The organism is Streptomyces sp. GbtcB7 (assembly GCF_019091445.1).
GTDB classification, from domain to species: Bacteria; Actinomycetota; Actinomycetes; order Streptomycetales; family Streptomycetaceae; genus Streptomyces; species Streptomyces mirabilis.
In genome coordinates this window covers 1-56,537 of record NZ_JAGXJM010000055.1, presented here as the reverse complement: position 1 = coordinate 56,537, position 56,537 = coordinate 1, and the positions used below count along the sequence as shown (strand labels likewise).

Sequence of the window (56,537 nt, the reverse complement as noted above, 5' to 3'; positions counted from 1 at the left end):
ATGACCACATGATCCCGCCACCCGCCCAGCGGGTCATGTCCGAGCGGGCGGGGTCGACCGTCACCGAGACCCCGGGCAGCCACGCTGTCTACGTGTCCAACCCCGCGGCCGTGGCGGCCGTCATCAACCAGGCGGCCCACGCGGTCTCCGCCCGTTAGCGGAGGCGTCGCATCCCGCGTCGCCGCCCAGTTCGTCTCGCCCGGTGCCTCCGGCCGGGCGGGACTTCACTTCCCGCTCTCTCCCAAAGGAGTTTCGCCATGCACGTCCGCCGAATGATCACCCGCCGTCGGGCGCTCGTGAGCGGAGTCGCCGTCGCCGCGACGGCCGCGATGGTCGTCCCGGCCGGCTCCCCCGCCGCGGCCGCCGACCACACCAAGGCCCAGTCGAAGGCCAAGCCGACCATCGTTCTCGTGCACGGCGGATTCGCCGACGCCTCCGGCTGGAACGGCGTCATCGAACGGCTCCAGCACGACGGCTACAAGACCATCGCCCCCGCCAACCCGCTGCGCGGCATCCCCACCGACGCCACCTACATCGCGAGCGTCCTCGAATCGATCGAGGGACCGATCGTTGTGGTCGGCCACTCCTACGGCGGCGCCGTCATCACCAACGCCGCCGCGGGCAACCCCAACGTCAAGGCACTGGTCTACGTCGCGGCGTTCGCACCCGACAAGGGCGAGCAGCTCGGCGTCCTGCTCAACAAGTACCCCGGCAGCCTGATCGGCTCCTCCGTACAGGGAGTGCCCTACCCCAACCCGGACGGCACCACCGGCACCGACCTCTATCTGCAGGCCGACAAATTCCGGGCCGCCTTCGCAGCCGACCTGCCCGTCTCCACCACCCGGCTCATGCAGGCGACCCAGCGGCCCTTCGCCGCCTCGTCACTCACCGACGTCACCCAGGCCGCCGCCTGGCGCAGCATCCCCTCCTGGGCCATCGTCGCCACCGAGGACAAGGCCATCCCGCCCGCCCTGGAGCGCTGGTTCTACGAGCGCGCCAAGTCCCACGTCATCGAGATCGAGGGCGCTTCGCACGTCCCCATGATCAGCCACCCGATCACCACCGCCAAGCAGATCGAGGCCGCCGCCCGGGCCACCAGCTGACCGGCGTCACCAAGGAGAGCAGTTCGCTGAGCGCGGGCCATCCTCACGCTCAGCGGCTCCACACACGGGCAGCAGATGGGCTCACCGCGCGCTGCTCCCTCCTCTGCGGCATTCAGGACGGCAGAACCCTGAGCCGACACCGCCACGATGTCTGGGCTGTTGACCTGGTCGATCGACCAACCACGTCTTGGAGATCTTGTGACCTCGCCCCCCAGGTGCCGACCGTTCGTGGCCCGGTGGCCGTGGACGATCTGGGCACCGTCCTGATGCACGAACACGTCTTCGTCCTGAGCGAGGAACTGCGCCAGAGCATCCCGGAGAACTGGGACGAGCAGCCGCGCATGGACGACGCGGTCACCCGGCTGACCGCGCTGGCAGAGACGGGAGTGTCCACGATCGTCGATCCGACCGTCATCGGCCTCGGCCGTGACGTTCGACGCGTCGCAGCGGTCAACGAGCGCGTCGACCTCGACATCATGGTCGCGACCGGCCTCTACGCACTGGCGGATGTGCCGGACTACTTCCGCTACCACGGGCCCGGCACCCTGCTCGGCGGCCCCGAGAGCATGACCGACCTGTTCGTGCGTGAACTCACCGAGGGCATCGCCGGCACCGGCATCAAGGCGGCCTTCCTCAAGTGCGCGATCGAGGACGAGCTCACTCCCGGCGTCGAGCGGGTCATGCGCGCCGTGGCCCAGGCCCACCTCCGCACAGGAGCCCCGATCACCGTCCACACCAGCGCTCATGCCCAGACCGGCCTGACCGCTCAGGAGATCCTGCGCAGCGAGGGCGTCGACCTCGGCGCCGTAGTCATCGGGCACAGCGGTGACACCTCCGAGCCGGACTACCTGCACCGGCTCATCGACAACGGCTCCTACCTCGGCATGGACCGCTTTCGCGAACAGATCGCACCGAACTGGCACTACACGCACCTGCACGACCACGTCCTTCCAGCGCTGCTGCAAGCCGGGGTCACCCAGGCGTAACTGGACACCATGCTCGTCGACAACCCACGCCGCTACTTCAGCCCGGCCAAGTCCTAGCGGCACGCCACACGGCGCTGTCGACCAGAGCGTGTCCAGGCGGCGCGGTCCGCCCTCTGGCGGGTGTTGGCCTCCCATGGCCACCCCGGACACGATCACGATGTGCCCGACACGATCACGATGTGCCCGGCCGCGATCACGAAGTGGCTGTGCGGATCGTCCTGGCGGGCGGCTCACGCCCGGCGCTGCCCGGCTTCACACCGAGCCGAGTGCCGCTGTTCCTGCCCGTGGTGTGGCGGTAAGACCGCAGGTAGCGTGCGGGCCGTGACACCTGAGGATGGGGCTGTCGGCCCGAGACAGAGACCGCACGACGGCCAATTGCCAGCAACGGATGGCATGTTGGTCGGGCGGGAGCACGAGTTGAAGGTCGTTGAGGAGTTCGTGCTGCGTGCTGCGAGTGACGGGGATGCCCTGGTGCTCTACGGGGAAGCCGGCGTCGGTAAGACGGTCCTGCTGGACGCCGCCGAAGAGGCGGCTGCCGCGAGCGGGGTTCCCGCTGTTCGTACCGTCGGCGTCGAGGTTGAAACGGACCTGGCGTACGCCGCTCTGTACCGGCTGCTGACGCCGTTCCTGTCGCAGCTCGACGGGTTGAGCGGGCAGCAGCGTCGCACGCTGGCGACGGCGCTCGGGCTCGACGAGGGGCCGCCGCCCGACCGGCTGGCCGTGTCGAACGCGGTGCTGTCGCTCCTCGGGCTGGCCAGGGGGGACGGTCCGCTCCTGGTGATCGTGGACGATCTGCCGTGGCTGGACCGTATGAGCGCGGCGGTACTGGCGTTCGTCGCGCGGCGGCTCGCCGGCGCCCGGATCGGGTTTCTCGGCGCCTTCCGCACGGGCGAGTCGAGTTTCTTCGACGGCGGTGGGCTGGCGGCCGTCGAGGTGATGCCGCTTGGCCAGACCGCCGCCGGCAGCCTGATCGACCGGCGCTTCCCGGCCCTTGCGCCCAGAGTGCGCCAGCAAGTGCTTGCCGAGGCGGCCGGGAATCCACTGGCGCTGCTGGAACTGCCCGCGCGAGTGGCCGATCGCAGCCATGAACGGCAGACGGCTCCGGCACTGCCGTTGAGCCAGCGGTTGGAGCATCTGTTCGCCGCCAGGGTCGATCCGCTTCCGGCCGCGACCCGGCGCGCCCTGTTGCTCGCCGCGCTCGACGCCACCGGTGACCTCGGCATCCTCGTCGCGGCCTTCGGCGCGAACGCCATCGACGACCTCGCCCCGGCGGAGCGCGCACAGTTGATACGGGTCAATGGTGAGCGGCGTCGACTGGCGTTCCGTCACCCGCTGATGCGGTCCGCGGTCATCGCGATGTCCACCGATCAGCAGCGGCGCGACCTCCATGCGGCGATCGCCGCGCAGATGCCGGACCAGCCGGACCGCCGCGCCTGGCATCTGGCCGAGGCCGCCGAAGTCCCGGACGAGTCCATCGCGGTGCTCCTGGAGCAGACGGCGGACCGGATCCTCCGTCGAGGCGACGCGGTAGGCGCGCTCTCCGCCCTGCTGCGCGCGGCCGACCTCACTCCCCTCGGCCGGGACAGAGGCCGGCGGTTGGCACGCGCCGCGTACATCGGAGCAGAGGTGACGGGGGACATCGGCAGTGTGCCGCGGCTGTTGGCCGACGCGCAGCATGCCGACCCAGGCGGTGCCGACGCGCTGGCCGCGGCGGTCGCGACGTCCGCGTACCTGCTGAACGGTGAGGGCGACGTCAACGCGGCGCACCGCATGCTCTTCGGGGCCATCGCGGCTCGCGAGGTGCTGGACGGCGAGGACACCGGCCTGATCGAAGCCCTCTGGTTCCTCATCGCCATCTGCGTGTTCGGTGGCCGGGCGGAACTGTGGCAGCCCTTGGACGGCTTGATGGGACGTTTCCGACCGGCGCCACCGCGATATCTGACCGTCCTCACCAAGGCCTTCGGCGATCCCGCGCATCAGGCTCTGCCGGTACTGGACGAACTCGACGGCTTGATCGGTGGGTTGAGCCAGGAGCCCGATCCGGCATACGTGGCGCGTGTCGCCATCGCCGGTGCCTACGTGGATCGACAACGCGCGTGCCGAGGCCCCGTGCAGGCGGTCGTCGACCACGGCAGGGAGGGCGGTGCCGTCACCTCGCAGATCCAGACCGAGGTCATCCTGGCCAACGACGACTTCTTCGCCGGCCAATGGGATGAGGCGCTGGAGCTGTGCGACGAAGGGATACGCCTCTGCGAGCTGCACGGCTACCCGTTGCTGAGATGGCTGTACGTCCACCAGGACGCTGTGATCGCGGCGGCGCGGGGCCGGACCGAGCGCGCGCGGGCCGCAGCCGAGGCGATGACTCGCTGGGCGGCACCGCGCGGAGTCGGGCTGCTCCTCGCGTATGGGCACGGTATCGAGGCCCTCCTGTCGCTCGGACGCGGTAAGTATCAGGAGGCCTTCGTCCATGCGTCCTCGATCACTCCGCCGGGGAAGTTGCAGCCTTATGCCCCCTACGCCCTGTGGACCGCTCTGGATCTCGTCGAGGCAGCGGTACGCGCCGGCCTGCGCACCGAGGCCGCTCGGCACGTCGCCGCACTGAGGGACATGGACATCCCCGCGATCTCCCCCCGCCTGGCACTCGTCACAGCGGGAGCCGCCGGCATGGTGTCTCCCGACGGGCGGTTCGCGGACCACTTCGAAGCAGCGCTCGCCGTCGCCGGGGCGGAACGGTGGCCCTTCGACCGGGCCCGGATCCAGCTGTCCTACGGGCAACGCCTCCGTCACGGCCGAGCCATGGCCGAGGCGCGCAGACATCTCGGCGACGCCTTCGACACCTTCCAGCGGCTCGATGCCACACCGTGGTCCGCCTTCGCCGGCAAGGAACTGCGGGCCGCCGGCGGATCACGGGGGAAGCTTCAGGCGGGTGGCATCGCAGCACTGACGCCGCAACAGCGGGAGATAGCGATGCTGGCGGCAGAGGGTCTGACGAACAAGCAGATCGCCGAGCGCCTCTTTCTGTCGCCGCGCACAGTCAGCACGCACCTCTATCAGATCTATCCCAAGCTCGGCGTGACCACCAGGGCCGGACTACGTGACGCTCTGAGCAACGAGGAGCCCACCACGGAGTGAGCCGCCGCCCGCCGTCCGGTGTGGACTTCGCCCTCAGCCGCCGACCGGCGACAAGGTCGGGCAGGGTCTCCCCTCTGGCGATCCACGTCATTTGACTGAATCGGCGGGGCTGTTGACGGGCCTAGCGTGGCGGCAGCACTTGTGAGGAGGAAGCGAATGAATACCGGTGATCCCACCCGAAACGTGGTCTTAGTGCATGGAGGTTTCGTCGACGGTTCCGGCTGGCGGGCGGTGTACGACCTGCTCAGGGCGGACGGATACCACGTGAGCATCGTGCAGAATCCGACCCTGTCGCTGGATGGCGACGCCACCGTGACCCGGCAGGTGCTCGGGCTCCAGGACGGTCCCACCGTGCTGGTCGGCCACTCGTACGGCGGCGCCGTCATCAGCGAGGCCGGCACCCACGACAAGGTCGCGGCTCTCGTCTACGTCGCCGCGTTCGCGCCGGACAAGGGCGAGTCCGTCGGGTCTCTGACCGCCGACCCGCCGCCCGGTGTCCCGGTTCCGCCGGTCCTGCCGCCCAAGGACGGGTTCTTGTTCCTCGACCGCGAAGAGTTCTCGGCGTCGTTCGCCGGCGACCTCCCCGCCGACCGCGCGGCCTTCCTCGCGGACTCGCAGGTTCCGTGGGGCGTGGACGCGCTCGGCGGCAGGGTGACCGAGCCGGCCTGGCGGCACAAGCCGAGCTGGTACCTGGTCGCCGCCGACGACCGCATGATCCCGCCCCCGGCGCAGCGGGCGATGGCCGAGCGCACCGGAGCGTCCGTCGTCGAGGTGCCGGGCAGTCACGCATCTACGAATCGCGACCCGACGCCGTCGCCGACCTGATCAAGCGAGCCGCCACCGGCCGGTGAACCGACCGTACAACCGTCCCGGCCGTGCCACATTCGGCCGGGACCTCCCGCCGTGCAGCCGTATCACCCGCCGGTCCGACGGCGTATGTTCGGCCGAGAGACACTTGCGAGGCACGTCATGAGGACCGGCGTCATCTCACCAGCCGACCCACGTCGGATGCTCTATGGCCGCGACCACGATCTCGCCGTCATCGCCGCCTTCGTCGACGGCGCCGCCGACAAAGGCGGCGGCTCCCTACTCGTCACCGGAGACGCGGGTGTCGGCAAGAGCGCGCTCCTGCATGCCGCAGCGGCGCGAGCCGTCGACGGAGGCGTCCGCGTACTGCGAGCGGCCGGCGCGGAGTTCGAGGGTGACCTGCGCTTCGCCGGGCTCCACCAGATTCTGCATCCGCTGCTCGACGGACTGGTCGACCTTTCCGACCAGCACCGGAACGCACTCACGGTGGCCCTCGGCTTCACATCCGGACAGGCCCCTGCGCAACACGCCGTCACGGGCGCCACCATGGCCCTGCTCCGACACGCCTCGCAAGCCCGCCCCCTCCTGCTGGCGATCGACGATCTTCCGTGGCTGGATCGGGGGAGCGCCACGGTGCTGCGCTCACTCGACCTCGCCGCGACCCGGATCGGGATGCTGGCCGTCACCCGCAACAATCACGGCGCGCATCGCGGATCCGGCGCCACGCGCGTCCACGAACTCGCGCCGCTGGACGATCAGTCGGCGGCCGCGCTGCTGACGGATCGGTTTCCCGCCCTGCCCCCGGAGGTACGTCGGCGGCTCCTGGCCGAGGCGCTCGGCAATCCGCTGACTCTCCAGGAGCTGCCGGCCGCACTCGACGCGGCCCAACGGTCGGGATCCGCGCCGCTGCCTCACGTGCTGCCGCTCAGCCGACGCCTACAGGCGGTCTTCGCCTCCCGAGTGGCCGAACTCCCACCGGCCGGCCGGCAACTGCTCCTGTTGGCGGTCCTGGACGGCACCGGTGACCTGTCGGCCATCCGGTCGCTGCTGCCTGACCATGTGGTGACGGAGGCCTTGAGGGACGCACAAGAGACCGGACTGATACACCTGGATCGTGCGAAGAAGCGCCTGTACTTCCGCCATCCGCTGATCCGCTCGGCCGTGGTGGAACTGTCCACCGCCGGTGAGCAGCGCAGAGCTCACGAGGAGCTGGCGCGGCGGCCCGACGGAGACGAGGAGCGCCGCACCTGGCACCTCGCGCACGCGGCGGTCGAGCCGGACGAGCAGGTCGCCGAGCTTCTGGAGCAACTGGCCCGCCGGGCGCGCGGACGCGGCGACGTCGCCGGTGCGGTCACCGCCTTCACCCGAGCGGCCGCGCTCAGCCCGGACAGGCGCGATCGGAGCCGCAGGGCCGCTGCAGCCGCCTACCTCGGCACGGACGCGACCGGAAACCTGCTCGACGTGCCGCGGCTCCTGGAAGCGTGCCGGCCGATCCACGACGCCGATGCGACCTCGTTGACGACGGCGCTCGCGGCCGCACACCACCTCCTGCTCAGCGGCATCGGCGACGTCGACTCCGCGTACCGTCTGCTGATCAAGACCGTCGACACCGGACTGAGCCGGGTGGACACACCGCACGACGTCCTTCAGGAGGGCCTGTACACGCTGGCGTGGATCAGCTTCTTCGGCGCCCGCGCGGAACTCCGGGAACCCCTCGAACGAGCCGTCACGCGTCTGACTCCCCGCGCCCCGGAATCGTTGGCGCTGCTGATGAGCTGTCTCGGCGATCCGGTCCACACCTCGCTCCCTGACCTGCGCCGCCTCGACGACGCGGTCGGCGGACTCGCGGCGGCGGACCCCGTCGAGGTGATCCGGATCGGCATGGCCGGTCAGTACGTCGGCCGCTTGAAGACCTGCTGTCCGGCACTGCAGAGGCTGCTGGAGGAGGGGCGCGAAGGCGAACATGTCACGCTGACGATCCACGCGATGAATCTGCTGAGCCGGCACTGCTACGAATCCGGGGAGTGGGATCAGCTCGCCCACCTCAGCGAGGAAGGCCTGCGGCTCAGCCGTCGGCACGGCTACCACCTCCTCGCCCAGACGTTCCTCCACCATCAAGCCCTGCTCGCAGCGACACGCGGAGACACCGCCCGGGCGGAGGACCTCGCCGACGAGATCACGCGTTTCGCGGCACCCAGGCGTATCCAGCTCCTCCTCACCCTGGCCGCGGAGATCAGAACGAGAGCGGCTCTCGGCCGTGGAGAATACGAAGCGGCATTCCTGCAGGCGACCTCGGTCAGCCCCGCCGGTGTCCTTCCGCATTTCCAGGCACCTACCCTGTGGCTGATCCCGGACCTCGTGGAGTCGGCCCTTCTCTCCGGTCGGCACGCCGAAGCCGAGGCCCACGTCGCAGCGCTGCGCCGCGCCCAAGTGCCCGCGATATCGGATCGGCTGGCGCTGGTGACGCACGGCGCGGCAGCCATGACGGCCGACGACGACCGGTTCGTGGCACAGTTCGAACGCGCGCTGGCCCTGCCGGGTGCCGACACCTGGCCGTTCGACCTTGCCCGCATCCGGCTCTTCTACGGCGAACGCCTTCGGCGCGCCAAGGCCACGCAGACAGCGCGTGAACAGCTCAACGCCGCCCTCACGACCTTTATGCAGCTGGGGGCATCGCCCTGGGCCGACCGCGCGCGGAGCGAACTGCGAGCATCAGGCCTCGCGGCCGTACAGGCCGGCGCCTCGCCGGACACCCGCCTGTCACCTCAGCAGTACGAGATCGCAAGGCTGGCCGCCGCGGGTATGACGAACAAGCAAATCGGTCAACGGCTGCACCTGTCGCCGCGGACCGTGGGAAGCCATCTCTACCAGGTCTTCCCCAAACTGGGCATCACCTCTCGCGCAGCGCTCCGCGATGCCCTGCAAGAGGACGGGAAGCCGGCGGAGGCCGGGCCGAAGGACACTGTGCCTCCGCAACCGTGATCGCCGACGTACGCGGGATGGCCCTGAGTGGCAGAACTGCGTGGAGCACAGGGCTTGTCCGAGCGAGACCATCGCGCTGAGGACGCCGGGGTGGTGACTGCCGGCAGGGCGGGACTTCGGGCGTTCAGGCGTGGGCTTGGCTGTTGTGGACGGCCCAGGCCAGGGCGAAGTCGGCGACGTCCTCCCAGCCGTCCTGTCCGACGGTGTAGTGGGAGCGGTCAGGGAACTCGTGGTAGTCGGTGATGGCCGACGACTTGCGGTAGAGCCGGACGTTGGCCTTGTTCACCTTCGGTGGGACGATGTGGTCCGCTCCTCCCGCTATGAACAGCAGCGGTGCGCGGCTGTTGTTGCGGAAGTCGACACGGGTGGTGGCGCGGGGGCTGAAGTTGGCGAACGCGCCCTGGAAGAGGACGCGCGCGGAGCCGGGCACGTGGTACCGGTCGTAGACCGCCTGTGATTCCTCATGGCTCAGTGTGTTGGTGAACGCGTAATGGAACTGGCGGGGAGTCAGGCCCACTGCCTTGTTCTTGTTGGCAGGGTTGCCCAGCACAGGCCAGGCCGATCTGAGCGTGGACAGCGGGACCGGAAGCACACCCTTGACCGGCGCTGAATCGATGGCCACGCCGGCGACGCCGAGGCCCCGGGCCAGAAGGATCTGCACGAGTGCGCCCCCGAAGGAGTGGCCCATGATGATCGGCGGCTCGTCCAGGCCGCGGATGGTCCGTTCGTAGTGGTTGGCAATCTCGCCCAGCCCGACACCCGCAATCGAGGACGGGTCGCGTCGCAGTTCCTCCACCTCGCGCTCCAACCCGGGCCAGGCCGGTGCCAGTACGCGGTGGCCGGAGGCGGTGTATCGGTCGCTCCACTGTTCCCAACTGCGCGGAGTCATCCACAAACCGTGAATGAGGACGATCGTTCCGGTCTTCGGCTTACCGATCGGGGGCATGAGGCTCTCCTAGGGACAGAACGTTGTGCCTCGTCTCACGTCCATCGACTCGGCGTGGTCGTCGGAGTTCATGAGGTAGTTGCGGCTCTGACGGCTGATCCGCGTTTCAGTGGGGTGCGTGTGGGCCCGGGGATGACGACGTTCGAGCGGATGCCTGCGCGGGCGCGGCGGGGTCGGTGAGGTCGGCTTGGACGGCGGTGCCGCGGGCGCCGAGACCGGCGTCGACCGGACCGCGGTCGACACCGACCGCAACCTCCTTCCTCTGTGAGCAGACGGGCAGTGGCCCCTCCGATGCCTGAGGCTGCACCGGTGACGACCACGACCTTGTCCGTCAGTCGCAGATCCATGACGTTCTCCTCTGGGTGTGAGGTCGGCGGTGCGGGCGGCTCACCGCAGCGCGCGAGACGGGGAGAACGCTGCGCTCAGCTGGGCGCCAGTCGGGGGAGCAAGAGGTCCCGGGCGGTGGTGAGGAGAGCGATCGCGAGGGCGGTCGCGGGGCCGCGATCGGGGCGAACGGCCTTACCACGGCCCATGCGGGCGATCTGCTGTTGGTGCCAGGCGCTGTTGAGGAGGTCGTCGATGTTCTTGTGGCCGAGTGTCTTCGGCGTCACCAGGCTCTTCTCGGCGGTTCCGTCCAGGAGGCGCTGCGGCAGGTCCGGCTCGTAGGTGATGGGGCGTGCCAGTCCGACGACGTCGACCGCACCGCTGTCCAACGCGTCGTTCATGCCCTGCCGGCTGCGGAATCCGCCTGTCAGCATGAGGGGCACCGACACCTCCTGGGAGAATCGCTCCGCGAACTCGAGGAAGAACGCTTCCCGCTTACGGGTCGACTCCCGCTGCGACGCACCCGCGACCATGGCTGCGCTCTCGAACGTTCCGCCGGAGATCTCCAACAGGTCGATGCCCTCCTGCTCCAGGGCCCGGGCGACGGCCAGGGAGTCCTCGGCGTCGAAGCCGCCGCGCTGAAAGTCGGCGGAATTGAGCTTGACCGCGATCAGGAACTGGTCGGAAGTCGCTGCCCGGACCTCGCGCACCGTCTCGATGAGCAGCCGCATTCGGTTCTCCAGCGAGCCGCCCCAGCGGTCGGTGCGCTGGTTGACCAGCGGCGACAGGAACTGGTTGAAGAGGTAGCCGTGTGCGGCGTGGATCTCTACACCGTGGAAGCCGGCATCGGCGGCGACCTTGGCGGTCAGGGCGAAGCGGCCGATGATCGCGGTGATCTCCGCGTCGGACAGCGCGCGCGGCGTCCGGAACAGCGCGTTGCCACCCACGGCGAGGGGCACCGCGGAGGAGCTGACGACGTCGTGCCGACGACCGGGGAGCACGTTGCCTCGCATGGTCTGCCGCCCGGGGTGTGACAGCTGCAGGATGAACTTGGCGTCGGTGCCCTTGGTCACCGCGGCCCAACGGCGCAGTTGCTCATGGTGTCGGCCGTCCTCGATGACCACGTTGCGCGGCGCTTCCAGCGCCGTGCCGTCGACCATGACGTTGCCGCTGATCAGCAACCCGGTCCCGGAGAGAGCCAGTGTCCGGTAGGCGGGGATGAGCTGATTGGTGGGTGCCCCATGACGGTCCGCGAGATGTTCGCTGGTCGCGGCCTTGGCAAGCCGGTTCGGCAGCGTGATGCCGTTGCGCAGGGCAAGCGGGTTGGCCAGCGCATTGCGCCCGCCTCCTGCTCGGTTCTCATTCATCTGAGTCCCACCTTTCTGGACTGTACGTTGTACATGCATGCTGTACAGGTGAACATGTACGGCGTACGAGTGTCAAGGCGGAGGCCCCACGTCCGGCCGACGGTGCCCGCTCGCGTACGGGGCCGCCGCGGGCGGTACAGGGGCCTCCGCTCGGCCGCCGTGTCTCCGCGCATGGCGCCCCCCCCTTCGCTTGACGCCTATACTTAGTACATGTTTTCCTATACATCGTCCATGTACATCGCATGGTGGGCTCGGTCAGTGAGAACGCCATGGCATGGATGGAATCCTGTTTGGAGGTGACCGATGAGACAGTTCTCGGAGAGTCGAAGGAGTACTTCCGCTGTCGGCGCGGGACGGCCGGACGCCCCGCTGGTCCGGAGGCTGACGACAGGGGTCGCCGCCACCGGCGAACCGGTGGCCACGACCGCCCCGTTCACCGGCGACGCGCTCGCCGTTCTTCCCCAGTCCACGGCCGCGGACGTCGCCGATGCCTTCGCCGCTGCGCGAGAGGCCCAGCGCAGTTGGGCCGCCCTGCCGGCGCGTCGCAGAGCCGAGCCCTTCCTGCGGCTCCACGACGTGATGCTGTCCCGCCGGAACGAGATCCTCGATCTGCTCCAGTGGGAGAACGGCAAGGCTCGCCACCACGCCTTCGAAGAACTGCTGGAAGCGGCGTCGTCGACCTTGTACGCCGCCCGGCAGGCCCCGAAGGTCCTGCGGCCCCACCGCAGGCAGGGAGCCTTCCCCCTGCTCACCCAGGCGGTCGAGACACCCCACCCGAAGGGCGTCGTGGGCATCATCACGCCGTGGAACTACCCCCTGGCCCTCGGCATGGACGTGATCCCGGCCCTGCTGGCCGGCAACGCGGTCGTCCACAAACCCGACAACCAGACCGCGCTGTCCAGCCTCTGGCCCCGCGCGCTGCTCCAGGAGCTGGGCCTTCCCGCAGACCTGTGGCAGGTGGTGCTGGGACGTTCGAACGTGGTGGGGGAGCCCATGTTGGAGCACGCCGACTTCATCGGCTTCACCGGCTCCACGGCCGTCGGCCGCACCATCGCCGAACAGGCCGGTCGACGCCTGATCGGCTGCTCCCTCGAACTCGGCGGCAAGAACCCGCTCCTGGTGCTGGCCGATGCCGACCTCGACCACACCGTGGACTCCGCCGTCCGAGCATGCTTCGCAAGCTCCGGACAACTGTGCGTTTCGGTCGAGCGCATCTACGTCCACACCTCGCTGTACGAGCAGTTCGTCACACGCTTCGGCGCACGTGTCCGGGCCATGAGGCTCGGAGCGCAGCTGGACTTCACGGCCGACATGGGCTCACTCACCTCCCAGGGGCAGCTGGACCGGATCAGCACACAGGTCGAGGAGGCCCGCGCCGCAGGTGCGACCGTCGTGGCGGGCGGCCGGCCACGCCCGGACCTCGGCCCCTATTTCTACGAGCCGACCGTGCTCACCGGCGTCACCCCCGAGGTGCCGCTGTGGCGGGACGAGACATTCGGGCCGGTGGTGTCCGTCTATCCGTTCGAGAACGAGGAGGAGGCGGTGCGTGCAGCCAACGACTCCGTCTACGGGCTCAATGCCAGCGTCTTCAGCCGCGACGTCCGCCGAGCCCGCCGACTCGCCGCCCGAATCGAAGCGGGCACCGTGAACATCAACGAGGGCTACGCCTCCGCGTACGCCTCCCAGGGCGCCCCGATGGGCGGCATGAAGGACTCCGGCCTCGGGCGCCGCCACGGCCGGGCAGGCCTCCTCAAGTACACGGAACCCCAGAACGTGTCCAGTCAGCACGTGCTCGGCTTCGACCCCCCAGCCCGGATGAGCAAGGCCGGCTATGCCGAACTGCTCACCGCATCACTGCAGACCCTCAAGACCCTGCGCATACGGTAAATCGCTTTCAGTAGTCACAGACTGGGCGGAATGCCCCCCTGCTCCATCGCATTACACCCCCCACCAAGAGAGACGATCATGAAGGTACTCATCACCGGCGCGACCGGCTACATCGGCCGGGCTGTCGCCCAGCGACTGCTCACTGCTGGGTACGACGTCACCGGCCTGGTCCGCAACGAACTCGGCGTACGCACACTGACCACGGCCGGCATCGAGCCCGTGCACGGTGCACTCGACGACGCGGACTCCCTCCGCGCCGCGGTGGAGGGCGCCGACGCCGTCATCGAGACCGCGAGCGCAGACCACGCCGCGTCCACCACCGCTCTGCTGAAGGCCACCGCCGGCACCGGAAAGCGCTTCATCCGAACCAGCGGCACCGGCATCTACACCGACCTCGCCGGAGGAGAGCCCACCGACATCGTCCACACCGAGGACGACGGCTACACCCCCATCCCCCCGCTGGCGCCCCGCTACAGCCTGGACGTCATGGTGCAGGAAGCCGCACAGGCGGGCGACCACACCGTCGTGCTGCGCCCCACCATGATCTACGGCTACGGCGGCAGCGAACAGCTCCCCATGATGCTCCGCGCCTCTCTGCGCGACGGGGTGAGCCGCTACCTCGGCCGCGGCCTGAACCGGTACGGAAACGTCTATCTCGACGACCTGGCCGACGCCTATCTGCTCGCGCTGGAACACGCCCCCGCCGGCAGCGTCTACAACCTCGCCACCGACGAGTGCGACTTCCGTCGCATCGCGGAGGCCATCGCGAAACTGTTCGGCTTCGGGGGTGCCGTCTCCGCCACCGAGGAGGAGTTCGCCCAGGCCCTCGGCCCCCTGCCCGCCGCCGGCCTGGCCAGCAACAGCCGGGTGGACTCGACCAAGGCGCGCACTGAACTTGGGTGGGCGCCGCAGGGCCCGCCGCTGCTCGACGAGCTCGTCCACGGTTCGTACCGCCGGATCTGGGGTCCCAAGGGCATCACCGTCACCCCCGGACAGCCGACCGCGTGACCGAAGCACCCTGACACATCACGGCCGACCGCTGTGATCCCGAGCGGGGTACCGCGGCGCCTTCCGGCCCGGCACGAGAGGGGATCCCCTCTCGTGCCGGGCAAAGGGCGCCGTGCGGGGTGCATCGTGCGGCGGCATGGGGAGACCTGGCGGGTGGGCGAGCTGGTCCGGAGACAGCTCTCAGATGGCGGCGGTGCTGCCGATGGGGGCGGGGCCGTCGATGCGACGGATGCCCGGCACAAGTTCCTTGGCGCTCCGGGTGTGTTGTTCGTTCTGCGCGATGGCCCGGCAGACCCGGATCGGGTCAACGCCCAGTGGGGGAGCGAGTAACAGCAGGCAGATGGCCCTGACGACGACCGTGCACCCGGGGCTTGTCACTCACCTCTGCCTCACGCGCAAGGCAACACCATCCCGACCAGGAGAGCCTCCTCATGTACGACGCCGACCCTGCACACACCGCCGCACTGCTGAAGCACTTCGCCGACCTCCGCGACGGCACCCATGGCGACGCAGTCTCCCGACAGGCCAAGGAAGAACTCTTCGCCGCCACAGTTGAGTTGCTCGACCCTTACGCCCGCCAGGCACTCGACGAGACCAACACGCACCTCCTCCTCGGCACCGGGGAGGTCATCGCCACCGGCGCCCGGAAATCCAAAGGCGGCACCGCGGCCGTATGGGCGCTGACCTGGCCCGAGCAGCGGGCCGTAGGCATCAACCCGATCACCCTCCACGCCTTCTACGGCGCCGGATTCCACCACCCACACCTGCGCGGCGGCACCGTGGGCGACTGGCCCCTGAACGCGTTCACACCCACGCAGGCCGCCGCGGAACTCCCCACACTGCGCGCCATCGCCTCGGCCGAGCTGCACAACCTCGTCTTCCAGCGCGACTACCGGATCATCCCGGCCACCACACACGGGCAGGCCTCATGACCCTGCGCCTGTCGATACTCGACCAGTCCCCGATCCCGGCCGGCGGAGCGCCGGCCGAGGCGCTCATCGCCACCCTCCAGCTCGCCCGGAGCGCCGAGGGCCTCGGATACCACCGCTTTTGGGTCGCCGAACACCACGGGGCCGCGGGCTTCGCCGGAACCGCCCCCGAGATCATGGTCGCCAGTCTGCTCGAGAACACCCGCCGACTGCGCATCGGCTCCGGCGGCGTGCTCCTGCCCCGCTATGAGCCACGTAAGGTCGCCGAAGTCTTCCGCGTCCTGGGCGCACTCCACCCGGGACGCGTCGACCTCGGCATCGGCCGTGCGGGTGGCATCGCGCGGGACTTTCCGCGCAGGTTCGCCGAAGTCATCGATCTCCTGGGCAAGCCCTACCCGGGCTACATCCCGCCGACCGTCTGGCTGCTTGGTGCGGGCAGCGGATCCGCCCGCCTCGCCGGCGCGCTCGGAACCCGCTACGCCTTCGCTCACTTCCTGAGCCCACAGCTGAGCACTGCCGCGCTGGACGCATTCCACGGCAGCAGTACGCTGCATGTCTCCACCCAAAGCGCACTCGCGGTACGGGTGATGGTGGCGGACACCGAAACCAAGGCCCGAGAGCTGACCGCAGGCTTCCTGCTCTGGCGCAGTCGCAAAGACCTCGGCCACAACGAGCCGTTCCCCTCACCTGCCACGGTGCGCAGCCACAGCTGGACCGCCGAGGAGGACGCGCGAGTCGGCCACAGCAGTCGGCAGTTGGTGGCCGGGACCCCTCATCAGGTGAAGGCCGCACTCATCGGGCTCGCCCGTGCCCACCAGGTCGACGAGATCATCGTCAATACGCTCACCCACGACCCGGTCGACCGGCTGCGCTCGTACGAGCTGCTGGCGGAGACTTTCCAACTCGCCCCGAAAGCTTAGGTATCCGCTGCCGCCATGCCGGCACGCCCAAGGAGCCCCGTCGGGCGTCGGCGGCGCGGTCCGGCAGCATGCTGCGTGGCGCGCTGTTCGCTCCGCCGTTCAGGAAGTCGTTTCGGCCTCGGTCTTCACGGGCTCGGTGGCGATTCCGCTGACGCCGGTGATCAGCATGTCCAGGCCCAGGCTGTAGTAGGCGTCCGGGCTCGCACAGGCCGCCAGGGCGCCTGATGAGGCGATGATGTTGGGGTAGCGGCGCGGGGACAGTGCGCCGAGCGAGGCCGCCTTGACGCGGATGGCGTCCTCGTGGGCCTCGTCATCTTCACCGTGCCGCTGGCCGGGCTCGCAGGTGACGAGGGTGACGACCGCGCCGAGGAGGTAGCTGCCGATCTCGGCAGCCTGCTCCGGCGAGAACCCGGCCTGCCGCAGGTGGGAGAGGGTGCGCTCGGCAATGTTCAGGCCGGCCTCCGACGTGAGAATGCGAGAGGTGACGAGCCCGGCCACCGCCGGGTGGGGTCGCAGGGCGGCCAGAAGCGCTTGCAGCACCGCACGTAGCTGCTGAGGCCAGGGCTCCGTGCTCACTGGCGGCAGGTCGACGTCATTGAACAGCCGGTCGGCAATGCCGTCCAGGAGCTGGTCCTTGTCCTTGAAGTGCCAGTAGAGCGCCATCGGTGACACGCCGTGATCCTGGGCGAGACGGCGGATGGTGACCGCCTCCAGGCCCTCGGCATCCGCCAGCGCCACGGCGCCGCCTGCGATGGCCTCGCGGCTGAGCCTCTCGCGCGTCCGCCCGTCGCTTCCACTCTTCTTCATGGTTGACAACCATACTCTGTACATGCTCGCCTGTACCTGTACGTCGACCATGTACGTCGTATAGTCATCGGGCGTGGTCAACCAGGGGGCATCACCATCAAATCCGAGCAGGTGGACATATGACCGAGACGACTCAGTCACGCACATCACCGCTGGCAGGTGAACTCATCGCGGAGGACTTCGACGGATGGAGTCCGCAGCTTCGGCAGGAGTTCGTCGACAACGCCCACAACCACCAGGTCGGCTCCGCCCTGCTGTCGGAGACCGACGAAGTGAAGGTATGGAGCATCCGGCTGGCCCCCGGCGAACGAGTCCCTGCCCACCGGCATGTCCTCGACTACTTCTGGACCGCCCTCACCGACGGGTCCAGCGTGCAGCACACCGACGACGGTACGACCAGACGGGTCACCTACCGGTCGGGCGACACCCGCCACTTCACCTTTCCCGATGGCGAGTACATCCTGCACGACCTGCAGAACGATGGACCGACCGAGCTGGCCTTCATCACGGTGGAACACAAACGCCGACTCCACCCCTGAGAAACGGAGGAGGGCGGCAGTTTCCAGGAGTCCGCACGGCGAGGAGTTCTTCGGCGCTGCTGCTGCCGAACTCACCAGCACAAGGCAAGTCTTGCCGACAAAGCTGCGCCGATGCTCTCCTCTCGCGCTGGGGGCAGAGGCGAGCCCGCTCCGGCAGCGCTCGAAGACAACGCGGAATGACAGCTGCGGCTGGCGGACTTCGCCGAGGCCGTGGACGGTTCGGTCCCGTCCGCTGTCGGGCGAGACGGGTCGGTGGAGGCGCGCGTAAGTGCGTGGACGATGGTGCTCCGGCCGGGCTCTGCCCTCAGTCGCACGACCTCCGGCGGTGGCACCCGGGGCGCGGCTACGGAAACCAGACCTCGCAGATGCTGTTCTCGCCCTCCTCGCTCCGGTCGACAACGAACGCCGACTCGAAGCGCTCCTCATCCGCGTAGACGGACAGGGCGCCGCCGGTGAGCATATGGAGGAAGCCGTCGTAGTCGAAGAACCCTTCATCACTGATGTCGTATCCCTCACCCAACGGGTCGAGGTCGATCCCCGCAGCGGCCAGAGTGGCAGGCGGGTCGCCGGTGATCTCCAGCTCGTCGAAGCCCTCGACCATCAGATCCGGGGTACCGGGCACAGCAACAAGGATCTTCGTGTACGAGGCGCCGAAGTCGCGTTCGCAGACAGCGACGATCCGTGCATCCGGATACTTCTTCCTCTGCGCCTGGAACTCGTCCTCCAAAGCAGTGGCCATTACCCCGTCTTCGACAAGCGCCGGGTCGCTGATCTTCACCGTGGAGCCCCATGCGGCCGCGCGTACGCCGTCCAGCTCTTCCCGGCTGGTCGGGCTTCCCGGATGTTCCAGCCGCGACGGAGCGTACTCGCGGCGGATCGCCGAGACGGTCGACAGGGACAGCACCGCAGCCCTGGCCGCCCCCGGGTCGTGGGCAGTAGCCGGCGGCCGCTCGTTGGGCTGGAGCGGGGCCGCGAAGGGGGGATGGACGACGACCAGATGCGCGTGCCCGCTGTGACGGGGATTCACCTGCGTTCCGGGGGATACGGGACTCATGCTGCCGAGCGTATGCCGCAGCCCGCGATCCGGATGTAACGGTCCTGTGGAGAAGGGGAGTTGACCCGGTTGTCGAACCGTGTATCGACTACGGCCGGTACACGCGTGTGTCTAGCGTGAGGTCCGTTCGTCGGCGCCACATCGACCACGGGGGCCCCTGGCGCCACGAACACCCCATGCCCTACTGGGCCCCCACGGGGACATCACGTGCCAAAACCCATACGCAACCGGCGGTTGCGTGCGCTGCGCCGGTCGGCCGTCGCACTCGCGTGCGCTTCGGTCATGGCCCTCACCGGGCTTCCCGGAATCACCTTAGCGACCGCTGCACCGAAGCCGCTGGACCCTGGCAAGCGCTGTGACGAGTTGTACGGCCTGCCCAGCAGCACCAGTCCGACCGTTGACCTGCCGGAGTTCGACGCGTCCCGCGCGAAGTCCCAGTGGGACGAATACGAGTACGTCAACCCTGCCAAGGAGTGGGACGGCCTCGGACCGCCGTCCGCCACCAAGGAAGCCGCACTGTCCAAGCTGACCAAGGCCCCGGCGACACAGCCTGACCGGGTCTGGTGGAGGTGGCTCCAGCAGAAGGACAAGTACCCCAAGTTCGAGGACTACCGGGACGCGAAGTTCATCACGAACTCCGGGAACGACCCCCGCGGCAAGGCCTTCGAACGGAAGGTGATCAAGGATCACGGGTTGGTCGGACCGGACTGGATCTGCCAGAAGGAGGTCGAGTTCAAGGACCCCGACACGGGCAAGACCTACCGGCGCAAGCTCGACGCCTACAACACGCGGACGAAGCAGATCCTGGAGATCAAGTCCAACGGCAGCCCGGACCGCAGAGAAATCCCCAAGGACCTGGCATGGGCCAAGGACCCCAACTGGAAGGACAGCCGGGCCAAGTTCGTCTTCGCCGAGCCCCAGAAGGCCGACGCGAAGAAGTTCCTGGGAGACATGCGCCAGATCGCCGGGGACCGGGTCACCGAGTACAACTACCGCTCCGACCGTGTGGAGCTCGCTCCCAAGGGCGGACAGCGCGCCACGAGCGGTCTGCTGGAGCCCCCGGGCCAGTCCGCCACCACCCGAGGGGGCGCCACCGACCTGATCCGCGAGTCGCGGCCCACCCCGAAGGACATGGCGGAATACCTGAACCGCAGGAACGTCGCCAACCCGGGTGGTCTGCCCCGTGGCCCCGGCGGCGTCGACTTCTCCACCCTGGACCTGAAGTACATCGGCAAGCCGGTCAAGGGCAAGGGCGTCGACTTCGCGTTCGACGCGAACGAAGACCCCACCGAGAACTCCGGATGGGGCGGCAAAGCCAAGGCCCAGCTCATCTCGGACGCGTTCTTCACCTGGCTCGCCCTGAGCCCCGACAAGTTCTGGGTCAACCTCAACCCGGATGAGCCGGACCGCATCATGGACGCCAAGTTCGGCAAGACCGACGCCGGCCGCGTGCTCCTGGAAGCCGACCTCCAGATGAAGCACGACTTCTACAAGGCCATGGACCCCGATACCGACCTCGGCAAACGCTATTGGGCGGCCCTGCCCAAGCAGAACGGCTACCCGTGCATGCCCGGCCTGCGCAACTGGATCGAGCCGAAGACCGCGCAGGTCCGCGAGCAGGACGGCGGCATCTACATCCTTGACACCCCGCTGCGCCTGAAGTCGACCGCGCAGACCACGATCACTCCCGGCCCCGGCACGCCGATCTGCACCCCGAACGAGGCCGAGACCAAGGCGGCACAGCGCGTCATCGACCAGATGATCGTCCCAGCGGTGGAGAAGACCATCAACACCGCACCCCAGTACGCCGACCTGCGGCGCGTCTACACCGCCCGCGTCGCGGCCGAGTACATCCGCCAGCAGGACGCCAAGACGCCCACCGACTACCACAAGATCATCAACAGTGGTGACGTCTCCCGCTGGCCGCTGCGCGCGCCCAACCAGAACTGGACCCGCGAGGCCCTGTTCAACAAGTACCGGTACATCTACACCCACGGCGAGTTCGAGTACAAGATTCCTGCGAACGGCACCGTCCAGGTCTACCTCGTGGGCGGCGTCGACATGTCCAAGCAGCCCAAGCACAACGTCAGCAAGGCACGCTTCACCGCCCAGCACCGCTACCTGCCCCGACAGGCGCAGACCAGCGTGAAGACCCTCACCGACAACACCGACATGACGGGACAGGTCCTCCTCGGCGCAAACACGGCCGCTGACGACACCGGCACCTCCACACCCACACCCACGCCAACCCCGACACCGACGCACACGGGCAAGCCGACCCCCACCCCGACCCACAGCGCTGGAGGCGGCGGAAGCACGCACACCCCGGCACCCGCCACGCCCGCACCCAGCGAGCCCGGCGGTGACCTCGCGCACACCGGCAACGACTCCCCGATCGGCCTGATCTCGGGTGTCGCCGCCGCCCTTGCCGTGGCCGGCGGGGCGCTCGTGTGGTGGATGCGCCGCCGCAAGACCGCCCAGGAGTAGCCTCCCGGCGGATGCACACACATGAGGGGCCGGTGCGCGCAACCCGCGTACCGGCCCCTCATTTTCAGCAGCCTTGGGGCTGCCGGGAACAGGCGAGTCGTTGCCGCCGACACCGAATTGGCCGGTGCCTGAGGAAGAGAGCGCAGCGTTCCGTCGCCAACGGTGATCGCCGACGACCATGTCGGTCAGTCCGGCCTGGTGCCGCCGGTGCCGCCGGTGGTAGTGCCGCGGTGTGGCATGTCGGATGCGCGTGGGACTTCGGGGGGGAGGAAGGCCGCTGTGTCGCGCAGCTCACGGACGATGTCGATGAGCGCGGTGACGGCGGGGTTGGTGTTGTCGCGGCGCCAGACGATGCGGTGGTCGGCGTAGGGGCTCGGGTCGGTGAAGGGGCGGTAGACGATTCCCGCGAAGGGCCTTGCCACGGCTGCGCTGGTGGTGGTGAGTCCGATGGCCGAGCCGGTGAGCACCAAGGGGAGGAGCCGGTCGAGGCTGGAGATCTCGCGGTGGACGGTCACCGTGGCGCCGCGGGACTCGAGCTGGCTGACGAAGTGATCGTGCAGCCAGGGATTGACCTCGCGCTCGACGATGACAAGGGGTTGGTGGGACAGCTGGACGGGGTCGATCGTGTCCGAGGCCGCGAGGGGATGACCGGCGGCGAGTGCGACCACGAGCGGTTCGCGGGCCACCAGCAGTGAGGCCAGCTCGGGTGGGTGTTGGGCGGTCCAGCAGAAGCCCAGGTCGAGGCGGCGGTCGCTGAGCTGGGACAACTGGGCGGTAGTGGTCATCGGTTGCGGAGCCAGCCGGATGGCGGGGAAGCGGGCGTGGAGCGCGGGCACCGCGAGTTGGAACAGGCGCGGACCAAGATCCTCTGCATACCCCAGACGGAGTTCGTCGACCGTGCCGGAGGCGGCGCGGCGGCCGACGTCGAGAGCATGACGGACGGCGGCGATGGCGCTGCGTGCCTCGGGCAGGAAGGCTTCGCCCACCTCGGTCAGGGTCACGCGGCGGCTGGTGCGGGTGAACAGGGGGGCACCGAGTTCGCGTTCCAGACGGCGGATCTGCTCGCTGACCGACTGCTGAGTGACATGCATCCGGGCCGCGGCCCGGCCGAAGTGCAGTTCCTCGGCGACGGCAACGGCGTACTCCAGCTGGCGTAGCTCCATGCCCCCATATTGACAGGCTCTGCCTGTTGAACATGCAAGCGTTCGTCGTTGATCGTGTCGCGGCGCAGCGCTGTAGTGGAGGTCAGGAACCGACCGTCCGACCCAAGGAGTACCGACATGAGGACCTGGTTCATCACCGGAACCTCCAGTGGCTTCGGCCGCCAGATGACCGAGCTGCTGCTGGAGCGCGGCGACCGCGTCGCCGCCACCTTGCGCAATTCCGTGCGCCTCGACGACCTGGCCGCGCGACACGGCGACCGGCTGTGGCGCGCGGAGCTGGACGTGACCGACACCGCACGCATGCGGAAGGTCGTGGACAACGCGTTCGCCGATCTGGGACGCATCGACGTGGTGGTGTCCAACGCCGGTTACGGTCTCATCGGCCTGGCAGAGGAGCTGACCGACGAGCAGATCCAGCGCCAGATCGACACCAACGTGATCGCACCCATCCAGCTCGCCCGCGCGGTGACGCCGTACCTGCGCGCGCAGGGCGGCGGCAATCTCCTGCAGACCTCCAGCATGGGCGGCCACATCGCCTTCCCCGCGATGTCGCTCTATCACACCAGCAAGTGGGGCATCGAGGGCTTCTTCGAGGCGTACGCCCTGGAGACCGAGCCGTTCGGCATCCACACCACGTTGATCGAACCGGGCATGGTCGCCACCGACTTCTACGGCGCAGCGGACATCACCCCTTCAGAGCTGCCCGCCTACGCCGGCACCCAGGCCGCGGACTTCACCCACGGCAAGAACAGCGTGCCCCTGGAGGCCATGCCCGGTGACCCGCGCAAGGTCGCCGAAGCCATGATCCGCATCGGCGACCTCAAGGAGCCGCCGCGGCGTCAGCTCCTCGGTTCCGACGCCTACAGCCTGGTCCACGACGCCCTCACCGCTCGGCTGGAAAGCGTTGAGGCCCAGCGCGAGATCGCCTTCTCCACCGACCGGGACGACGTCACCCCACCCTCGGCGTGACGCCCTGTTGTCGACTCACCGGAAAGGACATCCGAGCATGCCCCGCTTCACCGACAAGACCGTCATCATCACCGGCGCCGCCGGCGCCTTGGGTGTCGGCATGGTCCGCCGCTTTGCCGCCGAGGACGCCCGCGTGGTCATCGGGGCCCGTCAACGGGAGCAGGTCGACGACCTCCTCGACGAGCTAGGCGCCGACCGCGCGGTGTTCGCCCGGCTCGACGTCACCAGTGAACAGGACTGGACGGCTGCCGTCGCCACGGCAGAAGCTGCTTTCGGCCCGGTCTCAGTGCTCGTCAACAACGCGGCGCGGGCCATCGTCGGCACCACCATGTCACTGACCCCCGACGAGTTCCGGGAGGTGATCGACACCAACCTCGTCGGTACCTTCCTGGGGACGCGGGCGGCCGTGCCGTCGATGCGCCGACGCGGCGGCGGCTCCATTGTCAACATCAACTCCACCGCCGGGATCGGCGCCGCCGCCGGACTGGCCGCGTACGGCACCAGCAAATGGGGCATCCGCGGACTGACGAGGATCAGCGCGAAGGAACTCGGCCGGGAGAACATCCGGGTCAACGGCGTGCACCCCGGCATCATCGAAACACCCCTGGCCTACGACCCCGCCACCGGTGAGCTCATCGTCGGCATCGACGACCAGCCGATCCCGCGCCTGGCCGGCGTCGACGAGATCAGCAGCCTCGTGCTGTTCGTCGCATCGGACGACGCGGGCTACTCGACCGGCGCGGAGTTCGTCGCCGACGGCGGCTACCTACTAGGGCCCGTCCCCGCCGCGAAGTTGTGACTCTCCGCGCTTCGGAGCGGTGTGGCCTGCTCTCGTAGTCGCGAGCGAGATGGCGGTGGTGCACCAGTCGGCCGAAGGTCCGCTCGACGACCCGGCGTCGCGGGATCACCTGGCACGCGAGATGTCTGCAGCCTCGGTCCATGACGGCCCTGCCGCTCACACCGCGGAGGGCACATCATTCTCCGCCTGGGCTGGGCGCCTCGGGCAGGCGCAGGAGAAAACATGCGCCGGGTGCCAGGCCTGTGAGGGTGAGCGTGCCGTGGTTGCAGCGGGCGAGGTCGCGGGCGATGGCGAGCCCCAGGCCGGTGCCGCCGGAATCGCGCGAGCGGGCGTTATCGAGCCGGGTGGAGCGTTCGAAGATTCGCTCAGCGTCCCCGGCGGGCACGCCCGGTCCGTCGTCGCGCACCGTGGTGACGACCCAGCCGCCCTGATCCCCGATGGTGATCAGGATGTGGTCTGCGGCACGGCGGACGACGTTGTCGACGAGATTGCGCAGCAGCCGCTCGAATTCGTTCCGGTTGCCGTGAACGAGTGCGGGACCAGTGCTGTCACATGTGAGGGACAACGGACGGTCAGCGAGCGGGTATTGCTCGGTCAGTCGGGAGGCGAGAGCTGCCAGGTCGACAGTGGCGGGCCTGGCCACCGGGACGCGGGCATCGAGTCCACCCATTTGGCACGCCAGGCGGGCGGAGTGAACGGATCCGCGAAGTACTGGGTCTCGTGGGCGACTTTGCCGTCGTGGAATTCCATAATGCTGATAGTGGATGCCGGTTTCCCGTCGTAGTCGATCACATATTCGGTGATCCAAAGGTCCCCACTACCGAGAATCCGGCGGACGGTGAAGGTGAGCTTGGCCGGGTGGTGTGAGCGCAGCGCCTGTAGATTGCGGCGGCCGTGGATGCGCTCACCCGACTGGGGATAGTCAGTGATGACGTCGTCGTGATAAATCTCGTGCTCGGCGTCCTGGTCCCCGGCAGCAGATGCAGCCCAGTGCCGGTCCAGCGCCGCTCGAGTCTCCTGGTCTCCCACCGCGTTCCCTCCGATCACAGAAGTATCGGACGAGATCCATCCAGGCCGTGTCCTCATTGTCCCCCCGGACTACGTCCCGGGCCAGCCGCAGCGGGCACTGCGCCAGGGCGATCGGTGAAAGGATCACGTTGAGAAAACTTCATGGAGCCGCGTATCCCAAACCGAGGCGTCGACAGCCGTCGCCGATCCCCGCCGTGTGCGCGGGCGCCGCTACCGCCTCGGCGTGCTGCTGGCCCTGTGCCTGACGACGGTGCTCGGCGAAGCCCGCTCCCTCGCGCAGACCGCCCGGTACACGGCGGACGCCGATCCGGAGGTCCGCGTCGGACTCGACCCGGGCAGCGAGGCGGTGCGCGGCTTGGGCACCGGCAGCAAGACGGCGGGCCACGTGCCGGCTGCCGCCCTGCACTGCAGCCAGACCGTCATCGCCCAGCGCCAGGTGGCGGCCAAAAGCAACGAGATCCCGTGGCGTTGACCCCGCTGTTGGCCCGCTTCGACCTGCGCGGTGTGGTCGTCACCGCCGACGCGATGCACGCCCAGCGCAAGACCGCGAAAGGCATCGTCGCTGCCGGCGGGCACTACCTCCTGGTCGTCAAGGGCAACCAGGAGAAGCTGCGCCGACAACTGCGCCGCCTGCCCTGGCAGCAGATGCCGCCGCTGGACCGCACCCGCACGACCGGGCATGGACGACGCGAGGCCGACGGCTGAAGGTATGCACCTTCTAAGCCGGATCACTCTTCCCCATTCTCTCCAAGTCGTCGAGATCAAGCGACGCCGCGTCAACACCAAGACGGGCAAGGTCCAGACGAAGACGGTCTACGCCGTCACGCCGGCTGGACCACCATCACGCCCGCGGCCGACCGCTACCGGTCGACGGTGTCTGCCTGGATGCCGTGGTACCCGTAGTGAGGGCGTGACGGCTGGCCCAGGTCAGGGCTGCGGTTGCGGTCAGGGCGAGGAAGGGGACGGTGAAGCCGGCTCGTGTGCCGCCAGGACCGTCGACGAGTCGGCCGACGGTGGCGGCAGAGACAGCGATGCCGGCCGCGCTCGCGGAGTTTGTCCAGGTGAAGGCCTGGGTCAGGACCGACCGGTCCATGACCGACTCGATCAGCGTCGAGGAGACGATGATGCACGGAGCGACGCCCGCACCGGGGAGCAGCAGGGCAAGACCGAGCTGCCAGGGGGAGTTGGCCAGGAGCGGGAGCAGCGATGCGCAGGCGAGAAAGGTCAGGATCAGGGGCAGCTGGGCCGCGGGCGGGGCGTGCCGGTGGTGGCGCCCGTAGGCGAGACCAGCCAGCAGGCTTGCCGCGCTCATCAGTCCGTACAGGAATCCGGCTGCCGCGGCGGCGTGGTGAACGCAGGCGAAGGCGCTCACCGAGACCTGCATCGAGCCGAAGAAGACGCCCAGGGCCAGGTTGACCGTCAGTAGGGTGGCGAAGTTCCGGGTCAACAGAGGCCCCGGGCCCCGGGTGGCCGTACGATCCGGGGCGGGCGCCGGGGCCGTACGACGCAGCGCCGCGAAGGCCTGTCCGGCGCCGACGACGAGCGCCCCCGCCAGCACCGTACCCGCGGCCGGGTGTACCTGGGTTGCCGTCAGCACCGCGAGGGTGGGACCGAGGAGGAAGGCGACTTCGTTGCTGATCGTTTCGAGTGCGAAGGCCGGGGTGAGTTCGGCCTTGCCGTGCAGCAAGGCCGACCAGCGGGCCGCGGAGAGCGCACCGAACTGCGGGATGGTCGCCCCGGCGGCGAGGCCGGCCGCCATCAGTGGGACCACGGGAGTCCCTGTCAGAGTCAGCGCGACCAGGGCGGCGATCGCTCCGGCGTGAGCGCACAAGAGGGGGACGAGGACGCGCGGCTGTCCGAAACGGTCCATGAGACGGGCCGTCTGCGGGCCCACCAGGGTCTCCGCCACGGCGAACGAGCCAGTTACCAGGCCGGCCACCCCGAAGGATCCGGTCTCGGCATGGACCAGCCAGACGATGCCGAGGCCGGCCATAGCCACCCCGACCCGGGCAGGAGCCGCGGCCAGGAAGAAGGCCGTCGCGCCGGGGGTCTGCAGGGCTGAACAGTAGGAGACGGTTTCCGTCCGAGCCAATACGGTACGGCGAAATCCCCGTACGCTACGGCGGAAATCCGGTGCGGTACGACGAAACCAGTGCCGCGGAGTCACGGTGAACCTTCCGCTGCGCGGTGGGACGGTCCGGGCGGACGGCGCCCGTCGTGGGCACGGTCCCCCGCCGCCAGGAGTCGTCCATGATGACGTCGACGGGGCGGAATCGAAGTCCGCGTCGGCGTCGGCTCCAGCGCCGGCAGAAACATTGAGTGTTGAGATCGAGGAATCGAGATCGAAGGGGGGATCGGGCAGAAGAAGACACTAGCGGCGACGGGGGACGGAGAGAAGACCGCCCCGGTGAGGCGGGTCGGCCCGTCCGGCGCAGCGGTCTCCGGCTCGGCAGTCGCGGACGGTTGGCCCTCCGGTTCCGTTGAGGGCGTCAGGACGCTCTCTTGTGCAGCGGTCCATCGCAGCATGTCGTCGACTGCTCGGGCGAGGGTCAGTCTGGCGGATCTGCCTGCGGCCCGTCGTGCTGAGAACTGCGGCCTCCGCGCCTCCCTCCGCCGATCTCGTTCAGGAGGATCGCCGCAGCGATACCGGCGGCCACACCGATGATGGTGTCAGCCAGACGCAGGATCGGCTCCTTCCATGCCTCCTGCGGGCTGAGACTTGCGACGACCATGATGACCGTGGTGCTGATGGCCGCGGTCACCTCGGCGTCGGGCTGGCCGATCAGTCCAGGGATCAGCACGCTGATCGCCACAAGCAGAGCGAGGCCCCAGGGGTGGAAGGGCCAGATCGCCAAGTAGGCCAGACACAGCGCGAAGCTCACGAGCGTCGCCGACATGCGGGCGAACGCCGCATGGAGGCTCTTCTGCCGGCTCGCCCGCAGCACAAAAATCGTGGCGATCACGGCACACATACCGCCGAGTCGGCCGTCTTCGTGTGACAGGTGGACGTCCGACATGATGGTGATGGTCAGCCAATAGCTGAGCAGGCTGGCCAAGCCGACCGTCACGGCATAGTGCAGCGTCTTCACAGGCGCCGCCTTCCGTAGCTCTGCCTTCACCGGCTCCCTCCGACCACGGTTTCTGGATTGACGATGCGGTCGAAGGGGGTCATCGTTTCTCCGATTGATCAGCCTGGAGCGTGTTCTGCATCGCAAATATCTCTGGGGATCAAAATGTGTTCGGAGGATATCCGGTTCTCAATGAACACAGCGATGCGTCGCGGCACGCCAGGCGTGCCGCGACACATCGCGTGGCCCTTGGGACTCCGGACCGGGACCAGGATGCCGATCCCGGCGCCCAAGTCGCCGTCGGATTCGCTCAGTGGAGCGCAACACCGCAAGCACCGGGGCGCGGATCAAGGCAGGTACTCAAAGAGTGCTTTGCCCTGGGAAAGTGTTTGGTTCGAAGTCAGGCGTAGCGTCAGTTCGCGCTGCGGGTGGGTCTCGTCGTTGCGGGTGAGGCGGCGCTGGTGCATGAGCCGTCCGAAGGTCCGCTTGACGGGTAGAGGCGCGGCAGAAGTGCGGCACGTGTTTGCGGTGCCAAGGCACCGGCCCGACCGCTGCATGTGGCCGAGGATTAAGGTGACAGACCGTGGAAGACGCCAAGGGCGATCTCGGCGGTCTCGTATGGGGCCAGGCCGAGCAGCGCGCCGTGCAGGGTGACGCCTCGTACGTGGGCGAGTTGGGGATGCAGCTGGCCGATCTGCGCGCGGCCGCTGTGCAACAGGTGCGGGAGTACGAGCGCCAGTTGGTCCACGTGGTGCGGGTACTCGCCCTCACTCCCGGCCGAGGCAGCCTCGTACAGCTGCTCCGACTCCTCGACGAAAAGCGCCTGTACACTGCGGGCTCCGGCCTCCTGCCGCGCTTCGTCGCCTCACTGCTCGCGGAGCACCAGCAGGTCACCGACCTGGCAGCCACCGTCTTCGATGGACGCGAGTGGGAGCGGCTGGACGAGCTGCGCGCCTGTCTCTTCCAGGAGTTGGTGCTCCGCGGCGTGGATATCGACACGTTCCCGGCGCTGCGTTCCTGGCCGCTCGTACGATCTGGCTGGCACCCCCTGACCTGGTTGCCGGTGCACCGCCGCGACTTCGAGGCCGACGCCGAGTTCCCGAGCCGCTCGATACGCGGCTCCGGCAGCGGGGTGCCGAGCCGGCTACCCGACGAGGGCCGCATAAGCCCGCCGACACCACGTACGACCGAGCGGTCCGCCCTTCGCGACATCGCCACCACGGACATATACGAGAGCATCGTCGCCGCTGTACAGGCAGGGGAGTGGGGTGACTGCGGCGCCTGGGTCTTCATGCTGGACGAAACCATCGCACCCGAGCGGGTCCCGCTGTGCTGCTGGCCCTGCCCATGGCATGCGTCGACGGGCTCGGCCCCACGGATCGCTTTGAGATCGCCATCCGTCCGGTGGACGAAATCTGGCGCCTGCTCTTCGCCACCGCGTCGATCGGCGGCATGGGCACCTCGGGCGTGCAGGGTGCCTACGGGCGGCTATGGGCATGGCGTTCGATTGCGGGGCTCAGCGGTGCTCCGGAGGGCGCGAGCGCGGACGAGGTGGACACGCACTGTGTCGAATGGGTTGGGTGAGACGGCGACCGGCTCCGCTGCGAGGGGACAGTAACCCTCAGTCCGCTGCCGGTGCCCGGCGCGCACCTCGTGGGCGGCATCGTGCCGGCCGTCTCTCACGCGCTGAGCGGCAGGAAGTCCTGCACCGCCCGCACGTGCCGGCGAGGTAAAGGACGTTGATGGGGCTATTTGAACCTGGTTCCGGCAGCATTTTCGTGAAGGGCACTGCCGGGGCGAGACCTTGGGTCGCCAAAGTGAAGTGCGATCCGCGCTCGGCAGGCCGTAGCGTCCTGGGATGAGCAGCTTCAACACGCACCAGAGACGGGTCTACGACGAGGGCCGGCCCGCGCGTGTCCGGCATACAAATCTGCGGTCTTGCCTCGTCCACTTCGCGCCCTATGGCTTCCGAGCCACGTATCACCACCTCTGCCTCAGTGCGGGGATTCCCAAGAATCTGGAGAAGGATCCGAGCTCTCTGATACGCGCCGTCGAGGAACTGCACCACGCCCGACAGCTCTGGCTAGCTGACGAACGTGCCTATGCCAACAGTCGCCGAGCGGACAAAGCACGTGGCTTTCGGCAGGTGAAAGCAGACGAGTCCTGGCGGGGCTGGCAGCGTGGGTGGGGGAACATCGCCTACTGTCCCGAGCCGACGATCCATCCCGACGAGCCGCTGCCAGTGGTCGTCGAGCGGGTGCTCCGTTCGTCGGTTCCGCCCGATGCAGCTCCTGCGCTGACGTGCCGTGTGTGCGGAAACCGGGACAACACCAGCGCCTGGCACGACGGCGTCTACCGGATCCATCAACTGTGCAGGGAATGCGGAGTCAGCCTCGCGGTGCAGCGGGCCGACGCGCCCGACCCGCTGTTGGCGGCCGATCACGCCCGGCAGTGGAAGGAAATATGGAGGCTGCGCAACGAATCTCCGCGCAACCCGAGCTGAGTTTCGGCACGGGGGTCGGCACCACGGCGGGGTGAGAATCCGCGCTCGGAGGAGTGCGAAGGATGCGCGGCCGTACATGCTCCGTTTGAGGAGCTTGATTCTGCAGACGTGGCCCTCGACCACGCCGGAGCTGTAGGAGTGGATTGACCTCAGGTCGCAGCCTTCGGCCTGCCGGATCCAATCGCCCACCAGGTGGTCGCGGCGGTGACGGACAAGGTCGGCGAAGGCGCGCGTCAGGTCGCAGGCGAGGGTGATGTCTGGGCAGGCCAGGCGGACCTACTCCAGAGCATGAGTTTCTCGCGATGGGAGGTTCTCACGTGGCCGCATGATCCACCTGGTGATCTTGCGGGGAGTCGGGATGGGCGCAGGGGCCGGGACGGCTGTGCCGTCAAGCAGGGTCCCGACGTAGCGGGAGAGTGTTGAGTACCCGCCGCGGAAGCCTCGTTCGCGGATCTGCTGGTACAGCTCGGTGGCAACGGTGTTGCCGGCGGCGAACTCGCTCTGCAGATACGGCTTGAACCGGTCGAGGGTCGAGGGGTACGTTCCTGCGGTCGCGGCCGGATGCGAGTAGGACGTCGAAGCTGGTGTCGTGGTTGATCTCCTCGTGGCGCCGTACGACCCGGTCCACGATCAAGGTCGGCGGCAGGGCCTCCTGTGCCGGCATCCTCGGCCCGGCCCGCTGGATGCGTTCGGCATACTTCTGCAGGCAGGAGCGATGCTCATGGCAGGTCTTCTCCACCGTGAGCGAGAGGTCGCGCAGCAGCTGTCAGCGATCTGCCACCTCGATTGCCTGCGGGGCGGTTTCCTTGACGGCGCGGGCATAGGCACCGGCCCGGACACGGCACACCACCTCGACCCCAGGGTGATTGTGCAACCAAGCGGCCAGCGTCTCGGAGGTCCGGTCCGGAAGGACGTCGACCGGCCGTCGGCTCTCGATATCGAAAAGGATGGTCTCGTAGCGAACGTCTCGCCGGAAGGCGAACGCAGTCTCATTCGCCCGCCGGGCACGGAGAGCTTCCTGCACAGCCGTGCGCCGACCCGGCCACCCAACTCTGCCGCGACAGCTCGGAGCCGGCTCCGTAGTTCAGTACTGGCCTGCTGGTGGCGTTCCGTCAGGCTTGGGACTTGCTCAACGAATGTACAGCGCAGGCAGGTTGGAGCAACCGATAACCGCGCAACCCCCATGACCAGGGCTTTCCCGACCAAGCCACAGTCTGACCTCGTCGTTCACGAAACCGCTGCCAGAACCTTGAACCTCCCCACCCAGTGGTCAAGCGTTCGCCGGACCTGCTCGTTTTTCCCATGTGGCAGAGCATTGCGCGCGTAAGCCCAGCTTCTACTACGACAGATCAACCGAGGAGATTCGACTTTGACGGCACTGCCGTGTCGCATGTCCGTTGTGCCCACATGACGTTCGCCAAGCGCCAGGCAGGCCAGCGGGCCCGGCGGAAACCCAGGTGGCCTCAGCGCACCATCTGGGTAGAGTCGGGCCATGCCCGAGTTGCGGCGACTTCAGGCCGGCCATGCGTCGGCGGTCCTGGCCTTCGAGCTGGCGAACCGCACCTACTTCGCTGCCGCGATCTCCGACCGCGGCGACGACTTCTTCGACCAGTTCGCCGACCGGCACAACGCCTTGCTGGCTGAGCAGGAGGCCGACACCTGCGCCTTCTATGTGCTCGTCGCCGAGGATGGCTCGGTACTCGGCCGGTTCAACCTGGTCAACATCGAGGAGCGCACCGCGGAACTCGGCTACCGGGTCGCGCAACACGTTGCCGGCCGCGGCGTGGCGACCGCGACTGTCCGGAATCTGTGTCAGCTGGCGGCGACGCGGCACGGGCTGCGCACACTCAGGGCGGCTACGGCCCGCGAGAATGCCGCGTCACAGAAGGTGCTGACCAAAGCCGGGTTCGTCCCGGTCGGCCCTGCCGATCCAGCCGATGTCGGCGGTAAGCCAGGCACCTGGTATCAGCGCCACATCTAGCCTCGCCCCGCCAACCGACCCTGGAACGCAACCCGTTGGGGCTGACCGCGCCCCGGCACTGTCCGTACTGCCGGCAACCCGTCACCATCGCGCTTCTCGCGCCGCCCGGAGGCCGCACGTTCCTCCGTCCCCGCAGCCGTCCCCAACGTCATTCCGCCGCGAAGGACTCTGTGACCGTCAACTGACCGCTGCTGATCACGGGGTTCGCCGACCGGACGGTCGGCGGACCCACGCACGTCCCTCGCCCGCCACTCTCGCCATCAGCCGCGGGATGACGCCGTCCCGGAGCGTTGTCAGGGCCGGGAGCGCCTCAGGCGGCGGCCCAGGAGGACGGCTCCTGTGCCGGCGATCAACGTGCTGGCGGCGATGCCGGTGAGTGCGGTCTCGGCCCGGGCGTCATGGGTGGTTCCGGTGGCGGCCAGCGCAGGCCGGGCGGGATCGGCCGCCGTGGCGGCTTGGAGGAGGAGGGCGGTGACCGCGTCGGGGTGGGAGACCATGGCCACGTGGGAGGAGTTGATCTCGACCGTGTGTGAACCCGCGCGTTTCGCCTCGAAGCGTTCCTGGTCGGGATTGATGGTCTTGTCCTGCTTCGCGACGAGGAACCACGACGGGATGTGCTTCCAGGCGGCCACCTTGGCCGTCTCCGAGAACGCGGTCGTTGCCGCAGGTCGCTGGGTGACCGCCATGACCCTCGCGGTGTTTACCGGCAGGTCCGCGGCGAAGACCGGATGGATCCTGTCGGGCTTGAGATACAGGTCTGTCCCGCTGACGCCGCCGGCCCGGTAGGGAACGGACTTCGTGGCGGTGCCGAGTTCGCTGGGGAACTTGGCCCCCAGGGACATTCCGCTCTCGCCCACGTCGGGCATCAGTGCCGAGACGTACACCAGGGACTTCACCCGGGGGTTGGCCGCGGCGGCCGTGCTGATCACGGCTCCGCCGTATGAGTGACCAGCCAGCACGATCGTGCCCTTGATGCTGTCCAGCACGGAGGCGATGTAGGTGGAGTCGGAGTACAGCCCGCGCAGGGGGTTGGCGGGAGCGATGACCGTGTAGCCGCGGCGTACGAGCCGTTCGACTACCCCATTCCAGCTGGAGGCGTCCGCGAACGCCCCGTGCACCAGCACGATGGTGGGTTTGGCCGTGGTCGAGGTTGTGGTCTTGCCGCCGTCCGCGGCGACAGGGGCCGCCAGGACCGTAGAAATGGCCACGGCGCACCCGGCCGCCATGACGTGTACGCGACGTATTCGGCTCCGTGAACCCGGGACCAGAAATGCTGGCATGCCGTTCTCGCTTTCCGTGAGATCTATGACACGGATTGTTCAGGCGTCCGCACCGGCAGGCTCGGCCAGCACTCCAACCGGGTGAAACGGGTGAAAGAAGTACGCCCCGGGAGTGAATGCCGGAGGTAGAGGGTGTTGGGAACCCGCGTCGTGCCCCTGGGTGCAGCCCGAGCCATCGCACGAACTTCCGTTCGACTCGGGGAGTCCGAACTCGGCGACAAGTGGTGTCGGCTGTCAGTTACGAAGTCAGTCGGCGTCAACGAACGTTCTGGCCCCTTGCTGGATGGCCCGTTGCATTCAACGGGCCATCGAACAGGCGGTGGCACTCGCTACGCGGCGCCGCCGGGAGACCAGGAACGATCAGGAAGCGATCCTGACGTTCAGCCCGTAGTCCAGTTCTGCGCCATCGACCAGCACCGCCTCGACCGTGCGTGTACTGGGGTCGATGTCGGCCACGATCCCGTCACCTGCGTAGCGGGGGTAGCCCGAGGCGCCCGTCTCGCCCGTCGCCTCGACGACTGCCGATCGCACGGCCGAGTCCTCCACAGAGGCGCCGCCTCTGTTCTCGACGTGTTCAGGGACCAACAAGATACGGAAGCGCTGCGGCTCTGTAGTCATGCTCCGGTATTTAATCGCCTGTCTCACCAACCGTGGGAAAGGCGCACGACAGGTCTGCGCAAACAGGCTCCGTCGGCTGGGTTTCCCCATCCGTCGCGGAGGCACGGCAGGAGACGAAACACCTGTCCGTCGCCTCGCTCCACCGCTCCTTCGCCGACGCTGAGGAAGCCGCCGCCGCGGCTCAGCAGGAGGCCCTGGCGGCGCTGCAACCCACGCTTCAGCTCTTCCGCAAGGGGGGAGGGCTCGGCGAGATCCTTTTCTTCGCCCTCTTCGGACAGATGCCCCGGTCCCTCGGGTGACGCCGAAAGATGACGGTTGTTCGGGAGTCCAGCACTGGCAACTGCTGGTTGGGCCATGCTCGTTGGCCGGGGCACTCGTGTTTCGTCAGGATTTGATGACGAAGGGTCGTGCAGTGTGTGCTCGGCGGACGTCTGTGGCGTGGGGGTGGTGAGACGACGGTGGGGCTCGCCCCAGTGGTTCAGGCCGTCGGACCTTTCCTCCAGGATGAACGAAGGATCGACTATGCAGCACCGCACATGGGGATTTGCCGCTGTCGGCGTGGCCGCCGCGGGTCTTTGCGCCGTGTTGGCCACGACGGCGCTCGCCTCGTCCGATCACGGAACCGAGCGTCAGGCCATCAATCAGTCGCAGACCGCGGCCCAGCAACCCGCGAAGACGAAGGTGTCCTCCAGCGACGGGACCAAGTCTCAGATGTCCGAGGAGAACCAACTGCTCCTGAAGATTCAGATGGAGATCAAGGCGTCAACCAGTGTCCGACCGCGGTCCAGGTCGCCAAGGCCAACAAGTTGGTCGGGCACTTGAAGGCGGACGGCAGGGCCACTGAGGCGCAGCTTGCGTGGCTGGCGCTGACTCCCGCTCAGAAGCGCGTGGAGGCGGCCCCGGTGGGCACCAGCTGAGTGGAACGTGAAAGCAATGGAGGCCGAGGGCGGCAAGCCGACCTGACGGGGTTCGAGGAGTTCTACCAGTCGGCGTACGCGCGGCTGGTCGGTCAGTTGTTCTCGGTCACCGGCAGTCTCGAGCAGGCCGAGGACGTCGTGCAGGAGGCGTTCATCCGGGCCCTGGACCGCTGGCCCCGGATCCAGGCCTATGACATGCCGGAGCTGTGGGTGCGCCGGGTGCCGGTGAACCAGCGCCCCGTGCTGTTGCTGCACGATGTATTGGACCTGCCGATCGAAGAGGTCGCCGAGCAGTTGGGCCTGCCAGTGAGCGCCGTGCGCGGCAGGCTCGCCCGAGTCCGCGCGAAGCTGGCCCGCCACCTCGCCGCGGATCCGGAAGGAGCCCTGTCCCGCCATGGCCGACCCTGAGTACAGTCTTCGCAATCTCGTCGAGGAGGGCACCCGCGCCTCGCAGCAGCCGCCGGTCGCTGACCTGCGGCGTCGTGCCCTGGCGTCGCCGTACGTTCCGCGAGGCCGCGACGGTCGCGGCTGCGGCCATGGCGGTGACCGCTATGGCGGTGGTCGTCCTCCCTCTGGTCGGCTCCGGGCGTTCCGGATCCAGCGCGTCCGGTCCGACGGCGCCCCGCGCACTCCAGCCCAGGGTCACCGAGTCGACCAAGTCTATGGTCGCTTCGCCGGCCGAGACCGTGCCCGGCGGCACGATCACGCTCAAGGGCACGGGCTGCGCTCCAGGGAAGGCGGTGTCCTTCGGGATCCGCTGGGACCGCGGTGCGAAGTTGAGCCTCTCGATGGAGGAGCAGAAGGCTCAGGGGCGACCGCAAGCAACCGCTACGGCAGGCGGGTCGTACAAACTGACCTCGGTCAACGCACCCGCCAACGGGTCCTTCGAAGCCAGGGTCACGCTTCCGACCACTCTCGTGATCAACAAACCCAGGCTGTGGGCGCCAATGCCAGACCCCGGCCCCGTCCCACCAGCTCACCCAGTACATCTCGATCCTTGTCCACAGCGCCCAGGTCGTGTGCCGAGTTGGGACAACGGGTTAGCTGTTTCCCGTCCCGTCCAGGCCGGGACGGGAAACAGGCGGGCTGAGCCGGGGTGATCTCACGGACAACGAGTGGACTGTGTTCGAATCGCTGCTGCCGCTGGGCGAACGTGGTGGCCTCATTCCCGACCTGCGCAGGCTCGTCAACGGCGTGACGTGGCGGTCCCGTACGGGCGGTCCTTGGCGGGACATTCCTGAGCGGTACGGGCCCTGGTCCACCGTCCACGGGCGGTTCCACCTCTGGGCCAGGTCCGGGGTCTTCCAGATGCGGGCGGCAGCGGTGGAACGCTGTTCAACAAGATCAAGGAGTGGCGCGGGCTCGCCATCCACCATGACAAGACCCCGCCCGGCAACCTCGCCGAACGCCACCTATCCGGCGCGGTCATCTGGCTCCGCAGTCTCCGATGAAGATCTGAATCGGTCCACGCTCTAGGCCGAGGTGGCACTGCTCGCCTGCACGGCTGCGACAAGTGTGTCGAGTTGCCCGCGGACTCGGGCGGCGGTGACATGGTCGAAGTAGTCGCGGGAGCTGATGATCTCACCGTCGCGCACCCGCAGTACGAAGATGCCGGGGAGCACGAAGGGTTCCTCGGTCTCCGTGACTGTTCCCTGGTACTCGAACTCGGCGACGATGACCTCGGGGTCGGTCGTCTCGTGGATCGTGATGTTGGCTGCCCGACGTTGCAGCCGGGGGCCGGAGTCGGTCGGCCTGAAGTGTTCGCGCAGTTCGTCGCGGGTACGGAGCGCGGCAGCACGAAGCGGGTCGAACGGGTGCACGACGTGGGTCTGCTCCGCGTACAGATCGGGTAGTTCGCTCCAACGGCCCTCCGCAACACCGTTCACGAGCGCGAGGAAGACTTCCCGCGGGCTGAGGACTTGGGTCATGGGCACTCTCCTGTCGTCGGCGCCGACGTTAGTGGTGTCGCACTACTATCCGGAGTGCGGACTCCGAGTATACGGAGTCGTGACTTCGGATAGTGAGATACGGCGATACGAGTGAAAGCGCGATGAGCACCTCAGGTAACCGAGACATGGGCGGCAAACGGCCGCAACGCGCTGACGCGCGAACCAACCGCGAGCGGATCTTGAACGTCGCCGAAGAGGTCTTCGGTAAGGGTGGCCAGTCTGCGTCCACCGAGGAGGTGGCCCGCCTGGCCAACGTCGGCATCGCCACGGTCTTCCGTCACTTCCCCACCAAAGCGGCGCTGCTGGAGGCCGTTCTCGTGCAGCGGTTCGATCGCCTGCGCGAGCAAGCCGAAACGCTGTTTCACGCCCCGGACCCGGGTGCGGCGTTCTTCGACTTCTTCAGCCACCTCGTCGCCGACGCGGCCGGCAAAATCGCCATAGCTGAGGCGCTGTTCGAGGCCGGTGGTGACAACGGCGGCGACGCCGCTCAGGCATCGGACGGACTGCGTCGAGCCGTCGGTGCTCTGCTTCGTCATGCCCAACGCGCCGGTGCCGTCCGAGATGACGCCGAACTGCCCGAGGTGTACGCCTTGCTCGTTGCCACATCACGAGCCTCCGCACACGCCCACCTCGAGGAAGAGGTACGAGACCGGATGCTGACCATCATCTTCGACGGCCTCTCACCGCTCCGGAACGCGCGAGCGCAGCTGAAGACCTGAACTCGGCACCCGCTCCAGTGCGTGACCACATGGGTTCGCCGGTTTGTGACGCGTGGGTTCTCGGAGAGCGCTGCGTGAGTCTTCACCGTGGGGCGGGTAGCCGCACCTCTCGCCGTCTGAGGGGCCTGGCGAACCGTCTACCAACCCAGTTGGGATTTTCCGAAGCGAAGTCCGGTGCCTTGCAGCCAATCCCGTGCGTCCGCATCCGAGTTACGCGTGCCGATGGACAGGTACACGGTGTGCCTCCCTGGGTCAGGTTCACTGCACTGCTCGGTCCATGTGCTGTTGAGACACAGTTGGACGCCGCAGAGGTTGGAGTTCGGTAGACCTCGGAGTACCGAGAACCAGGAGATGTCGATGGACAGGGGGCCGCAGGCCGCGACCGCGCCGTCGATCTCCGTCTCGGTGCACTCGTCGGAGTCACGGATGGGAAAGGTGGAGGGCGTCTTCCCCTTCATCAGCTGGAACTGCACTCCCTGCGGCAAGGGCCACAGGGACGCCAGTTCAGGTTGCAGCTCCGTCTCCACCCAACCCAAGGACGTGTCCCGGAAGCCCAAGCGGTCCAGGGTCTCCCAGAGTTCCTGGACACGCGAGTCCTGGAGGTCCTGCTTCGAGCAAAGGAACGTACCGCAGGTGAAGTACTGCCGGGCGTAATGGAACTGCTCCTGCGTGGCGATGTCGTTGAAGCAGAGGGCAGGCAGGTCCGGCGCTCCGGCACCGAATCGGGCGAGCAGTTGACGTGCGAACAGTAGAGCACTGCGCGCGTCCGGCAGCGGTTCCAGCACCTCGTAGAGCATCGACGCACCCATCGGCCCACCTCCCTCACCCGCACCTTAGTCGGGCGGACCCATCAGGCCATCGGATTTACAAGAGCTGACATAGCTGCGGCTCGGCATGCGCCACCCGCACCGCAGACTCCTGTACGCAGCCCGTGTCACGTGTTCGTAATTGGGGGCACCCCTGCTTCTCGGTGGGGGAGCAGCGGGGGAGTGTTGGTGACGAGCCGGACGAGGTGTTCGGCGAGGTCGGTGTCGAGGGGGGAGCCGGTCATGAGTCGCCGGTAGAGGATGGTGCCGGCCCAAATGTCCTGGACGAGATCGATGTCGAGGTCGTGGGGCAGGTCACCGCGTTGGATTCCGCGGCGCAGTGCTGCGGCGATGTTCTCGCGCTTGCGGTACAGGAAAGCCTCCCGGAACCGGGTCATGAGTTCGGGGTGGGGGAGGAGGCCGCCGGCGAGTGCGGGCAGCGAGGTGGCCATGTCCTCGTTGGCGTAGTTGTCGATGGTCATGTCGACGGCGTGGCGCAGTTCCGCGTGGGTGTCGTCAAGATCGGGGATCTCCTCGGCGCGGAAGATCTCGGCGAGCGCGTCGGCGACGAGTGCCTCCTTGCTGGGCCACCAGCGATAGATGGTCGATTTGCCGACGCCTGCGGCCGCAGCGACGGCCTCGATGGTCAGTGCCGGGTATCCCTGCCCCGACAGGACATCCCGTGCCGCGTCGAGGATCTTTGAAAGGGAACGCGGACCACCGGCCGCCGGACCTGAAGAGAAGACGGGTGCCATGAGTTAAACGATACGTATCGTTTCGCACGCGGGTCAAGGTGTGCTACGGTCGCGTTCATCGATGAAACGCTACGTATCGTTTCACTCCAGTCTCTTCCCGAAGGACGTGGCATGAAGGGTTACACCGTCCCCCTGTCTCCCCGTGGCATCGCGAACCTGGCGCCCGCCCCGCCGTGGCACTACGCCGGCACCGTGGTGGGTGTGGAGTTCTTCACCGACCCGGCCGCCGCCGCAGCGACTCTGCCCGAGGGCCTGGCCCCCGACCCGGACTCCGCCGGCCGCGGCGTCGCGATGTTCATCGACTGGCAGTACTCCTCCACGGGCCTGGAGTATCTGGACCCCGCACGCTCGCAGTACCGGGAGTTCCTCGTCACCCTGGACGCCCACTACAACGGCGCGCCGGTGGCCTGGTGCCCCTACATCTACGTCGACAACGACTCCGCCATGGCCCGCGGCTGGGTTCAGGGCTTCCCCAAGAAGCTCGGCGCCGTACACCAGACCCGCGCCTATTCCGTCGGCGGTCCCGGCACCCCTGTCCTCGGCCCGGGCGGACAGTTCGGCGCCACCGCCTCCGCCGCCGGACAGCGCATCGCCGAGGCCAAGATCACCCTCGAACAGCCGGTCCCCGACCCCGCCGCCCTGATGAGCCGCCCCGTGGTCAACCTCCGACACTTCCCCCGCCTGGCCGCCGGACACCACGACAAGCCCGCCGTCCACGAACTGGTCATGTCCGTCCTGGACGGCGCCGCCGTCAGCGACGCCTGGGCCGGCACCGCCGACCTCGCCTTCCTCCCCGCCCACGGCGAAGAACTCGCCGACCTGCCCGTCCAGCGCACGGGCAGGGGATTCCACTTCGACCTCGCCTACACGGTCACCGACCTCAAGACCCTCATCGACCACAACAACTGATCACCCCATGCACCACGAGGGCCCCGCCACCACCCATCACCCCGGTGGCCCGTCCCCGAGAACGAAGCATCCCCAACGCGGCTGTGCCCCCCATGGTCCTGGGGGCACGCCCGCCGCTCTCACATTTCAGGAGTCGACGTGCCCATCTACACCTGCACCACCGCCCAGGGAACGCTGAGGGCCGACGCAAAGGGCGAACTGGCTACCGAGATCACCAGGATCCACGCGGAGATCAACCACGTCCCGCCCGCCTACGTCAACGTGGTCTTCTCCGAACTGCCTCAGGACAGCGTCTACGTCGGTGGAGAACCAGGGGCGCCGCTCCTGATCGGCGGCTGGGCGCGCCGCGGCCACCCGCAGGAGGAGACGACCCGCTTGGCACTCGAGCTGTCGGCGGCCGCTTCCCGCATCACCGGGATCCCCGAGCGCCGCATCCTGGTGGTGATCCAGGACAGTCCCGCACGTTCCGCTGTCGAAGGCGGCCAGGTCCTGCCCGACCCGGGTCAGGAGAAGGAATGGCTGAGCCGCGACGAGGCGTAAGGCCGGGGCCGGGGTGACGGCTTGGGCCTTACATGTCATCTCGATTGGCCGTTTGGCGGTTCAGTGCGATCACCCGGTGATGAGTGGGAAGCCGTCCTCCGGCACTACGCATCGCCGTAGGCCCTTGAAAGCCCGGTGACCGCGAGCCTGGGTCACCTGCTTCCAGCCGCCCACCTCAATCCGATGTTCCGGTTCTTGTATTCCGTGATCTCCATGTGGTCGCTGATCGTCACGGACTCCGAGGGCGCGCAGCGCCCCTCCGATGCGAGGGTCGCACCGCCGACGACGTCCTCGAGCCCTGGCACGATCGCCGAGTACGACTCGCTGCGGGCGCGTGGCTTCTTCGACGTACGGCTGTTCCGGGCGCTGGAAGCCGTTCGCCTGGCTCCGGAAATGTGGCGATCGTCGGCGGCGGCAGCATTCTCACATGGCGCGCAGGCCCCGGTCGGCGAAGGCGATCAGCCACTCGAAGCTCTCGTCGATGTCGGCGCTCCACTGGAAGCCGTTGGCCACCTGCAACGTGGCGAACCCGTGGCAGAGGCTGCGGAGCATACGCAGGGCGTGGTCCACGTCGGACTCCGGGACCTCGTAGCCGCGGAGGACCGCCATGAACGCGCTCAGCAGCCGCTGACCCGCGGTGGCCAGCGGATCGTCCGGGCCGGACGGTTCCACGCCGATCGTCGCGGCGTACCGGCCGGGGTGCTCCAGGACGAAGGCGCGGAAGGCGCGCGCCGCGGCCGCCAGGGCGTCGCGACCCGCGTATCCCTGGACCGCGCCGCCGACGGCGTCGGCGGCCTCGCTCAACGCCAAGGCCGCGATGCGCCGGTTGAGGTCTTCCTGGCCGCCCACGTGCTTGTACAAGGACGGGGTACGCACGCCCACCCGCTCGGCCAGCAGACCCATCGTCAGGTTGGCGAGGCCCACCTCGTCGGCGAGGGCGGCACCGGCCGCGACCACGGACGCCGGGTCCAGGCCGACCCTAGGCACGAGCGGCATCCGATCCGAGGAAGGCGAGCATGAGCGAAACCACCTGTTCGGGGAACTGGTCGTGAGGGTAGTGCCCGGCGCCCTCGATCAGCTCAAGGCGACCGAGACCGGACGGCAAGGCGTCAATGATCGCCGAACCCTCGGCGTGCGGGTCGGCCCAGTCGGGGTCGAGCGTGCCCATCACGACCAGGACCGGGCAGCGGACGTTGCCGAGCTGCGCGCCGGCGTAGGTCGGGGCGCTGCGGCCCATGCCCTGCAAGGCCTTCATCCGGCCCGGCTCGCGCAGCAGGGAGTCGATGCGGCCGAGTCGCTCGGACCAGTCGGCCGGCTTCACGCCGGGGTAGGCCACGTCGAGGTACGAGCGCCAGAGCGGCACGCTTCCGAACGTGCCCGTGCCGAGCAGCCGCAGCATGCCCTGCCGGAAGCGCTTCACCCGCAGGTCGCCGAGGCGGATCGACTGCTTGCGGGTGAACGGCGCCAACTCGACCACCGCGGTGATCAGAGCGGGCTCCTGCGCCGCGGCGATGGTGGCGGCGCCGCCGGAGATCGAGTGGCCGACGAGCACGGCCGGGCCGCCCAGGTGGCGGACCACGGCGAGCAGGTCGCTGGCGATGGCGGTGCGGCTCCAGGCGGGCCAGCCGACGCTGGACTCGCCGCAGCCGCGCAGATCGACCGCGGCGACCCGATAGCCCGCCGCCACCAGCGGTGGGATCACGGCACGGTACGCGGTGCGGCTGTCGCCCATGCCGTGCGCGAGAACGATCAGCGGGCCGGACCCCGCCACCTCGTAAGCGATCGTGCCGCCGTCGACGGCAAGGTACTCGGTCATGACATCCCCCTGTTTGGCTAACTCTGTTAGCTAAAAGCTAATCCCATTAACCAAGCCTGTCAACGACGAAATCCCCGGCGCAGCCAGGAGGAACGACGAAGCGCCGCGGAAGGGGGGCAGACCCGGATTGGGATCGAGGGGGAGGTGTCGAGGACATTGCCGGCGGCGTCGGGGGCCTCAGCGGCGACGTACTCCGGGACGGACGCCGTGGATCTCGACGAGGGTGGTCTCCAAGCCCGTATGGGAGGTCTCGTGCTCGTCGGCGGGCCGCCAGGTGCCGTCGGCGAGTTGCTCCTCCAGATCCGGGCTCGCGCTCCTCGTCGTCCTCGAGTTGCTCGGGCCGGGCGAGCGAGTGGCGTTCATGTTGTACGACCTGTGCGCGGTGCCGTTGGACGAGATCGGCCGGATCCTCGGCCAGTCCACCGACGCGACCAGGATGGTTGCGGGCCACGCCGGAAGAAAGGTGCAGGCGACCGCGCGGCCGACGGTTGGCGGACGGGGCGGCGAGAGTTGGTCCAGGCATCCTCGGCGGCAGCTCGTCACAGCGACTGTCGGCTCGCGCAGCTGCGCGGGGGTGAGCGGTGCTCGCCAACGGCCTTCCCAGGGTCGTGTCTTGGCGCGAGGACGGCACTTCGCTCTCGGTCATCGCGTTCACCGTCGTCGTCGACGACGACGGCCGGATCGTCCCTCCCTGACGTGTAGACAGGTGCAGGTCAGGGAGGGGTGGGTAAGGCTGGCTGTCCTGTGGCCGTGACGGGCGTCGGGTGTCCGGGGTATGCGGGGGCCGCCGAGGTGACTGCTGTCTGAGGGAACCGCTGACTCGGCCTGCGCCTTTCCCTACTCTGCTGCCGCTCAGCGCCCTTGCCCTGGCCGCCCTTGCGGTCCCAGTGCGCGGGTGGGCGTTGAGCGTCCGGTCCGGCTATATGCCGCACGGCATGCTGGGTTCCCCGGAGGCGCTGCGGCGGGCGGAAGACGCCGGTGGAAGTGACCTGGGCCATTGGACCGCCAAGTAGTCAGTTCGGACGGCGGTAGTCCTCGAGCGCCTCGACGTGGCCGCGACCACTCTGCTGGCCTCCGACCGACGGTTGTTCTCCCGGAAGGACCAGGCCCTCGAACTGCGCAGCGGGCGCAGCGCGTCGAAGTAGCCGGGCCACGCCCCGCTCTGGCGTCCTCAACCTGCCGCGGCCTCGTATGCGTCGACCGAATGCGGCAGGGTGCCCAGGCGTTCACGCAGGCCGGCGAGGCTCTCGGTGGGACGGGCCGCGAGGAGTCCGTCCAGCGCGGACCGCTGAACTCGGCCTCACCAGCCGAGTCGAGTTCACCCTGTTCTTGCCTCGCGAGGACCTGTGGAAGCGCGTCGCCGACTTCGAGTGCTGTGGGCTATCAAGTGCTGTGGGCCATAAGAGGAATCGCTGAAGCGTCACCACGGACATCATCCGTGTCAGTCGTGCAGGGCGGTCTTGAGTGCGTCGATGGCGAGGTGACGAGCGACCTTGGTGGCGTTGGTGTCACGGAGGAGGTCCAGCATCAGGAAGTCGTGGACCATGCCCAGAACGCGGACCGCGGTGACGTCGACGCCGGCTTCACGCAGCTTGGCCGCGTAGGCCTCGCCCTCGTCACGCAGGACGTCGGCCTCGTCGGTGATGACCAAGGTCGGGGGCAGGCCGCGCAACTGGTCGATGCTGGCCCGCAGCGGCGAGGCGTAGGGCTCGGCGCGCTGGGCGGCATCGGTGGTGTACTGGTCCCAGAACCAGATCATTCCGTCCCGGGTCAGGTACTCCCCGTCCGCGAACTGCAGGTAGGACGGGGTGTCGAAGTCGGCGTTGGTGACGGGGTAGAGCAGGACCTGACAGCCGACCCGGACATCATCGCCCCTGTCCTTGGCCATCAGGGCGAGGGCCGCGGACATGTTTCCGCCCACGGAGTCGCCGCACACGGCGAGGCGCGAGGCGTCCAGGCCGTGCTGTGCGCCTTCGCGGGCGGACCATTGGGCCACGGCGTAGTTCTGCTCGATCTGGGTGGGGTACTTGGCCTCGGGGGCCCGGTCGTAGACGGGGAAGACCGCAGCCGCGCCGGCGCCGACGGCGAGTTCGCGTACGAGGCGGTCGTGGGTGTTCTCGTCGCCGAACACCCACCCGGCTCCGTGGATGTAGAGGATGACCGGAAGCGTCCCGGAGATGCCGCGCGGGCGCACGATGCGGGTGCGTACCTGCCCCCACTTGCCGGCGTCGACGGTCACCCATTCCTCCTCGACGTCGGGTTTCGTGACACCTTCTCCGGTCTGCAGGCCGGCGAGGATGTCACGTCCCTGATCCGGCGGCACCTCGTAGATCCGCGGGTGCGGGGAGGTCGCCTCGGCAAGGTCTTGCGCCGCTGGCTCCAGGATCGGAGTGGGAAGCACTGAAGGCATGCTGATCTTCCTTTCCCTGCAGGGTTGGGGGCAGCAATGACGTCAGATGCACTATTTGCATAGATGTATGCATCTTTGATAAGGATAGCGGGGCGGCGACACGCCCGCGATCGCATCAGTCCGTCCCTGGGTGGGCAGAGGAGGGGCAACGGCGACGTGCTGATGAACACGGCACGCCCCCGTGCGCACCGGGCACTGCAATCCGAACGGATCGATCCGTTAGACAAACCGCACGGCACCTGGATCGCGACGTACAGATCGACCGTGGATCCGGTGGTATCAGCGAAGCCGCCGACTCACCCCGCGATCGCGCGGCCCGCAGCGTTCTCCGTTCTCCGGAGAACCGAAAGAGCATCACGGAGTCGGTCGACCGGCAGGGCTACCCGCCGTCGACGCGGGAGATCGGCCGAGCCGTGAAGCTCGCCAGTACATCCTCGGTCGCCCAGCAGTTGATGGCCCTCGAGCGCAAGGGAGCTCTCTGCCGCGACCCGCACCACCCCGCGCCGACCGGGTCCGGCCCTCGTGGGTGCACGACCTGGGCAGCGCGAGCGCGGCGCCGGTCGACGTACCGCTCGTCGGCCGGATCGCCGCCGACGCACCCCTGCTCGCCGAGGAGATGATTGAGGACGTCTATGCGCTGTCCCGCCAGTTCTGCGTCAACTGAGAAGGCGTTGCCGGAGCGTCAGAAGCCGTTCAAGCGCCCAGGGTTGGCCACATCGCAATGCGTCACCCCATCACGGTCGAGCAGAGAGTCCGTCACGCTGCGAAGGCATTCGTTGACGCCGAGCGAGTTGAGCATGCTGACAGGCGGGCACACCCCGAAGGTCTGCCCGCACAGGACGGCTGATTCGTAGGGGGCCCAGATGCACGGGTACCAGGAACCCGCCTCAGCAAGGTCGTCGGCGTCCTGCGTCTGCTCTGCGGGAGGCCGGTGGAGGGCCGCCACGCCCCAAAGAGGCCCAGATCGAGCGTCTGAAGGCTCAGAATCCCGATCTGAAGGACCGCGTCACCGACCGGGACGCGGCCATCGAAGAGCTGACCGAGTTCAAGAAGCTCTCACTGTCCCGGCTTGCCGCCCAGGGCGACGAGATCATTCGCTTGCGCAGCCCGCAGTCGTTCCCCGAGCCGGCCACCGTCCCTCGTGCCAGGACCACCGTCTACGGCACCTGCAGCTGACGGCCTGTCATTGGTCAGTTGTGATTCCTCGTCGGCGGCAGCTTGATGGGGAGACAGCTGTCCGCCAGCGGTGACACTGCATTGGTGTTCCGGGGTGGGTGGCTGTGTCAGATCCAGGCTGCCGTCGATGGTGCGGTCCTGGCCGGTGAACCAGGCGGTGGCGAGGTCGGTGAAGGCACAGGATGGTGGCGACCTCGCGTGGCTCGCTGTGGCGGCAGGGGGATGCGGCTGAGCCTCTGCTTGCTTGAGCTGCTCGATGGTTGCCTCGGGCAGCCGGAGCTAGGCCCTGTCGTCACATTCCCGTCTGCCCCGCGACGCCATGCACGCGCCCTTGAGTTCTCGGCTTCGCTCGAACAGGGAGGGACCCCCTTCGCCGCACCGGGCACAGACCCAAGTACATCCAGTACGAGGGCCTGTGCCCGGCACGCCGAGAGTACGCACCTGACGCCGCAGGGCCCGCCCTTCGGGCGGACGACGGGAATACGACGACAGGGCCTAGGGCCGGAGCACGATCTTGCCGTGAGTGTGCCGTCGTTCCAGTTCGCGGAACGCGTCTCGCACCCGCTCCAGCGGGTAGGTTCGGGCGATCGGCACCTCCAGCTCTCCGCGCGCGACAAGCCGGGCCAGCTCGCCGAGTACGACCGCGCACGCCGCCGCACCTTCCCCGTAGGTTCGCGCCCCCACCCTGGCCGCGGCCTGCCAGTCGCTGATCGTGTTGATCCGCTCGGGCCGCACGCCCAACTCCACTGCCAGTTCCACGTATCCGTCGCCGAACGTGTCGATGAACGCGTCGACGTTCCCGCCGGAAGCCTGCCGGATCCGTTCGGCCACGTCCTGCCCGTACTCGACCGGGATGACACCGCGATCTTTCAGCCAGGTATGGTTCTGCTCGCTCGCCAGCCCGATCACCGTGGCGCCGCGCCGCCGCGCGAGCTGTACGGCAAGAGACCCGACGCCGCCCGCCGCACCGGACACGACGACTGTCTCGGCCGGTTGGGGGTCCACAGCGAACACGGTGGCGTACGCGGTCGTGCCGGCCACGTACAACGACCCGGCCACGTCCCAGGAGAGCCCCTCCGGGCGCGAGGTCAGATTCACGTCGTCGACCACGACGAACTCCGCGTGGCTCGCCCTGTGATGGGTGAAGCCCAGGACCTCGTCGCCCACCGCGACGCCGCGCACCTGCGGACCGGCTTCCACCACGACGCCGGCCAGATCGCTGCCCTGTCCGGAAGGGAAGGTCGCCGGCCAGCGTCCGTGCCGCGCGCCTTTGCGGATCATCGTCTCGCCGGGCTGGATCCCGGCCGCGCGGACCTCGACCAGCACCTGCCCGGGGCCGGGCGCCGGCCGCTCCACCTCCTCCACCCGCAGCACATCGATCCCGCCGTACTCGTGGAACCGCACCGCCTTCATCGCGTGATCACCGCTCTTCCTCGTTCGGACAGGTCTTGGACGGTCACGCCCCGGACGGCCACACATCGACCGGGCCATCGCATTCAACCGTTCAGGAATGGAGCTGTCTTCCCAGGATCAACGGTCGGTTCGAGATTCGTCAGGACGAGCAGGGCGCGCATCAGGTGGGTGGCGCGGGCGGGATCGGTGCGAAGCTTGGTGAGGATCCGTCAACTTTTCAAGTGCGCGAAGCCGTGCTCGACGGGGGCGCGTCCGTTCGCGGCGCCGGTGCGGCGTTGGGTGGGGATGAGGGTGTCGTCGATCAGGACGACTTGGCTGCCCCGTTTGGCGATCTTCTTCTGGGCGCGGTCCAGCCGCGAGGCTTTCGCAGCGAGCAGGCCGATGGACTCGTCGCGCCAGCGCCGCACGGTGGTGGCGGAGATGTTGTTGCCGCCTGCCATGTCGGCCAGGCGCTGGTCGTGCCGCAGCACCGCGAGGACGATCAGCGCGATCTTCCCGGGCGGCAGCGCCCGCCAGCGTGAGCGTATCGCCATCAGGTGGCGGCGCAGCAGGTCGGCGACGTGGGTCAGGGTGCGCGTGGACAGCGGCAGACGACACCGGTAGACAAGGGAGACGGCGCCCCTGGCGGGCTCCTTGGTTTTGGTCACACAAACTCAACGTCCGCCCGGCGCACTGCGGTTACGCTCACGGCCGGGCGGTGATCTTCCCGTAGGGGAGCTTCCGCAGCTGGCCGCGGTCGGCCAGCTTGGTCAGCGTTTCCCGCGCAGCGGCTCCAGGGCGCCCCGCCCCCGGTGTCCAGCCCGAGCGCCTCGCCGACCTGTCGGGTCATCACCGGCCCCGCGGCCTGCTGCACGACGGCGAGGATGCGCTGGTACTCCGGCGGCAGCGCCCCCTTGTCCACGCCCGGCGCGCGGTGCGGGACCAACAGCACCCCGCGCCCGCCCACCTGCGCAGACACCGGCGCGGTCGATGCCTGTTCCGCGGCGACCTGCTCGCTCATCCGCGCCAGTACCTTCTAGGCGACTGCGAGTTCGTCCCGCTCGGCGCGCACCTCCTCCAGCTGCTTGGCCAACTGCTCTTCGAGTCCGTCCAGCTCCGCACGACGCGTGGCGATCCGCTCCAGCACCTCGAGGTCCGTCATGGGCCGGATCGTAAGAGCGGCACTGGCGACGACGAGCGGGAAACCCCGAAACCGCCCTGCCAGACGATCTGCACGGCAGACTGCTGCCCCCGGCCAGCACGAGTACCGCCGAACAGCGTCACACCATGCCCCTGACCTGCCTTCAAGATGGCGGCAGCTCAGTGTTGAGTCTGTCGGCAGGCACTCGCTCGATGCGGGTCCAGCCCCTCCAGCCCCGCTCCTCCAGGATCGCCAACACCCGCTCGGCGCCCGGTGAGGACTCGACCATGGTTGAGTCCAGCAGGTCGACGAACTGGTCGTCGAAGCCGTCGGCACCCACCTCGCCGGCCTCCACAGCCCGAATCCTCAGGCGCTCCAGGATGTCGGCGACCTCGACGACCCGCGGATCGTCGACCGGCCAGTCGAGCGCCCCTCTGAGAAAGCTGTAGAGCCTCACCATGTCGGGGTCGTCCAGCTGCTCGTGCTTCTTGGCGATCACGGCGTCGATCAGGTGCGGCACCTGGGCGGCGATCATGATCCAGGCATCCCGCTCCAGCTCGATGTACCGCTCCTCGACACCGAGACCGCGTAGCCGGTCGAGGTAGTCCACGACGCTCTGGGGGAGCGCCAGGTGCTCTCCGGCTGCGAGCCGGGCGAGCCGTCTGCGCGTGCCCTGCAGCCGCCGGATCTCGGCACGCAGGCCCTTGTCGATCTCCTGGACGCCATCAGAGAACTCCTCCGGGCCGGCGTCGAGGAGTTCCTGCACCCTGGCCAGCGGCACGCCGGCATCTGCCAGGGTGCGGATCCGAATCAGTCGCACGACCGCGGCAGCGTCGTAGGTCCGGTACCCGGATCGGTCGCGTTCGGGTTCCGGCAGCAGCCCGATCTGGTGATAGTGGCGTACCGCCCGCACCGTCACCCCGGAATACGCCGCAAGCTGGCTGATGGTGAGCATGGGTCTCAGCCTGCCTCAGGCGATCTTCCGGCGATAGGCGACCATCGCGAAGACGTACGCCACGACGAGGATGCCGACGCACCACGCAAGCGCGATCCAGATGTCGTCGCCGACTGGCTGCCGGGCGAACAGGTCGCGGATCGTGTTGACGATCGACGTCACCGGCTGATGCTCGGCGAACCAGCGCACCGGGCCAGGCATGGTCTCCGTGGGCACGAACGCCGAGCTGATGAACGGCAAGAAGATGAGCGGGTAGGCGAACGCGCCCGCGCCCTCGACCGACGCCGCGGAGAGCCCGGGGATCACGGCGATCCAGGTCAGCGCCAGAGTGAACAGGAGCAGGATGCCGGCGACCGCGAGCCATGCCAGCACCCCTGCCCCTGAGCGGAAGCCCATGAGCAGAGCGACGCCCACGACGATCACGAGCGAGATCAGGTTGGCGACCAGAGAGGTGAAGACATGTGCCCACAGCACACCCGACCGTGCGATCGGCATGGACTGGAATCGCTCGAAGATCCCGCTCTTCATGTCGGTGAACAGCCGGTACGCGGTGTAGGAGATGCCCGACGCGATGGTGATGAGCAGGATGCCGGGGAGCATGTAGTTCACGTACGAAGCCGCCCCTGTGTCGATCGCGCCGCCGAACACGTAGACGAACATCAGCATCATGGCGACCGGCGTGATGACGGTCGTGATGATGGTGTCCATGCTGCGTGTGACATGGCGCAGGGTCCGCCCCGTGAGAACAGCAGTGTCGCCGAAGAAGTACGCGGTCATCCTTGTCCCCTAGTTGCTCGTGCCGGTGGCGTCGCTCTTGTCGTCGCCGATGATCGCGAGGAAGATCTCCTCCAGGGTCGGCTGCTTCTCGACGTATTCGACCGTGGCGGGCGGGAAGAGCTGCTTGAGCTCGGCGAGGGTGCCATTCACGATGATCCGACCCTGGTGGAGGATCGCGATCCGGTCGGCCAACTGCTCGGCCTCGTCCAGGTACTGCGTGGTGAGCAGCACTGTCGTTCCGTAGCCGGCGAGCTCTTTGACCGCATGCCACACCTCGATGCGCGCCTCGGGGTCGAGCCCGGCCGTCGGCTCGTCCAGGAAGATCACCGGCGAATTCCCGATGAGGCTCATCGCGATGTCCAGCCGGCGGCGCATCCCACCCGAATACGTAGACACTCGGCGCGCGCCCGCCTCGGTCAGCGAGAAACGCCTCAACAGGTCATCGGCGGTCGCGCCCGGGTCCTTGAGGTGGCGCAGCTTGGCGACGAGTACGAGGTTCTCCCGACCGCTGAGGATCTCGTCGACGGCGGCGAACTGCCCGGTGAGGCTGATGGACTCCCGTACGTTCGCCGGTTGCGTGGCGACGTCGAAGCCATTGAGGCTCGCCGTCCCCGCGTCGGCCTTGAGGAGCGTGGCGAGGATCCTCACGGTCGTGGTCTTGCCCGACCCGTTGGAGCCGAGCAGGGCGAAGATGTTGCCCCGCGCCACGTCGAAGTCCACGCCGCGCAGCACTTCGAGCTTCCCGTACGACTTCTCGAGACCCTGCACGCGAATCGCCGGACCGGCGATCGATTGGGTCGTCATGGTCATCTGCCTCCTTCGCGGAGCTGTTCCAGGCGACTGCGAGGAAGCTCCTGCCGGAAGGATGGAGGGTTGACCCAGCGTCAAGGTCAAGCCCGCTCCGACCACGGCATCCAGATCGCCGGCGCTGATGCGGGTCGTCCCGTGATTCGTTCCCATCGGGCAATGGCTGGGCGTAGCTTCTCCAGTGTCGAAGAAGTCCGCGATCAGTGCGAACGTCGCCTCGGGCGAAGGGCGGCGGCGTCGGATCACGAGGTCGATCGCCTCATGGCTCTGCGCGATCGTGCCACGCCGAGTTCGCACTTGGCCCAGCGTCTTTCAGAGTCGGGGTCCGTCATGAGCCGGATCGTAAGAGCGGCACTGGCGACGACGAGCGGAAAGCCCCGAAACCGCCCTGCCAGACAATCTGCACGGCAGACTGCTGCCCCCGGCCAGCACGAGTACTCCCGAACAACGTCACACCAGGCCCCTGATCTGCCACTTCAAGATGGCGACAGCTCGGTGAGATCACTACTGGCAACTGGCAACTGGCAACGGGCAACGGGCAACCGGCACGGGGATGCACCGTGACGGCCTCGATACCTGCCCCCTGTCTGCTGGACGCCGTCCTCAGCGCGGCCGACAGCGATGACGTCCGCGCCGACGTCGGCCTCGTCGACAACGCACCCGCGGCCTGACCTGCACCGTGCAACCCGAGCACGCGGGACCTCGACGGAGAGCGACGGCACCGGCGGCCGTACGTGGGGAATTCCCAATGGTCGCTGACAACGTCCGCAGGGGTGCAAGGGTGCAGGGGTGCAAGGGCACAAAGGGTGATCTCGCCAGAACGAGACACGACCAGCGCGGGACACAGCGAATGCGGAGACAAGCGCGGCCACATGCCCGGTCGTACTCCAGCAACCCTGCGTACAGATACGCCGGAAAGTGCGCCTTCAAGTACGCGGACTGGAGAGCAGGGACGGCGAATACGGCAGAAAGGGGTCGCGGGCTCCACCTCACCTCACCCGACCAAGCCCCTACCAACCGGCTTGATCTGGAACTGCGTGTCCTGTTCGTTCCCACGGCCAACTGATCAAGGTCTGGGCGGCATTGAAGCCCGGGCGCGGACCGGGCGGCCCGCCCCTCCCGGGTGCCCATTGCCTTGCGGCCCTGGGCTGTTTAAGGAGTGGCTGCGTGGGATTGATGCCTTGTAGGGTCCCGACTATGGCTTGTCGCATTTCCGAGCTGGTGATCGATTGCCGGGATCCGCAACGACTGGCGGCGTTCTGGTGCGAGGTGTTGGGCTTCATCGTGCTCGACATCGACGACGGCGCGGTGGAGATCGGACCACGGGAAGGGTTCGGCGGATTGCAGCCGACTCTGGTCTTCAGCCCCACTACCGAGCCCAAGGCGAGCAAGCTGCCGCTGCACATCGAGGTCAACGCCACCGACCGCGATCAGGACGCCGAACTCGAACGCCTCCTGAAGCTCGGGGCGCGCCCGGCCGACATCGGCCAGACCGGCGAGGAGCCCTGGCACTGCCTGGTCGACCCCGAAGGCAACGAATTCTGCCTCCTGCAAGCCCGCCTGAGCTGAGCATCGGCCCGCGTCGACAAGCGCCGAAACCACACCCCGAGACTTCCGATGCTGGGTTTTCCGATCACAGGATTCGGCGCTTCAGGCACTGGCCGGCCCGCTGGGAGCAGCGAAGGAAGGAACGGTTGAGGACCCCCTTGCTGCGCAAGTGTCAGTGGATGCGAACCGGCCTGTCCGCCAGCGCAGCAGATCCATCCCGTACGAGCGTGGGGTCCGAGGTGAACTGTCCGCCGCCGTAAGGTTCTTGAGGAACACTGCAGCAGGCTGGATCGGTCTGCCCCACGGGTTCAGCAACTGGTAGGGCTCCTAAGGGGCACCAGGCTCCTGTCACTCACCGATTTCGGGCGAGGTGGAACTCTTGAGGTCCCGTCCGGACGCTGCGCGCCAGGTACGGCGGGAAGCTCGCAGAAGGAGCGCTGACCTGGTAAATACTGGACTTAGGTTGGTCAACGCGCCGTACGCGCCGGGGAAGGAGATGATCTTCCCTACCTTGTCCAGTACGTCCTTGGCGTAGCAGCGCTCGCTCGATCACCAGGTAGACGTCCGGCATGGGTTCTCCTCCCGCTGATCCCCGGCCGGGCGGAACCGTTCAGCTGGTCACCCGTCGAACCCAGGCGGTGCTGCGGTCGGCTTCGGCGCGGTCCCCCGGCGGACCAGGCGAACTCCGCCTGTGTCGGCCAACTCGTCCACTGGGCACGCGACTTCCTCCATCTCATACTCACGCTCCTCGGACGGGGCGAGCCAGAACAGGACAGGCGGAAGGCCGAGCTCGATCACCGTGAGTGCGATCTGGAACCACTGCGGCCAGCCGTGGACGGCCAGGGAGATCAGCCGGCCGAGCCCACCAAGCAGGACGACGGCGGAGAGGGCGCGCACCGCCGTCGCCGGGATCGGCCGCTGCCGGGCGGCCCAGAGCCAGGCCAGTCCGTAGCCGACGAAGCTCGCCCCCATGAACCTCCCCCAGCTGTCGACGGTCGCCCCGGCAGAACCTACGCCCGGGATAGCCGCGTTGCCGAGGGCGACGTGGAACAGCCCGATCGCCCCACACGCCCACCCCATGACCTGTACGAGTACGCGCAGAGTCCTGGGCGTGATCCATCACCCAGCTTCTCGCTGTCGGCGCGCGGATGTTCCCAGCCCGCCCCTACGAGGACGTGCTGATGGACGACATCGCCCAGCAGGCCGGCATCTCGCGGGCCCTGCTCTACCGTCACTTCCCGAGCAAGCACGCGCTCTTCGCCGCGGTCTACCAGCAGGCCGCCGACCGGTTGCTCGCCGAGACGAAGCTCGACCCCGCCGACTCGCTGGTCGGGCAACTTGTGCAGGGGATGGACATCCACCTCGACTACTTCGTCGCCAACCGTCACGCCGTCCTCGCCGCGAACCGGGTGCTCGCGGGCGACCCGGTCATCCAGACGATCACGACCGACGAGCTGGACGCGCTCCGCGTCCGCCTGCTCGCCGTGCTGCCACTCGCGGACGAGAGCGCGCGCCGAACCGTCTCGGCCGTACTGAAGAGCTGGTTGGTCTTCGTCCAGATCCTCGTCGTCGACTGGCTCAGCGAGCAGACCTGCTCCCGCATCGAGCTCCGCGACATCTGCGTCGGCGCCGTCCTCGGTGCCCTGCGCCCCCTGCTCCCTGCGCACCTCGTGCCGAACTGGCCCTAGCTCACGGCGGGCCGCGCCGGGGCGTGACCTGGTTCAAAGCGGTCAGTGACCTTGTCGCCGGCCTGGGCGCGGTACGGGTGCCCGGCACGGTCCGGGACTTGTCGTACCTGCTGGACTGCCTGCTCAACCTCGACGGTGGCGCCCCGCCCCGAGGTGGTCAACGCCGTGGCGCTGTGGGACACCCGCTACCTCGACGCCGCGGTGGACGAGCCCTTCACCACCAGCGGCCTGCTCGCCGGCGGGCGGCGGCTGCGTGACGCGGCCGAGCAACGGTCGACCAGTTCGTGGGTTCGTCGGCGTGACCCGGTGGGTGTCTCCGTGATGCCCCGAGGCGCACGACGGCGAATGCTTTCGAGGCACACGCGACGGCGAATGCTCTATGGGGGCTACTCGTGTCCCGTGAACATGTTGATCAGGCCCTGGGGTGCGTTGTCGTCGAGGCAGCAGAGCCGGAATATGTCGTCGGCCTCGGTGGCGGCCGCGGCGCTGCGGGGGAACAGGGCTTGCTCGTACTCACTCAGTGCGGCCTCGACATCATCGGGGTGCGCGGCGATGGCCTTGCCGAGTTCGGCGCCGTCGTACATGGCCAGGTTGGCGCCTTCCCCGGACGGTGACATCAGGTGGGCGGCGTCGCCGAGCAGGGTCACGCCGGGCACGCGGTCCCACCGGTGCCCGATCGGCAGGGAGTGGATGGGGCGCGGGACCGGTGCGGTCTCGCCGTCGGTGATCAGCGCGGTGAGTTTCGGGGCCCAGCCGTCGAACTCCTCCGCGATCCGCGCGGTGGCCACGGCGGAATCGGTGAAATCGATACCGGCGAACCAGTCGTGCGGCTTGTTGAGCGAGACATAGGTGTGGAGGGTTCCGCCGCTCTCCCGGTGGGCGAGGATCCCCTTCCCGGGTGCGAGTGCGAAGAGCGCGCCGCCGCCGACCGCCTGTGCGCTGGCCGGGTGGCGGGTGTCGCCGTCGAACAGGTACGTCTCGATGAACGACGTGCCGACGTACTCGGGTGTGGCGTCGGAGAGCAGCGGCCGGACCCGTGACCACGCGCCGTCCGCGCCGACCAGCAGGCTCGTGACGACGGTGGTGCCGTCGGCGAAGGTCACCTCGTGGCGGCTGTCGCCGAGGGCGCGGACACTGCTGACCTTGTAGCCCCACCGGACCGTGCCGACCGGGAGCGAGTCGATCAGTGTCTGCCGCAGCTCGCCGCGCATCACTTCGGGGCGTCCACCCGTGCCGTCGTCGGGTTCGTCTAGGAGCACGGTTCCGTCCCGGTCGAGGACCCGCGTCGCCTCGCGGCCCTCCAGGATGAGGCCGCGGAACTCGTCGATCAGGCCTGCCGCCTGGAGAGCCGGTTGGCCGTTGTAGGCGTGGATGTCGAGCATGCCGCCCTGCGTGCGTGCGGTCGGTGAGGTCTCCGCCTCGTAGACCGTCGCGGGAATGCCGTGGACGTGGAGGACGCGGGCGAGCGTCAGTCCTCCGAGCCCGGCACCGATGATCGTGACGTCAGTGGTCATGGTGGTTCCCTGCCTGTCGCAGCCCGCCGG

54 protein-coding genes and 5 pseudogenes (1 of these 59 running past the window's edge) are annotated in these 56,537 nt (G+C 68.3%); 28 read left to right on the top strand and 31 right to left on the bottom strand.

Annotated elements, in window-relative coordinates; genetic code table 11:
• The 6 genes and pseudogenes from KVT44_RS49940 to KVT44_RS49915 all read left to right on the top strand — a co-directional run.
• On the top strand, positions 1–158 hold the final stretch of the coding sequence (locus KVT44_RS49940; RefSeq protein WP_217575176.1) for an alpha/beta fold hydrolase. The gene continues 538 nt to the left of window position 1, outside the view; the window shows 158 of its 696 coding nt (coding positions 539–696); its start codon lies beyond the left edge, outside the window; the stop codon is at positions 156–158.
• A 99-nt stretch (positions 159–257) separates the two neighbouring features.
• A complete protein-coding gene (locus KVT44_RS49935; protein ID WP_217575174.1) occupies positions 258–1,103 on the top strand; it encodes an alpha/beta fold hydrolase in 846 nt (281 codons plus the stop codon).
• Positions 1,104–1,339: 236 nt separating this feature from the next.
• On the top strand, positions 1,340–2,089 hold the full coding sequence (locus KVT44_RS49930; RefSeq protein WP_308314349.1) for a phosphotriesterase-related protein: 750 nt from the start codon (positions 1,340–1,342) through the stop codon (positions 2,087–2,089).
• A 393-nt stretch (positions 2,090–2,482) separates the two neighbouring features.
• A complete protein-coding gene (locus tag KVT44_RS49925) occupies positions 2,483–5,221 on the top strand; it encodes an AAA family ATPase (protein ID WP_217575172.1) in 2,739 nt (912 codons plus the stop codon).
• A 156-nt stretch (positions 5,222–5,377) separates the two neighbouring features.
• Positions 5,378–6,072: pseudogene (locus KVT44_RS49920) on the top strand (alpha/beta fold hydrolase).
• Between the two features lie 157 nt (positions 6,073–6,229).
• Entirely contained in the window at positions 6,230–9,010 is a 2,781-nt protein-coding gene (locus KVT44_RS49915) for an AAA family ATPase (RefSeq protein ID WP_254650964.1), read from the top strand.
• A 124-nt stretch (positions 9,011–9,134) separates the two neighbouring features.
• Here KVT44_RS49915 and KVT44_RS49910 read toward each other — a convergent pair whose 3' ends face one another.
• Both KVT44_RS49910 and KVT44_RS49905 read right to left on the bottom strand, forming a co-directional pair.
• Positions 9,135–9,956 (bottom strand): alpha/beta hydrolase, encoded by an 822-nt coding sequence (locus KVT44_RS49910; RefSeq protein ID WP_217575168.1) that lies wholly within the window; start codon positions 9,954–9,956, stop codon positions 9,135–9,137.
• A gap of 422 nt (positions 9,957–10,378) precedes the next feature.
• Positions 10,379–11,647, bottom strand: a complete 1,269-nt coding sequence (locus KVT44_RS49905; protein WP_217575166.1) for an NADH:flavin oxidoreductase/NADH oxidase family protein — start codon at positions 11,645–11,647, stop codon at positions 10,379–10,381.
• A gap of 303 nt (positions 11,648–11,950) precedes the next feature.
• Between KVT44_RS49905 and KVT44_RS49900 the strand changes: the two genes are divergently transcribed.
• Complete coding sequence (locus tag KVT44_RS49900; RefSeq protein ID WP_217575164.1) at positions 11,951–13,534, top strand: succinic semialdehyde dehydrogenase; 1,584 nt, start codon at positions 11,951–11,953, stop codon at positions 13,532–13,534.
• A gap of 78 nt (positions 13,535–13,612) precedes the next feature.
• Positions 13,613–14,542 carry an NAD-dependent epimerase/dehydratase family protein gene (locus tag KVT44_RS49895; protein WP_217575162.1) on the top strand — a complete coding sequence of 310 codons (930 nt, stop codon included), beginning with the start codon at positions 13,613–13,615 and terminating at the stop codon, positions 14,540–14,542.
• 180 nt (positions 14,543–14,722) lie between these two features.
• Here the strand turns inward: KVT44_RS49895 and KVT44_RS49890 are convergent, their stop codons facing one another.
• Complete coding sequence (locus tag KVT44_RS49890; RefSeq protein WP_217575160.1) at positions 14,723–14,920, bottom strand: hypothetical protein; 198 nt, start codon at positions 14,918–14,920, stop codon at positions 14,723–14,725.
• A 53-nt stretch (positions 14,921–14,973) separates the two neighbouring features.
• Between KVT44_RS49890 and KVT44_RS49885 the strand changes: the two genes are divergently transcribed.
• Together KVT44_RS49885 and KVT44_RS49880 are read left to right on the top strand one after the other, a co-directional pair.
• A complete protein-coding gene (locus tag KVT44_RS49885; RefSeq protein WP_217575158.1) occupies positions 14,974–15,474 on the top strand; it encodes a hypothetical protein in 501 nt (166 codons plus the stop codon).
• A complete protein-coding gene (locus KVT44_RS49880) occupies positions 15,471–16,391 on the top strand; it encodes an MsnO8 family LLM class oxidoreductase (RefSeq protein WP_217575156.1) in 921 nt (306 codons plus the stop codon). Before KVT44_RS49885 ends, KVT44_RS49880 begins: the two co-directional genes overlap by 4 nt.
• A 99-nt stretch (positions 16,392–16,490) precedes the next feature.
• On the opposite strand, the gene KVT44_RS49875 is transcribed toward KVT44_RS49880, so the two are convergent.
• Complete coding sequence (locus tag KVT44_RS49875) at positions 16,491–17,279, bottom strand: TetR/AcrR family transcriptional regulator (RefSeq protein ID WP_217575154.1); 789 nt, start codon at positions 17,277–17,279, stop codon at positions 16,491–16,493.
• A gap of 38 nt (positions 17,280–17,317) precedes the next feature.
• On the opposite strand from KVT44_RS49875, the gene KVT44_RS49870 reads away from it, so the two are divergent.
• A complete protein-coding gene (locus KVT44_RS49870) occupies positions 17,318–17,737 on the top strand; it encodes a hypothetical protein (protein WP_217575152.1) in 420 nt (139 codons plus the stop codon).
• A 343-nt stretch (positions 17,738–18,080) separates the two neighbouring features.
• On the opposite strand, the gene KVT44_RS49865 is transcribed toward KVT44_RS49870, so the two are convergent.
• A complete protein-coding gene (locus KVT44_RS49865; RefSeq protein ID WP_217575150.1) occupies positions 18,081–18,791 on the bottom strand; it encodes a DUF6333 family protein in 711 nt (236 codons plus the stop codon).
• A gap of 207 nt (positions 18,792–18,998) precedes the next feature.
• On the opposite strand from KVT44_RS49865, the gene KVT44_RS49860 reads away from it, so the two are divergent.
• Positions 18,999–21,278 (top strand): hypothetical protein, encoded by a 2,280-nt coding sequence (locus KVT44_RS49860; RefSeq protein ID WP_217575148.1) that lies wholly within the window; start codon positions 18,999–19,001, stop codon positions 21,276–21,278.
• Between the two features lie 185 nt (positions 21,279–21,463).
• On the opposite strand, the gene KVT44_RS49855 is transcribed toward KVT44_RS49860, so the two are convergent.
• Positions 21,464–22,441, bottom strand: a complete 978-nt coding sequence (locus tag KVT44_RS49855; protein ID WP_217575146.1) for a LysR family transcriptional regulator — start codon at positions 22,439–22,441, stop codon at positions 21,464–21,466.
• Between the two features lie 117 nt (positions 22,442–22,558).
• Here KVT44_RS49855 and KVT44_RS49850 point away from each other — a divergent pair, with 117 nt between their 5' ends.
• Both KVT44_RS49850 and KVT44_RS49845 read left to right on the top strand, forming a co-directional pair.
• A complete protein-coding gene (locus KVT44_RS49850) occupies positions 22,559–23,410 on the top strand; it encodes an SDR family oxidoreductase (RefSeq protein WP_217575144.1) in 852 nt (283 codons plus the stop codon).
• 37 nt (positions 23,411–23,447) lie between these two features.
• Complete coding sequence (locus tag KVT44_RS49845; RefSeq protein WP_217575142.1) at positions 23,448–24,209, top strand: SDR family NAD(P)-dependent oxidoreductase; 762 nt, start codon at positions 23,448–23,450, stop codon at positions 24,207–24,209.
• 7 nt (positions 24,210–24,216) lie between these two features.
• On the opposite strand, the pseudogene KVT44_RS59250 reads toward KVT44_RS49845, so the two are convergent.
• The 3 genes and pseudogenes from KVT44_RS59250 to KVT44_RS49835 all read right to left on the bottom strand — a co-directional run.
• Positions 24,217–24,318, bottom strand: a pseudogene (locus KVT44_RS59250) (IS5/IS1182 family transposase); the annotation flags it as partial.
• 66 nt (positions 24,319–24,384) lie between these two features.
• A pseudogene (locus tag KVT44_RS49840) lies at positions 24,385–24,870 on the bottom strand (sensor histidine kinase); the annotation flags it as partial.
• Positions 24,804–25,238, bottom strand: coding sequence for a nuclear transport factor 2 family protein (locus tag KVT44_RS49835; RefSeq protein WP_308314348.1), 435 nt, complete (start codon positions 25,236–25,238; stop codon positions 24,804–24,806). The gene KVT44_RS49835 and the pseudogene KVT44_RS49840, both read right to left, overlap by 67 nt.
• A 196-nt stretch (positions 25,239–25,434) precedes the next feature.
• Here KVT44_RS49835 and KVT44_RS49830 point away from each other — a divergent pair, with 196 nt between their 5' ends.
• A complete protein-coding gene (locus KVT44_RS49830; protein WP_217575137.1) occupies positions 25,435–25,710 on the top strand; it encodes a hypothetical protein in 276 nt (91 codons plus the stop codon).
• Positions 25,701–25,943, top strand: coding sequence for a transposase (locus KVT44_RS49825; RefSeq protein ID WP_217575135.1), 243 nt, complete (start codon positions 25,701–25,703; stop codon positions 25,941–25,943). The genes KVT44_RS49830 and KVT44_RS49825 overlap by 10 nt, the downstream gene beginning before the upstream one ends.
• Positions 25,944–26,079: 136 nt before the next feature.
• Here the strand turns inward: KVT44_RS49825 and KVT44_RS49820 are convergent, their stop codons facing one another.
• The 3 genes from KVT44_RS49820 to KVT44_RS49810 all read right to left on the bottom strand — a co-directional run bounded on the left by KVT44_RS49820 (position 26,080) and on the right by KVT44_RS49810 (position 29,054).
• Positions 26,080–27,330 (bottom strand): MFS transporter, encoded by a 1,251-nt coding sequence (locus KVT44_RS49820; protein ID WP_217575133.1) that lies wholly within the window; start codon positions 27,328–27,330, stop codon positions 26,080–26,082.
• Positions 27,331–27,787: 457 nt separating this feature from the next.
• Entirely contained in the window at positions 27,788–28,327 is a 540-nt protein-coding gene (locus KVT44_RS49815) for an FUSC family protein (RefSeq protein WP_217575131.1), read from the bottom strand.
• A gap of 547 nt (positions 28,328–28,874) precedes the next feature.
• Positions 28,875–29,054, bottom strand: a complete 180-nt coding sequence (locus KVT44_RS49810; RefSeq protein ID WP_217575129.1) for a hypothetical protein — start codon at positions 29,052–29,054, stop codon at positions 28,875–28,877.
• Between KVT44_RS49810 and KVT44_RS61265 the strand changes: the two are divergent.
• Positions 28,971–29,890 (top strand): annotated as a pseudogene (locus tag KVT44_RS61265) (DUF6183 family protein). The gene KVT44_RS49810 and the pseudogene KVT44_RS61265 overlap by 84 nt on opposite strands.
• Positions 29,891–30,164: 274 nt before the next feature.
• Positions 30,165–30,809 carry a hypothetical protein gene (locus tag KVT44_RS49795; RefSeq protein ID WP_217575124.1) on the top strand — a complete coding sequence of 215 codons (645 nt, stop codon included), beginning with the start codon at positions 30,165–30,167 and terminating at the stop codon, positions 30,807–30,809.
• 766 nt (positions 30,810–31,575) lie between these two features.
• Here the strand turns inward: KVT44_RS49795 and KVT44_RS61260 are convergent.
• Positions 31,576–31,833: a transposase gene (locus tag KVT44_RS61260; RefSeq protein WP_217575122.1), complete on the bottom strand. Its 258-nt coding sequence runs from the start codon at positions 31,831–31,833 to the stop codon at positions 31,576–31,578.
• Positions 31,834–32,301: 468 nt separating this feature from the next.
• Here KVT44_RS61260 and KVT44_RS49785 point away from each other — a divergent pair, with 468 nt between their 5' ends.
• Positions 32,302–32,790, top strand: coding sequence for a GNAT family N-acetyltransferase (locus KVT44_RS49785; protein ID WP_217575120.1), 489 nt, complete (start codon positions 32,302–32,304; stop codon positions 32,788–32,790).
• Positions 32,791–33,083: 293 nt separating this feature from the next.
• Here KVT44_RS49785 and KVT44_RS49780 read toward each other — a convergent pair whose 3' ends face one another.
• Together KVT44_RS49780 and KVT44_RS49775 are read right to left on the bottom strand one after the other, a co-directional pair.
• On the bottom strand, positions 33,084–33,998 hold the full coding sequence (locus KVT44_RS49780) for an alpha/beta hydrolase (RefSeq protein WP_308314347.1): 915 nt from the start codon (positions 33,996–33,998) through the stop codon (positions 33,084–33,086).
• Between the two features lie 432 nt (positions 33,999–34,430).
• A complete protein-coding gene (locus tag KVT44_RS49775) occupies positions 34,431–34,688 on the bottom strand; it encodes a hypothetical protein (RefSeq protein WP_099918479.1) in 258 nt (85 codons plus the stop codon).
• Positions 34,689–34,720: 32 nt separating this feature from the next.
• On the opposite strand from KVT44_RS49775, the gene KVT44_RS49770 reads away from it, so the two are divergent.
• The 3 genes from KVT44_RS49770 to KVT44_RS60355 all read left to right on the top strand — a co-directional run bounded on the left by KVT44_RS49770 (position 34,721) and on the right by KVT44_RS60355 (position 37,081).
• Complete coding sequence (locus tag KVT44_RS49770) at positions 34,721–34,987, top strand: hypothetical protein (RefSeq protein ID WP_217575116.1); 267 nt, start codon at positions 34,721–34,723, stop codon at positions 34,985–34,987.
• A gap of 618 nt (positions 34,988–35,605) precedes the next feature.
• Positions 35,606–36,013: a sigma factor-like helix-turn-helix DNA-binding protein gene (locus KVT44_RS49765; protein WP_308314346.1), complete on the top strand. Its 408-nt coding sequence runs from the start codon at positions 35,606–35,608 to the stop codon at positions 36,011–36,013.
• 636 nt (positions 36,014–36,649) lie between these two features.
• Positions 36,650–37,081 carry a transposase gene (locus tag KVT44_RS60355; protein ID WP_308314352.1) on the top strand — a complete coding sequence of 144 codons (432 nt, stop codon included), beginning with the start codon at positions 36,650–36,652 and terminating at the stop codon, positions 37,079–37,081.
• Here the strand turns inward: KVT44_RS60355 and KVT44_RS49755 are convergent.
• Positions 37,078–37,533, bottom strand: a complete 456-nt coding sequence (locus tag KVT44_RS49755; protein ID WP_217575112.1) for a nuclear transport factor 2 family protein — start codon at positions 37,531–37,533, stop codon at positions 37,078–37,080. The two genes, KVT44_RS60355 and KVT44_RS49755, sit on opposite strands and share 4 nt — an antisense overlap.
• Before the next feature lie 146 nt (positions 37,534–37,679).
• On the opposite strand from KVT44_RS49755, the gene KVT44_RS49750 reads away from it, so the two are divergent.
• Positions 37,680–38,273 (top strand): TetR/AcrR family transcriptional regulator, encoded by a 594-nt coding sequence (locus KVT44_RS49750; RefSeq protein ID WP_217575110.1) that lies wholly within the window; start codon positions 37,680–37,682, stop codon positions 38,271–38,273.
• A gap of 137 nt (positions 38,274–38,410) precedes the next feature.
• Here KVT44_RS49750 and KVT44_RS49745 read toward each other — a convergent pair whose 3' ends face one another.
• Positions 38,411–39,082: a hypothetical protein gene (locus tag KVT44_RS49745; RefSeq protein WP_217575108.1), complete on the bottom strand. Its 672-nt coding sequence runs from the start codon at positions 39,080–39,082 to the stop codon at positions 38,411–38,413.
• A gap of 125 nt (positions 39,083–39,207) precedes the next feature.
• On the bottom strand, positions 39,208–39,834 hold the full coding sequence (locus tag KVT44_RS49740; RefSeq protein ID WP_190174678.1) for a TetR/AcrR family transcriptional regulator: 627 nt from the start codon (positions 39,832–39,834) through the stop codon (positions 39,208–39,210).
• A gap of 111 nt (positions 39,835–39,945) precedes the next feature.
• Between KVT44_RS49740 and KVT44_RS49735 the strand changes: the two genes are divergently transcribed.
• Together KVT44_RS49735 and KVT44_RS49730 are read left to right on the top strand one after the other, a co-directional pair.
• On the top strand, positions 39,946–40,743 hold the full coding sequence (locus tag KVT44_RS49735; protein ID WP_099918469.1) for an acetoacetate decarboxylase family protein: 798 nt from the start codon (positions 39,946–39,948) through the stop codon (positions 40,741–40,743).
• Between the two features lie 138 nt (positions 40,744–40,881).
• The gene (locus KVT44_RS49730) at positions 40,882–41,283 is read left to right on the top strand and encodes a tautomerase family protein (RefSeq protein WP_217575106.1); all 402 of its coding nucleotides are present in this window, start codon (positions 40,882–40,884) and stop codon (positions 41,281–41,283) included.
• A 423-nt stretch (positions 41,284–41,706) separates the two neighbouring features.
• On the opposite strand, the gene KVT44_RS49725 is transcribed toward KVT44_RS49730, so the two are convergent.
• The 4 genes from KVT44_RS49725 to KVT44_RS49705 all read right to left on the bottom strand — a co-directional run bounded on the left by KVT44_RS49725 (position 41,707) and on the right by KVT44_RS49705 (position 45,509).
• Positions 41,707–42,240, bottom strand: a complete 534-nt coding sequence (locus KVT44_RS49725) for a TetR/AcrR family transcriptional regulator (RefSeq protein WP_099918467.1) — start codon at positions 42,238–42,240, stop codon at positions 41,707–41,709.
• A 22-nt stretch (positions 42,241–42,262) separates the two neighbouring features.
• A complete protein-coding gene (locus KVT44_RS49720; RefSeq protein WP_217575104.1) occupies positions 42,263–43,099 on the bottom strand; it encodes an alpha/beta fold hydrolase in 837 nt (278 codons plus the stop codon).
• Between the two features lie 177 nt (positions 43,100–43,276).
• Positions 43,277–43,522 (bottom strand): hypothetical protein, encoded by a 246-nt coding sequence (locus KVT44_RS49715; protein ID WP_217575102.1) that lies wholly within the window; start codon positions 43,520–43,522, stop codon positions 43,277–43,279.
• Positions 43,523–44,540: 1,018 nt separating this feature from the next.
• Complete coding sequence (locus KVT44_RS49705; RefSeq protein WP_190174682.1) at positions 44,541–45,509, bottom strand: alpha/beta hydrolase; 969 nt, start codon at positions 45,507–45,509, stop codon at positions 44,541–44,543.
• A gap of 347 nt (positions 45,510–45,856) precedes the next feature.
• On the opposite strand from KVT44_RS49705, the pseudogene KVT44_RS49700 reads away from it, so the two are divergent.
• Positions 45,857–46,158: pseudogene (locus KVT44_RS49700) on the top strand (repressor LexA); the annotation flags it as partial.
• A 1,022-nt stretch (positions 46,159–47,180) separates the two neighbouring features.
• Here the strand turns inward: KVT44_RS49700 and KVT44_RS49695 are convergent.
• The 7 genes from KVT44_RS49695 to KVT44_RS49670 form a co-directional block, all read right to left on the bottom strand.
• Positions 47,181–48,098 carry an NADP-dependent oxidoreductase gene (locus KVT44_RS49695; RefSeq protein ID WP_217575100.1) on the bottom strand — a complete coding sequence of 306 codons (918 nt, stop codon included), beginning with the start codon at positions 48,096–48,098 and terminating at the stop codon, positions 47,181–47,183.
• Positions 48,099–48,307: 209 nt separating this feature from the next.
• Complete coding sequence (locus tag KVT44_RS49690) at positions 48,308–48,745, bottom strand: hypothetical protein (protein WP_254650961.1); 438 nt, start codon at positions 48,743–48,745, stop codon at positions 48,308–48,310.
• Entirely contained in the window at positions 48,742–49,098 is a 357-nt protein-coding gene (locus tag KVT44_RS49685; protein ID WP_254650960.1) for a hypothetical protein, read from the bottom strand. Before KVT44_RS49685 ends, KVT44_RS49690 begins: the two co-directional genes overlap by 4 nt.
• Positions 49,099–49,113: 15 nt before the next feature.
• Entirely contained in the window at positions 49,114–49,239 is a 126-nt protein-coding gene (locus KVT44_RS60350; RefSeq protein ID WP_302832217.1) for a hypothetical protein, read from the bottom strand.
• Positions 49,240–49,381: 142 nt separating this feature from the next.
• Positions 49,382–50,173, bottom strand: a complete 792-nt coding sequence (locus KVT44_RS49680; RefSeq protein WP_190174684.1) for a MerR family transcriptional regulator — start codon at positions 50,171–50,173, stop codon at positions 49,382–49,384.
• Positions 50,174–50,188: 15 nt separating this feature from the next.
• The gene (locus KVT44_RS49675) at positions 50,189–50,950 is read right to left on the bottom strand and encodes an ABC transporter permease (RefSeq protein WP_217575098.1); all 762 of its coding nucleotides are present in this window, start codon (positions 50,948–50,950) and stop codon (positions 50,189–50,191) included.
• 9 nt (positions 50,951–50,959) lie between these two features.
• A complete protein-coding gene (locus KVT44_RS49670; RefSeq protein ID WP_217575096.1) occupies positions 50,960–51,754 on the bottom strand; it encodes an ABC transporter ATP-binding protein in 795 nt (264 codons plus the stop codon).
• Between the two features lie 1,200 nt (positions 51,755–52,954).
• Here KVT44_RS49670 and KVT44_RS49665 point away from each other — a divergent pair.
• A complete protein-coding gene (locus KVT44_RS49665) occupies positions 52,955–53,326 on the top strand; it encodes a VOC family protein (RefSeq protein WP_217575186.1) in 372 nt (123 codons plus the stop codon).
• Between the two features lie 597 nt (positions 53,327–53,923).
• Here KVT44_RS49665 and KVT44_RS49660 read toward each other — a convergent pair.
• On the bottom strand, positions 53,924–54,421 hold the full coding sequence (locus KVT44_RS49660; protein ID WP_308314351.1) for a DUF4345 domain-containing protein: 498 nt from the start codon (positions 54,419–54,421) through the stop codon (positions 53,924–53,926).
• 2 nt (positions 54,422–54,423) lie between these two features.
• On the opposite strand from KVT44_RS49660, the gene KVT44_RS49655 reads away from it, so the two are divergent.
• A complete protein-coding gene (locus KVT44_RS49655; protein ID WP_308314350.1) occupies positions 54,424–54,993 on the top strand; it encodes a helix-turn-helix domain-containing protein in 570 nt (189 codons plus the stop codon).
• Positions 54,994–55,379: 386 nt separating this feature from the next.
• Here the strand turns inward: KVT44_RS49655 and KVT44_RS49650 are convergent, their stop codons facing one another.
• Positions 55,380–56,507 (bottom strand): NAD(P)/FAD-dependent oxidoreductase, encoded by a 1,128-nt coding sequence (locus KVT44_RS49650; protein WP_217575090.1) that lies wholly within the window; start codon positions 56,505–56,507, stop codon positions 55,380–55,382.
• Positions 56,508–56,537: the final 30 nt, after the last annotated feature.

Excerpts from the sequence above, each read along its gene's own strand:
- KVT44_RS49845 (WP_217575142.1), top strand. The coding sequence starts at position 23,448 with ATGCCCCGCTTCACCGACAAGACCGTCATCATCACCGGCGCCGCCGGC.
- KVT44_RS49870 (WP_217575152.1), top strand. The coding sequence starts at position 17,318 with ATGACCGAGACGACTCAGTCACGCACATCACCGCTGGCAGGTGAACTC.
- KVT44_RS49895 (WP_217575162.1), top strand. The coding sequence starts at position 13,613 with ATGAAGGTACTCATCACCGGCGCGACCGGCTACATCGGCCGGGCTGTC.
- KVT44_RS49740 (WP_190174678.1), bottom strand. The coding sequence starts at position 39,834 with ATGGCACCCGTCTTCTCTTCAGGTCCGGCGGCCGGTGGTCCGCGTTCC.
- KVT44_RS49910 (WP_217575168.1), bottom strand. The coding sequence starts at position 9,956 with ATGCCCCCGATCGGTAAGCCGAAGACCGGAACGATCGTCCTCATTCAC.
- KVT44_RS60350 (WP_302832217.1), bottom strand. The coding sequence starts at position 49,239 with ATGACGGACCTCGAGGTGCTGGAGCGGATCGCCACGCGTCGTGCGGAG.
- KVT44_RS49705 (WP_190174682.1), bottom strand. The coding sequence starts at position 45,509 with ATGCCTTCAGTGCTTCCCACTCCGATCCTGGAGCCAGCGGCGCAAGAC.
- KVT44_RS49865 (WP_217575150.1), bottom strand. The coding sequence starts at position 18,791 with ATGAGTCCCGTATCCCCCGGAACGCAGGTGAATCCCCGTCACAGCGGG.
- KVT44_RS49720 (WP_217575104.1), bottom strand. The coding sequence starts at position 43,099 with ATGACCGAGTACCTTGCCGTCGACGGCGGCACGATCGCTTACGAGGTG.
- KVT44_RS49680 (WP_190174684.1), bottom strand. The coding sequence starts at position 50,173 with ATGCTCACCATCAGCCAGCTTGCGGCGTATTCCGGGGTGACGGTGCGG.
- KVT44_RS49775 (WP_099918479.1), bottom strand. The coding sequence starts at position 34,688 with ATGACTACAGAGCCGCAGCGCTTCCGTATCTTGTTGGTCCCTGAACAC.
- KVT44_RS49685 (WP_254650960.1), bottom strand. The coding sequence starts at position 49,098 with ATGAGCGAGCAGGTCGCCGCGGAACAGGCATCGACCGCGCCGGTGTCT.
- KVT44_RS49795 (WP_217575124.1), top strand. The coding sequence starts at position 30,165 with ATGAGCAGCTTCAACACGCACCAGAGACGGGTCTACGACGAGGGCCGG.
- KVT44_RS49935 (WP_217575174.1), top strand. The coding sequence starts at position 258 with ATGCACGTCCGCCGAATGATCACCCGCCGTCGGGCGCTCGTGAGCGGA.
- KVT44_RS49900 (WP_217575164.1), top strand. The coding sequence starts at position 11,951 with ATGAGACAGTTCTCGGAGAGTCGAAGGAGTACTTCCGCTGTCGGCGCG.
- KVT44_RS49675 (WP_217575098.1), bottom strand. The coding sequence starts at position 50,950 with ATGACCGCGTACTTCTTCGGCGACACTGCTGTTCTCACGGGGCGGACC.
- KVT44_RS49735 (WP_099918469.1), top strand. The coding sequence starts at position 39,946 with ATGAAGGGTTACACCGTCCCCCTGTCTCCCCGTGGCATCGCGAACCTG.
- KVT44_RS49925 (WP_217575172.1), top strand. The coding sequence starts at position 2,483 with ATGTTGGTCGGGCGGGAGCACGAGTTGAAGGTCGTTGAGGAGTTCGTG.
- KVT44_RS49885 (WP_217575158.1), top strand. The coding sequence starts at position 14,974 with ATGTACGACGCCGACCCTGCACACACCGCCGCACTGCTGAAGCACTTC.
- KVT44_RS49905 (WP_217575166.1), bottom strand. The coding sequence starts at position 11,647 with ATGAATGAGAACCGAGCAGGAGGCGGGCGCAATGCGCTGGCCAACCCG.
- KVT44_RS49850 (WP_217575144.1), top strand. The coding sequence starts at position 22,559 with ATGAGGACCTGGTTCATCACCGGAACCTCCAGTGGCTTCGGCCGCCAG.
- KVT44_RS49695 (WP_217575100.1), bottom strand. The coding sequence starts at position 48,098 with ATGAAGGCGGTGCGGTTCCACGAGTACGGCGGGATCGATGTGCTGCGG.
- KVT44_RS49785 (WP_217575120.1), top strand. The coding sequence starts at position 32,302 with ATGCCCGAGTTGCGGCGACTTCAGGCCGGCCATGCGTCGGCGGTCCTG.
- KVT44_RS49745 (WP_217575108.1), bottom strand. The coding sequence starts at position 39,082 with ATGGGTGCGTCGATGCTCTACGAGGTGCTGGAACCGCTGCCGGACGCG.
- KVT44_RS49750 (WP_217575110.1), top strand. The coding sequence starts at position 37,680 with ATGGGCGGCAAACGGCCGCAACGCGCTGACGCGCGAACCAACCGCGAG.
- KVT44_RS49880 (WP_217575156.1), top strand. The coding sequence starts at position 15,471 with ATGACCCTGCGCCTGTCGATACTCGACCAGTCCCCGATCCCGGCCGGC.
- KVT44_RS49915 (WP_254650964.1), top strand. The coding sequence starts at position 6,230 with ATGCTCTATGGCCGCGACCACGATCTCGCCGTCATCGCCGCCTTCGTC.
- KVT44_RS49650 (WP_217575090.1), bottom strand. The coding sequence starts at position 56,507 with ATGACCACTGACGTCACGATCATCGGTGCCGGGCTCGGAGGACTGACG.
- KVT44_RS49665 (WP_217575186.1), top strand. The coding sequence starts at position 52,955 with ATGGCTTGTCGCATTTCCGAGCTGGTGATCGATTGCCGGGATCCGCAA.
- KVT44_RS49670 (WP_217575096.1), bottom strand. The coding sequence starts at position 51,754 with ATGACGACCCAATCGATCGCCGGTCCGGCGATTCGCGTGCAGGGTCTC.
- KVT44_RS49855 (WP_217575146.1), bottom strand. The coding sequence starts at position 22,441 with ATGGAGCTACGCCAGCTGGAGTACGCCGTTGCCGTCGCCGAGGAACTG.
- KVT44_RS49755 (WP_217575112.1), bottom strand. The coding sequence starts at position 37,533 with ATGACCCAAGTCCTCAGCCCGCGGGAAGTCTTCCTCGCGCTCGTGAAC.